The organism is Alicyclobacillus fodiniaquatilis, assembly GCF_042678105.1.
Classification (GTDB): domain Bacteria; phylum Bacillota; class Bacilli; order Alicyclobacillales; family Alicyclobacillaceae; genus Alicyclobacillus; species Alicyclobacillus fodiniaquatilis.
Genome location: NZ_JBHUCX010000035.1, coordinates 173015 through 214379, shown reverse-complemented (window position 1 = coordinate 214379; position 41365 = coordinate 173015). Strand labels below are relative to the sequence as shown.

Sequence of the window (41365 nt, the reverse complement as noted above, 5' to 3'; positions counted from 1 at the left end):
TGGTTGAATGCCTAAAAAAATGCAAAAAACCGCCTGGGTTTAAATGCCCAGGCGGTCGACCGATATCAGCTATGTTTCCCCGTGGTGCTCCACGTTTACCGCCAGTCACATAGCCGCTCTGTTTTAGTTGTCAAGGAGACTATAACAACTTCGTCCTCAGCTTGCAAGTCATATTCGCCGCTTTTCATCAGATGGATACATTTTGCAAAGGGCTGAGCCAAAAAAATTTTTGCATGCGCATTGCTGATGCGTGCCGGAACAGGCTTTAGTACAATAAAAGAAGTCACGAGGGGGAAGCGCAATGACAGACTTGAACAAGGCGGTTGCAAGTATTCAAATATCGGGTATCCGCAAATTTGCAGATCTCGTCACCCAATATAACGATGTTTTATCATTGACCATCGGTCAGCCCCATTTTCCAACCCCTAAGCACATCAAGGATGCGGCCATACAGGCGATAACGGAGGGCCATACGAGTTACACGTCCAATCGCGGCCTGCCGTCCCTGCGGCAAGCCGTTAGCGCCTACTACGGTGCCAAGAGCGGAGTCGTCTACGATGCACAGACCGAAATTTTGGTGACGGTCGGTGCGACACACGCTTTGGATATCAGTTTGCGCGCGCTCCTGGCGCCAGGAGATGAAGTTGTCATTCCAGCGCCTGCGTATCCGGGGTACGAACCGCTTGTCCGCCTGGCGCAAGGGACTGTGCGTTATGTTGACACCGCCACGACACGGTTTAAACTGACGCCGGCTCAATTGCAAACGGCCATCACACCCCGCACCAAAGTGGTTGTGTTGGCTTCGCCGGTAAATCCTACGGGTGTCGCCTATACAAAGGACGAGCTGTCAGCGCTGGCTGCAATTTTGGCAAAGACAGATGTCTATGTCATCAGCGATGAAATATACAGTGAGTTGCAATTTGATGAACAACATACCAGTTTTGCCACATTTGCAGCCTTGCGCGAGCGTACGGTGGTCATTCAAGGATTGTCCAAGTCGCACAGCATGACGGGGTGGCGGATTGGCTTCACCTTGGCGCCAAAGAAGTTGACGGACGAGATGGTCAAGGTGCTGCAATATAGCGTGTCCTGTGCCAGTTCCATCAGTCAACACGCTGCCCTTGAGGCGCTGGTCGGTGGCGGAGATGACAGTGCGATCATGCGTGCGCAATATGCGCAAAACCGCGATATGGTCGTCGAGGCGTTGGATCAAATGAATTTGCCTTTGGTCAAACCAGCGGGCGCATTTTACGCGTTTCCGGACATCCGGCCTTTGCAGATGACATCGCAGACGTTTGCTATGCGACTGCTCGACGAGGCGCGCGTGGCGGTGGTGCCCGGCGATGCGTTTAGCGAGTACGGAGAAGGATTTGTGCGGCTTTCTTATGCATGTGAACCTGTTCTCCTACAAGCAGGTTTACAGCGATTGGACGATTTTGTAAAGAAGTGTCATTCCAGCATGTGAATTTCTTGCGGACGGGCAGATGTGGTTGTCCGCCATTTTCATCTCGCCGTATGCAAACAAAAAGGCGCACGCATGTTTACACCCACTCTGAGTCAAGCTACAGAGGGAGGCGAGGACATGCGTGCGAAAAACAGAAGCACACGGGTGTGGGTTGGCGCGACAATCTTTATTTTGATTGCCGCCATTTTGTTGTTATTTCGATTCTTCCGCTATGTGGTCGAACAGTGGACGTGATGCCCGCAGAAGTGCGCGGGTATCACGCTGTGTGTTGCCAGTGTTCAATTAAGTTGAACGCATAGATACAAGCGCATCTCGATAAGCGGCTTTCCGGAAGTATGCGGTCAGCACGTTTAATGCAGTTTCAATGCACCCCTCGTCTGGGGTCAATTTGGCGTGGTGTAGGCCGTAAGGGGAGTCTGCGCCAAGCCAAAATAGGAAGCCCGGATATGCTTGCAAAAAGTAGCCAAAGTCTTCACCTGTCATCGCAGCATCCACCCGAATGACCTCTGCCAGGCGATTGTCCGCTACAAATGACATAAATCCTTCGGTCAAGCGCGCTTCATTCCAAACCTGATGATAATTTGCCCCATAGTCGATGGTCGCTTGGCATGCGAACATGGCTTCGATTCCTTGTACGACTGCTTCAATCCTCGATTTCATCTGCGTCATCGTCGCTGCCGAGAGGGCGCGTATGGTTCCTTCGATCCGCGCCTTTTCCGCGATGATGTTCTGTTTGCTGCCAGCTTCCAGACGACCAACGGTGATGACCGCGGCGTCGAGCGGATCGACATTGCGTGAGACAATGCTCTGCAGCGCTGTGATGAGATGCGCGCCTGCCACAATCATGTCGTTTGCCCGGTGTGGATAGGCCGCATGGCCGCCGCGCCCCGTCAAATCGATAAAAAGCTCGGACGTGTTGGCAAACAGAATACCGGGCTTGATGCCGATTTGGCCCACGGGCAATTCTGGCTGAACGTGCAGCGCAAACATGGCGTCCGGTTTGACTTGCAGAAACGCCTCGCTCTGCATCATGGGCAAAGCGCCGCCTGGTCCTTCTTCAGCTGGTTGGAACAGCACGACGAGGTCATCCAGTGGCGGCTTTGCGGCAAAATGGGCGACCAGTCCCAGCGCGATGGTCATATGCACATCGTGGCCGCAGGCATGCATCATACCAGGGTGCTGCGAGGAGAACGGGTAATCCGTCTCCTCGGTGATGGGCAGCCCGTCCATATCTGCCCGATAGGCGACGCGAAAGCGGGCGTCTGTGCCTTGAATGCGCACAATGACCCCTGTTTCCCATGTGCTGATGCGCAAATGATCCTGTGGCAATTTTGCCAAAAAGTCCAGAATGTACGCCTGTGTCTGATGTTCTTGGAAACCAGGTTCCGGTATTTGGTGCAGCGCGCGGCGAACCGTGCGCAAAGCTTGAACATCCATCATAGGCGACGCAGTTCCTGTTTGATCTCGATTTTGGACTTGGTCGTCTCGTCAATTTGCTTGATGACGCGTGCAGGCACGCCAGCTACCACCGTTGCCGGGGGGACATCCTCAATCACAATTGCGCCTGCCGCCACCACTGCGCCACGCCCGACGCGTACACCTTCGAGTACGACCGCGTTGGCGCCAACCAAGACATCGTCTTCCACCACCACGGGTTTCGCCGAAGGTGGTTCAATGACGCCTGCGAGGACCGCGCCAGCGCCAATGTGACAGTTTTGCCCGACAGTCGCGCGTCCGCCGAGAACCGCGTTCATGTCAATCATCGTCCCCGCGCCGATTTCAGCGCCAATGTTGATACTTGCGCCCATCATCACCACGACGCCTTCACCAATGGTCACTTTGTCGCGAATGATGGCGCCCGGTTCAATGCGGGCCTTCAAATTTTTCGTATCGAGCAAAGGAATCGCTGAATTGCGGCGATCCGCCTCAATCACGTAATCTGCCAATGACGTTTTATGCGCTTCTAAAAATGCGGAAATGGCATCCCATTCACCAAAGAGGACGCCCGTTTTAGCTTCAACGAACGCTTGAACGCCGTCGGGATAGACCAGCTTGTCCAGGTCGTCGCCTTTAACGTAAACTTTTACAGGTGTTTTTTTATGGCTTTCGGAAATAAATTTGATAAGTTCTTCAGCAGTGTTCATGGGTGATCTCCTTCACTAAATTGTCTTAATCCCATCATACCGAAGGATTTCTACGCCGCAAGTCGCTCGTGGTATGATACTTCATGGAAAAGGGGGAATTTGAACGTGAGCGTACATATTGGGGCAGACGAAGGCGCAATTGCCGAGAGAATTCTCTTGCCGGGCGATCCGTTGCGCGCGCAGTATATCGCAAAGACATACTTGGATAATCCGGTATGTTACAACGAAGTGCGCGGTATGTACGGATTTACAGGTACATATAAAGGCGTGCCAGTCTCTGTTCAGGGAACAGGCATGGGTGTGCCGTCCATCTCTATCTATGTTCAGGAATTGCTCCAGTCCTATGGCGTCAAGACGCTCGTACGGGTCGGGACTTGCGGCGCGATTCAAAAAGACACGAAAGTGCGGGATGTCATCCTTGCGATGAGCGCATCGACAGATTCAAACGTGAATCGCCTGCGGTTTGGCAATATCGATTATGCGCCGACCGCCGACTTTTCACTCTTGTATCGGGCGTATGAAATTGCGAAAGCGCGCAAGACACCGGTAAAAGTGGGCAACGTATTTACTGCCGACTTATTTTACAGCGATGGCATTGCGGACATGGAACAATGGGCAAAGTATGGTGTATTGGCAGTGGAGATGGAGAGTGCCGCGTTGTTCACGTTGGCAGCAGCGTTCCAAGCGCGGGCGTTGTCCATTCTCACCGTCAGTGATCATATATTGACCGGCGAGGCGACGACCGCAGAGGAGCGGCAAAGCACGTTCCGCGACATGATGGAAATCGCGCTGGAAACAGTGATACAAGCGTAAGGAAAGGATGTAGACGCATGAAAATCGGTCTGATCGGGTTAGGAAAAATGGGGTATAACCTCGCTTTGAATATGATGGAACACAAGCATCAAATTGTCGCTTACGATCTCGACAAAAATGCGGTGGCACGCCTGCAAAACGAAGGCGCAGAGGCGGCTGGCTCCATCTCGGAAATGGTGCAAAAGCTGGATACCCCGCGCATTGTCTGGCTGATGGTCCCACACGGCAAGCCGGTGGAGAATCTGATTGATCAATTGATGCCGATGTTATCCAAAGGTGACATCATCATCGAGGCGGGCAACTCCCACTACAAAGAGAGCATCGCCCATGCAGAACGCTTGGAAAGTCAGGGAATTCACTTTTTTGACGTCGGTACGTCCGGTGGCATGGAAGGCGCCCGCCATGGGGCTTGTTACATGATTGGCGGCGACCCAGAAGTGTTTAAGACCATTGAACCGGTTTTCCGCGACACGGCAGTAAATAAAGGTTACGTCTACACGGGACGCGCAGGGAGCGGTCATTTTGCCAAAATGGTGCACAATGGTGTCGAGTACGGCATGATGGCGTCTATTGGCGAAGGATTCGACATCCTGGAACGCAGTCCGTTTGATTTTGATTTTGCGGAAATCGCTCGCTGTTGGTCAAACGGTTCTGTCATCCGTGGGTGGTTGATGGAACTGACGGAGAGTGCATTCCGGGCGGATCCCCGTTTGAAGCAGATCAAAGGGGTTATGCATTCATCCGGTGAAGGCAAATGGACGGTTGATGAAGCGCTTGATTTGGGCGTTCCAGCGCCAGTTATTGCCCTGTCATTGATGATGCGCTACCGCTCGGAAGAGGACGATACGTTCAATGGCAAAGTGGTTGCAGCGCTGCGCAATCAGTTTGGTGGACATGCAGTGGATAAAGCGTAAAAAGTGTCATCATCACCAAAGGTCATCAAGGCTGCCTTCACAGCAGGTTTACTGCTTTGGGGCAGCCTTGTTTTGTCGATCCTACAAGCGTGATCGACGGGATATAGAAGGGGTCATGTCTCGTCGAGCAGGCGGTCGCACAACGCTCGGTACTGCCTATAACGCGTTTGCAGTGCGCGATGTTCTTCCATCCGTGGCTTGACCACTTGCAGTGACAGCCGGTTGATTGACATCTCCGGCAATCCAGCGGCTTGATTGGCCAACAACACCGCGCCGAGCGTCGCGCCGTCCATATCAGGTTGGATGTGCATCTCCACGCCGAACAGATCCGCAATGTGCTGCAATACCCACGCAGTTTGAAACAACCGTCCGGAGACAATCACCTTGTCTGGCTTGCCCAATTGGTCAATCAGGCGCTCGCCGATCCAGTACGCGTTGAACAACATGCCTTCGATGGCGGCTCGAAACAGGTGCTCCTGTCGATGAAACAGCTGCAGACCAAGGAAGGATGCGGTTGCACTCTCTTGCCACAAAGGCGCCCGTTCTCCGGCCACATAGGGCAAGCAGAACAGCGCGTCGGCTTCCACCGCGCCTGCTGCCTCGCACAGTTCGGGAAAACGACGGTCAAAATCCTCGCCAGCTTGTGTCAACACATTGCGGTACAGCCAGTCCAGCATGATGCCACCATTGTTGCTCGGGCCGCCGACAATGTAGTGATTGCGGTCCAGGACGTAGCAAAATGATCGCGTCGATACGTCGACGGTCGGCTGCGCGCTGCCCATTCGCAAAGCGAGGCTGGTGCCGACCGTCAACAGCATCGTGTCGGGGGTGGTGGCGTTGCCTGCGAGGTTGGAGAGCACACCGTCCGAACCGCCGATGCAAAATACCACGTCGGCGGGAACGCCAAGTTGGCTGAACCGCTCGTCTGTCGGCGCTTTTGCAAGGTGATTCGTCGGCACGGGCGAAGATAGTTGTGCTGTGGTGACCTCTGCATAATCAAGGGCCTTCTGGTACCATTTGAAATGGGCGATATCGAACATGCCTGTCGCACTGGCCATGGCGTAGTCGATTTCCCACACGCCGAACCAGCGAAACCATACATATTCCTTGATGGAAGCGAATCTCTTTGCTTTTTGGAAGATGTCCGGGTGCGCCTGACGCAGCCAAGCCAGTTTGGCAATCGGCGTCATGGCGTGAATCGGGGTTCCTGTGTGCGTATAAATGTCCTTGCCGATGTCTTTTTGCCAGAGCGCGCCCGCCACATGTCCGGGGCGCGCGTCCATCCAAGTCATGGCGAGCATCAGCGGGTCGCCAGTCGCGGATAGCGGCATCAGGCTGTGCATGGCCGTGCTGAATCCGACAGCACGCAACGTATAGCCCTTTGCGGTTGCAGTCTGATAAGTCGCGCGAAAGACATCCATGACGGATTCGTAAATGGCATCCGCATCCTGAACGGCAGCGCCCTGTTCGTCATGCAGGGTCTCGGTGTGGCGAGTGTGTTCAGCAATCTGCTCACCAGTGAGATGATATGCGACCGCCTTGATGGATGTGGTACCGATATCTAAGCCGATGGTACACCACATCGTTGTCATGTTCGAAAACCTCCAAACCCCAATGTCACAGTGGCGTGATGGAAAGGCGCGTTTGAGAAACAAGAACGCCTAGCCAGGAGCACCCCCTGCTAGACGTTCAACTCATTGACAGATGCAGATGGATCCGGGTGCGATCACGCTTTAATTCGCATGAAAGCCTCGATATCCGCCACGCGTTTGATGATGTCCGCAGAGAGATTCTCAACACCTTGTTCTGTGACGAGGACATCGTCCTCAATGCGAATGCCAATGCCTTCTTCTGCAATATACAGCCCCGGCTCGATGGTCAGCACAGTCCCTGCTTCAATGGGCCATTCCCGGCCGCCGACATCGTGCGTATCCAATCCGAGTGGGTGGCTGACACCGTGGTAGTAGTAGTTGCTCAATTCCTCATCGTTGGTGATGAGGTTGATTTTCTTCAGCTCACGCGCCAGTGTGGCCCGTGTCACATCGTTCAATTCCTTGTATGTCATGCCAAGCTTGATGGCCGCAATGGTCTCGTCCATCGCCATCAGCACAATTTCGTACAGTTGCTTTTGCCGGTCTGTAAATTGACCGCTGACAGGAAATGTGCGCGTGATGTCCGCGGAATAATAGCTGTACGAAGCGCCAAGGTCGCACAGGACGAGATCTGTTTCGCCTGTCTGCATGTTGTTTTCCACGTAATGCAGGATGGTTGCGCGTTCACCGCTGGCGATGATGGAAGGGAAGGCATGTTCGCGAACGCCGTGACGGGCGAGCGCATAGTCAAAATCCGCCTCAATTTCGTATTCCATATTGCCTGGTTGCGCGTTTTTCATCATGTTCTCAATGCCATCCTTGGTGATTTGAATGGCCTTGCGAATGGCTTCGACTTCAGCGGCGTCTTTGACGGAGCGCAAGCGGCAAATTTGTGGGTACACGTTGTTCAACTGCAATGTCGGGTAGCGCGTTCCGACCTCTTGGGCAAAGCGATGGGCCGCTGTCGCCGTCTGAGACCAGCCAGACTGTTCGATGTCCAAGTACAGTGTGTCAAATGCGCCATCGATCAGAAGGCGCGCGAAAACATCCTGTAGATGGGTGACGTTGTCGATGTCGTCAATCCCCGAACGAGATTTTGCCTCTTCTGCGCGCATGCGCTTGCCGGTCCACTTTTCTTCCAGTGGATCGACAATTTCGATGAAGGCGGTTGTGCTGACCGCGCCGTTTTTCTTGGCGATGAGCAAGGCCATGTTTTCTCGGTCAAGTCCCGTCAGATAATAGAAGTTCCGGTTGACGTGAAACGGGTAGGACGCATCACGCGACATATGCGGCGCAACGCCAGAAAAAAGCACGAGCAGCGCATTGTCGGCCAGTTGTTCCACAAGCTTCTGGCGGCGCGTTTGAAACAGGGATGAGTTAAACATACACGCACTTCCTTTTAGCATTCACAAAGCTGGTTTTGGTTGAAAATCAATCAGTCCGTGGTCCATTGCGCGGATTAAAGCCTCTGCTGTGGCCATGTTGGTCGCGACGGGTACATTATGTACGTCACACAGTCTCAAAAGCGCGTTGATGTCTGGATCATGAGGTTGAGCAGTCAGTGGATCCCGCAAGAATATGACGAAATTCATTTCGTTATTCGCAATGCGCGCGCCAATCTGTTGGTCGCCGCCATACGGGCCGGATTGAAAGCGGTGGACTTTTAAATCAGTCGCTTCCATGATGCGTAGACCAGTGGTGCCGGTCGCGTAAAGGTTCGCCCTCTGAAGGATGCTTTGATAAGCGACGGCGAGGTTGACAATGTCTTCTTTTTTATTGTCGTGTGCGATGAGCGCAACGTCCAGCATGTTTGCATATGCCCCCTTTAGCGGACAATGACTGTCTATGTGACATGTGATAAGTCCGCTCGTCATTCGAGTTGATGGATTTCACATGTCCCCTTGGAGCGGACTTGGACACGCTCCCAATTCAGTTTAACGCAAAGTGATGGAAATGGCAGTAGCGAAGGACAATGAATTTCCAATTTCCATCGGATGAAGCCTGAAAATTAAATCGATTTCGTGATGCCACGCCATCCGCAATGCGCATTGACTGCATTTTCATGATGTTGCTGGTCTAGATTGCGTTGCGTCTGGCAATTGGCAGTTCATTGGCGGCACCCCGACCAAGCTTGCTCGATAACCGCCATACTCAAAGCCGGCAACACGCGCGTGGCGTAATCCACATCCAGACGCTCTGTCCACTGATGTGCGTCTTTTCCGTAAGGGCCTAAATTGCACACCGGGATCGACAATTCCGCCATCGTTTGCAAAGGAAGTGAATAGGCGCTTCCCCAGCCAGGCATTTCTCGGGCAATTCCCGACCAATCTTGGCTCAGCTGATACCCTGTGTAACTCAAATCGCACAGTCCTGGAAAAGCCGTCCGGTCTTCAAGTTGGATATCAAAGCGTTCTCTGGCAACGTGTTTTGCTCGATGGATGCAAGCAGAGACCACTGGATCCGGGCTGGCGTCCACTGGCGGATAAACTGGGGGCGCAATAAACAACACCAGGCGGCCAGTGTGAGAGACTTGCGCTTGATTCACTATATCTTTTACGGCGCACAGCGTCCCGGTCAGTGGGTCTTTGTCGTCGGAGACCAAAACATTTTGTTCGGCTGACAGCAATTCGGATAGCCAGTGAACGGTAATATAATGACCTTCACCTGACGTCAGCAAGCCCGCTTTTCTGGCTGCTGTCTCTATCTGGTGTTGGAGCGTGCGCATTGCCCCATCACTGGTTTGACGCAGCAAGTTGAGCACTTGACTGGGTGACCGTCGGAAAAAGGGCACATGAAAAAAGGCGGCAGCCATGTGAGGGGATTGAACAGAGTACGTCTCTTGCAAGTCCCGCTGCCACAGACAAGTGACAGGCACCAATTTGTGTTGTTCTGTATATTCGCTTACATCTGGATGTGCTTCCAATGTCGTGGTCAGGTGGCTGATCATTTGAATCGCATTCAGGCCAGAGAAGGGCATGCCCACATGGCCAGGAACGCCGACGGCCAATGCGCCTAACAGGATTTTCCCGAATGTGCCTGAATAGATATGTGCGCCGGAAGTGGCGTCAGAGGGGACAAAGGAAGGCTCACCATTGAGGCAAAGCACATACTCGAGGTCATACATCTGCCGCCAGTGGCGCAATAGGTCAACCGCCGCGATCATGCCGCGCGATTGCGACTCCTCATCAGGCACAGCCAAGAAGACCAAATTGCTGTCTGCGCCAACTTTGCATGCTTTTTCAAATAGATGCAGGTGCACGGCCAGACCCGTTTTCATGTCCATGACCCCGCGTCCAAACCACCAGCGTCCACGCATGGTATCGGCCTTTGCGTGGGCAGGCAGCGGCACCTCGCCCTGCAAAAGGCGCGCTGTCCATACCGGGATATCGAAGGCGTCCTGCCCATTCGGGCCAAAATCGCTGACGCCGACCACATCTGTATGTGCAATCAAGACGACGGTGCGTCGTGTCGCATGTCCGCGATACAGAGCGCCGACGCCTGTCTGTTGCCCGTCCTTGGTCGTGAAATGTTCTACCTCAAATGTACGGTCTGCGGCAGCGCATTCCACTTGACGCAATCGATCCGCCAAGTACGACGCCACATCATGTTCTGCCTGGCTGCCTGTCACACTGGGGATGCGGACGAGTTGCAGGATGGTTTCTTGCAGGGCGGCCTCATCTTGTCTATCCCAAGTCCACTTTTCATCGTTTCGCACCCGCGCCACCTCCGCTTGTTAAGGTGCCCGAAAACAGGGGAAAACACCAGTTTTCGCCCATCAACGGAACATTCGCCGAATGATGCGCCAAATGATCCAGATGAGGAAAATGTCAAAAATGATGTGAAACAGACCGAATCCAACGCCATAGCCGTAACCAAACCCAAATGGGTTGAACAAGCGCGCAAATGTATAACCAGCAAAGAAGGACAGAAAATGAGAACCAAAGCCAAACCCTGAACGAGTGCGATAAGGCGATGTGTATCGGCTGGTATATCTGGCGCGAGACGAGAAAGATCTCGATGCGCGAAATGAACTGCCGAGTCGAATGTCGTGTAGCGGCGCGCTGGTTGACGTCTGTACGGCGTACTCTGTGACATCCATGTGGGCCGTCTGTGTTGTCGTTTCGGCAAATGCCGTCGTGGGCATCCATAAACAGATGGCTGCGAAAAGCGTCAATAACCACTTTTTCATCGTGTCAATCATCCCTTTTCAATTGGACATGTTTAGCCGGTATTTTCCTGTTGTTGCTGGGTGCGGGATATACCACCCGTGGTGAGCCGCAGGCGCGATGGGCGTGAGAAACGCGCAAACTCACCAAGCAGTGGATGCGAAATCATGCTACAATGGGCGATACCATTGGTATGCGTAGTTGGAGCGGTCAGCTATGCGAAGTGACTTTATTGTAACGTATATCCTTTGGGAACGCATACGTCCATTATGCACGCCTTCGGGAGGAGCCCGCTGAATGGAAAAGTTTTTGTGGTCCTTTGTCAGTCTTGGGATGCTGTTACTCGTAGGCTTTACACTGATTATGCTTCATCCCGGGAGAAGTGTTTATGAGGGGGCTGGTTGCCTGATGATGATCGGTGCCATGATTGGCGCTGCCGCCATCGACATTCGCCTGCGCAGCCCACAGTTACGCAAGTTTCACAGACATTCTTAGTCAGCGTTACGCGGGGTGTCACATATACTGCCATGTGCTGACTATGATTGAAAGCGCTTGCTTTTTGCGATGCGGTGCGCGATATCCTTTTACTTCAGGTAAGATGCGGGATAGACGCCTGTTTGTCGCAAGATGAGCCCATAACAGGCGCATCTAAAAGCCTCTTGTCATACAGTGTGGTGAGGCTCCGGTTGGAGCAAATGGACAGAGGAGGATGCGACGTGGCGAATCAGTCAAACAGAAGCAAGCGCAAAGCTTCCCCGAAATCCGGAGCTAAACGGCAGCGACCGACCACTCCGGCACAAACACCGGAAGTTGAAACGGTTGCATCGAAGTCGGATGCGATGGGAAATCTGAAAAATAACCTTACAGGTAAACGCAAGGCGATTTTTGAAATTTTGGATGACGTCAAGAAAGTAAAGCCTGATCAATGGCAAAATCCGAACCAAGTGGAAGAGTTGGCAAAATCGTTTGCCAATAAATTGGGACTGCCTGTCCCCGAACAACGGATTCGCCAATTTGTGAAGGCCTACTCGGATGCAACGAAGAACGGACCGACTGCAAACGTCGATGATCTGGTGAAAAAGTACGGTAAAAACGTCGACGACAAGACATTAAAAGAAATCAAGAAGTTTGTGCCGAAGAGCAAAGGCTAAAATGAAGGTCAATCACTGTTTCATCCGCTGCGCTCGTTTTGCGGGCAGTAGACGTTTATAAAAAGGCTTCGCTGATACAGCGGGGCCTTTTTTCATGCAATGAGACGAGGGGCGAGAGGGCAGAGCGCCTCTCACCCCATTGGGGGCAGGCCATTTTGTTGATTGGGCCGTTGAATTGCCTGTGGATTGGCGGGTTGCGGGTTGGTGGTCTGTGCCGGAGTAGCTGTTGGCTCTTCTTCCTCATCGCCACCGCCCTTAAATAGGTTGGCGCCCAACGGGGAACTCATCAAAGCGCCAAGGATGCTCGTAAAATCGTCGGTGGACAAATTTTTGCCTCGTTGTTTCACAAGTTTGTCTAATACACCAGATTCCTTTAAGGAAGTGGTCGTGACAAACACCGTATCCAAAACGCGATCCGCTTGTTGCAGATAGCCGAGCCAATTCTTCACCATGCCACGCAAGTTGCCAACAGTTTTCATCGTCTCCTGCATGTTTTTTGGCGTCAGCAACTGCGACAGACTCGGCGTTTTTTTCGTCTTTTTCGCTGGCGTAGTCACCGCGGCTGATGAGGTCGGTTTCCGCCGTTTGCGCGTCGGCGTTCGAGTTCTTCTTGTGGTGGGGCGACTGGATTGCGCTTTGGCAAGCTGCACATCATGCATGGCGGTTTTGCGCCAGGCCGTTGGATGGTCAGTGTTTTGCTTTGATTTTGCGGTTGGACGATGGCGAACCTTTGAACGCACTGCTTTGTTGGTCGTGATGGTTGCACCTCCCTCTGATAGACAGTTTCTCTCTGTTATCCTATTGCGAGGTTCGGCCATTGGTGCGGAATTTGCCGTGTTGCCATCTGTGCATAGGCAGCGCGCATCGGTGCAGACTACCTCCGTAAGAGGCGCCTCAATGCGGGGGAGCGCAGTCGTAAAGGAGTGATGATCCATGCCAATTGAACGTTCGCTGTTCGCCAAGTACGGCGGTGTACACTTTACGCAACAGGCATCCAGCAGGGATATCAATGAATTCGTCAAGACATTGGGCGCAGATAAGCGAGACAGCCTGTTCGAAGTGCTCGGTGAACTGGATAAAGCGGGGTTGATTCATATCGAAAATGACCACGATTGGGTCGATCCCTATGGCGATGTGCATCCTGCGCATCCACATGAACAGGGTGATAAAGGACCAAAGTAGTCGTTCATCGCCTACCGCCTGGAATATCCACAATATATCCACAATGCACTTGAGACGAAAACGAGACAACATCTGCACACAGTGACGTAAGCGGATGTTGTCTCGTTTTGTACGAACCAGCTGATGATGTTGTTCAGTCTGGCAGGGTATGCGCTTCTGCGCCGATTAAACGTGGCTCGGTTCTGCCGTCAATTGATCATGAAACTGTTTCATGCGCGAAATGGCCTCGGCAATTTGCTCATCGGAAACCGCGTAGGAGAAGCGCACATGTCCTGGCGCGCCAAATGCGTCGCCGGGCACGCTTGCGACAAGCGCATGTTCGAGCAGCAGCTCACAGTAGTCGTTAGCGGATGCGATGGTTCGTCCATGTAGAGATTGGCCGATGACGCCGGATATGTCAGGGAAAGCGTAGAACGCGCCTTCTGGACAGACACATGTGACGCCAGACAGTGCTTGCAATCCTGCAACCAATGTGTCGCGGCGGTGTTGGAATGTCTGCACCACGGTCGGATCGAAACTATCCAGCGCGGTTAATCCAGCCGCTTGGGAAATGGTCGATGGGCTGCCTGTCGTATGGCTTTGCAAACCGGAGAGCGCTTTGGCCACGTCTGGTGGTGCCGCCACATATCCGAGCCGCCAGCCAGTCATGGCAAACGCCTTGGAGAAGCCGTTGACGACCAGCACATTTTGGGCCAGATCTGGACAAACGCGCGCCAAGCTCACCTGCTCTACGTCATAGACAAGTCGCTCGTAGATTTCATCCAACACGATGAAGACATCATGTTTGCGCAGCACTTCGCCAAGTGCGGCCAGTTCGTCCTCGTGATATACCGATCCGGTCGGATTACAAGGTGTATTCAACAGCACAGCTTTTGTTTTCGGGGTGATGGCAGCTTCAAGTTGTGCTGCGGTCATTTTGTACTGAGTCGATGCATCACAGGATACGATGACCGATTTTGCACCGGCCAGCGCGACCTGTTCAGGGTAAGACACCCAATAAGGCGCTGGGAAGATCACCTCGTCTCCTTCTTCACAGATGGACACGAAGATGTTGTACAGCGTATGTTTTGCGCCTGATGAAATGATGATCTGCTCTGGTGTGTATTGCAGGCCGTTTTCTGTCATCAGCTTGCGGGCAATCGCCTGGCGCAGTGCGAGTGTGCCAGTGGCTGGCGTGTACCGGGTGTTCCCGTTTGTGATGGCGCGAATGCCCGCAAAAGCGGCGGCGGTCGGCGTATCAAAATCTGGTTCGCCAACACTCATGTTGATGACCGGCTGGCCTTGCGCCAACAGCGCTTTGGTTTTACCATCAACACTCATTGTTGCAGACGGTCGAATATTGCGAACACGTGTGGATAAGCGATGTTCCACGGGCCACGTTCCTCCCTGTCCTGAGAATTAATCAAACCCTGGTGCTACACCATCCGCGATGTCCCCATTGACGGGTATTTTCATGGTTTTACTGGTACAGGACGCATCGCGCATGGCGGTCTGTTGATTTGCCGCAATTGTAGCACACAAGAAGCAATCTGTGGCGGATGTGGCAGAACTTCGGCGCTTGCAGCGCGTTTTACAACAATGTCTTATGAAAACCACTTATGCAACCAGCCAAACAGCTTGTGTTGTGGCGGATTTGGTTGAGTTTGCGCTTTTGCTCCATGAAGCGAACAGGGTTCGACAGGCTCGGTGCCTGGTATAAAGTAGTCGACCTCGGTGTTGCGGCACTGCGGCGTGGCCAATTTCCCTGTCAGCGGATCTAGGGTCACTTTTGTCAGTCCATCTACCGGTTTGAACCAGTCATAGGGCATGTGGTTTTGCGCGGTGCCCATAAATTTCGCCCAGATGGGCGAGGCCAAGTGCGCTTCTGTCACGGTCAGCGGGCGGTTCGTGTCGTAACCGACCCAAACAGCGCAAACCAAGTTCGGCGTGTAGCCGACCATCCAGGCATCTGTATCTGTCGTTCCGGTTTTGGCGGCAGTGATGTTGTGCAGATAGCCGTGCACGGAATACCCAGTGCCGTTGCGCTGCATGACACTGGTCAGCAAATCGGTCATCTGATACGCCAGTTGCGGCGAAATGACACGAGATGCTGACTGTTGGGCGTCATCTTTGCCCACTGGGGTTTCAATTTCTTTCACCGTGTGCGGCGACACGCGATAGCCGCCGTTGGCCAACGTGGCATAGGCTGCCGCCATTTCCACAGGACTGACGGGGAAGACCCCCAAAGCCAAGGACGGATAGGGCTTAAGCGGAGAATCAATGCCCATTCGCCTTGCCATGTCGACCACGTATTGTGGGCCAATCGCCAAATTTGTGTGCACCGCATACACATTGTCGGATCTCGCCAAAGCCTCGCGCAAGGTCAGCGGTCGGTCGGCGTAAAAGTCGCCGTAATCGTGAACGGTGTACTGACTTTGCCCAGACGGGCCATAGACGAATGTCGTCAGCTTGCTGTCCACCTGATTGGCAGGGGTCCAGCCGTGTTCTAGGGCTGCAGCGTACAGCACCGCTTTAAAAGTGGAGCCGGGTTGCCGCGGAGCCAAGGCGCGATTGAATGGGCTGGTCTTAAAATCACGCCCGCCGACCATCGCCTTGATGGCCCCCGTTTTTGGATCCATTGCGACCAATGCCGCTTCGATTTGACTGTTTTTCGGCAATGTCGTCGCCAACGCGCGCTCTGCCGCCTGTTCCAGCAACGGGTCGAGCGTCGTGTGCACACGCACGTTTCCGGCGTCCAGTTCGTCGTCTGTCACGTGGTATGTATCCTTCACTTCATTCATTGCCACTTTTGTAAAATACGGCGCCTGCACCGTTGGCGTGTGGAACGTCGCGAGGTGAATAGGTGTGGCATACGTCTTATCTGCAGCCGCCTGGGTCATATATCCCGCTTGCACCATGCGGTGCAGCACCACATGTTGGCGCTCCTTGGCCAGTTTCATGTTGGTCAGCGGCGAGTAAATGGAAGGTCCTTTCGGCAACCCCGCAAGCATCGTGCACTCAGCTGTATTTAAATCGTCGACCGATTTGTTGAAATACAACTGCGCTGCAGCGTCCACGCCATAGGCGCCATGACCGTAATAGACGACATTCAGGTAGCGGTCCAAAATCCAGTTCTTCGATTTGTGTAACTCCAACTGCAAGGCAATCAAGGCTTCACACACTTTGCGGGAGTAGGTTCTATCCTGCGACAAATACAGGTTTTTCGCCAACTGTTGTGTAATGGTCGATCCACCTTGCACAACGCTGCCATGCTTGATATTCATCAACATCGCGCGCGCCGTCGATTTGAGATCGATGGCGTGATCGTGATAAAAATCTTTATCTTCCACGGCCAGCGTGGCGTCAATGAGCGCCGTGGGAATCCGGCTTAACGGCACGGCTTGCTCTGCTGTGCCGCCGCTACTGGTCCAATCGGCTAAACGATAGCCATTGTCGCTGTCGATTTCCGTTGGGTTGATGAGACTCTGATCCGGCAAAGGCAATACGCGCAACAGCACAAGCATCAGGGACATGCCGGTGAATCCAGTGGCCAGCGGCAGAAAGAGCGCTGTCAGCCACAGGTTTGGGCGCCGTTTACGTGGTCGATAAACTTTCGTTGATTCTCTGGATGAAAATGGGCGCCTACGCACCTGCGCCACCTCCATAGGGGAATTGTGGTAATTATGATGCCCTGGTTGCGCAGATTCATGCTCTCGTTTTGCACCTCCCTTCTTTTGTGGGCGCTGCGGTTTACCTGTGGGGCGAGTTTGGTATAATACGGACTGCATACTGTCAGGTTTCAGGCGGCTTTTCATTGGAATTGCACATACAGAAACAAGTGCGGGCAACCGCTTTGAAGGGAGAACTGCGTCGTGCCAAAAACAGATTTGTGGTTTACCGAGTTGCAAAATGAGGATTTGACCATCGGTTTGCGCGTTGCAAAGACGATACATAGCGAGGAAACACCTTATCAGCAACTCGACGTCTATGAAACCAATCAGTACGGACGTCTACTTGTGCTCGATGGCTGCGTCATGACTACGGACAAGGATGAGTTCGTCTATCACGAAATGTTGGCGCATGTGCCGTTGCACACACATCCGAATCCGGAAAATGTGCTCGTGGTCGGCGGCGGTGACGGGGGCATCATCCGCGAGGTCGTCAAACATCCGTCCGTTAAACGGGCTGTGCTGGCCGAGATCGACGGTGCAGTTGTGGAAGCGTCAAAGAAGTACTTCCCGCATATCGCGTCGGGGCTGAACGACCCGCGTGTCGACGTGCAGATTGTCGATGGCATCAAATATGTGGAAGAGCATGCAAATACGTTTGACGTCATTTTGGTGGATTCCACAGATCCAGTCGGTCCAGCTGTCGGCCTGTTTAGCAAGACGTTTTATGAGTCGGTATTTGACGCGCTCAAAGCGGACGGGTTGTTTGCCGCACAGACGGAGTCGCCGTTCGTGAACCAGAATTTGATCCGCCGCGTCTATGGCGATATTAACAAGACATTCCCGATCACCGAGCTTTACCTCGCGCACATCCCGACGTATCCAACGGGGATGTGGAGTTTCACGATGGGCAGTAAAACGCATCGGCCGGAAGCGGTCAAAGAAGTGCGCGTGAGCGATACGAAGTACTACAACCTCGGCGTTCACCATGCTGCGCTCGCGCTGCCAAACTTCGTGAAGGAGCTTGTCCAAAAATGAGTTTTTCATTTCAAGTGAACGAACCGTTTTTGCCAGAGTACAGCGGCAACGTTTTTATCGGCGCCACGTCCGATTTTGCCAAAGCGCAAGCGGTGATTTACGGTATGCCGATGGACTGGACCGTCTCTTTTCGCTCCGGCACGCGGTTAGGTCCTGCACGCATTCGGGAAGTGAGCCTAGGCCTTGAGGAGTACAGCCCATATTTGGAGCGCGATTTGTCCGAGATCGCCTACTTTGACGCGGGGGACATCCCACTGCCGTTTGGCAATCCAGAAGAGAGCGTGCACCGCATCTACACCTATGTGCGCGAATTGTACAGTGCAGGCAAGCTGCCGATTGGCCTTGGCGGTGAACATTTAGTCTCTTGGGGATCCATTCGCGCGGCAGCAGAGGCGTATCCGGATTTGCGCGTGATTCATCTGGACGCGCACACCGATTTGCGCACGGACTACGAGGGCCAGCCGTTCTCCCACGCGACCGTGATTCGCAAAGTGTGCGACACCATCGGCGCAGACAGGGTGTACCAGTTCGGCATTCGCTCCGGCACGCGCGAGGAGTTCGCCTGGGCGCGCGAGAACACGCACTTTGCCCCATTTGAAGTGGCTGAACCGCTGCGCAGCGTATTGCCGGAGCTACACGACAAACCTGTCTATGTCACGTGGGACATCGATGTGTTTGATCCCGCCACCGCGCCGGGAACGGGCACGGCTGAACATGGCGGCATTTTTGCGCCAGAGGCGTTCAAGGCGCTGAAGTACATGAGTTCACTCAACGTCGTCGGGTTCGATCTCGTCGAAGTGGCGCCGCAAATCGATCCGACCGAGCAAACGCAAATCTTGGCGGCCAAAATTATCCGCGAAGCATTGCTCGCCTTTACAGGGTGAAACATGTTTTGGCTTGCGGATGAGATCGCGCCGCCACGGACATGTGTGTTGAAGTGGACGCGGCAAGTGGGAACAGCAGCGGTTGCAGCGATGGAACGTGTCCCAGAGGTCGTCTGGCGGCAGCGTGACCGGGCACACTATCTGACGTACGATGAATCGGTGAACGAGGCAGGCGGGCATGTGCGGACGACACTGCGGCTGGAGTCAGACGCTTTGACCTGGATTCGGCACGGATTGGTCACTTGGCGTCACACATTTCGCGTTGGGGAGAAGCATCATTCAGAGATGCAGATCGGCGGGCAACGCGTGGGGATGGATACAGAGACACACTTTTTGGCCATCGAGATCGAACCAAGCGGTGGGCGTGTTGAAGTGGTCTATGATATGCAGATGGATGGCGAATCACAGCGAGTGCGTCTCAAGTTCAATTTTCACGAAGGTGAGATAGATGGAGCCGAACAAGGATGAGATTCGCATGTTGATGGAGCGCATGCGCGACGAGATGGCACGGGAGTGGAGCGGGGAAACCAGCGCTCCAGATTTCGCCGACTGGTCTAGTCGCGCTTGCGGCGCGTTTGGGGCGACGTTGTACCAGCGCGCCAGAGCCATCAGCAAAACTGCACGTTTGAGGAAAAGCAAAGCGGAACGCCGTCGATGACGGCGTTTTTTGGCGTGCAGACGGTATAGGTACAGCATCTTTGGAATAGCGACGAAAGAAATTGATGTATAATTCTGTATCATCCATGAAACCAGAGGTGTGTTGATGCAGAAGTACAGGAATGTCCTATTCGATTTAGACGGAACGATTTCGGATCCCAAAGTGGGGATTACAAAATCAATCCAATACGCGCTTGGCAAGATGGGCATCACGCCGCCGGGAACTGACGAACTCACGGTGTTCATTGGGCCGCCATTGTATGAATCCTTCCAGCGTTCATATGGGATGGATGCGGCGCAAGCGAAACAGGCCATTGCTCATTACCGCGAATACTTTGCTCAAAACGGGATGTACGAAAACAGGGTGTATTCCGGCGTGCAAACGCTGCTGGAACAACTGCGGAAAGACGGCAGATTCATCGCCTTGGCGACTTCCAAACCTACTGAATTTAGCGAAACCATTCTACAGCATTTCAACATCAGGCATTTGTTCCATCTCGTCGTGGGAAGCAACATGGATGGCACGCGGTCGGCAAAGGCTGAAATCATCCGTTGTGTGATGGATCACTGTCCTGATTCCCCGCCTGAAAGTTTCGTGATGATTGGCGACCGCGCCTATGACATCATCGGGGCGAACGAAAACGGCATCGATTCCATAGGTGTGACATACGGATACGGGACAATGGATGAACTCTTGGGCGCGGGGCCGACGTTTGTTGCACATTCTTTCACAGCGTTGCAGGCGATGCTCATGTGAAAATGGTCGGTGATTGCATTGTAGAAATGGAAGTCGTGCCGACATATCTCGGTACATTCGGCGCGGATTGAGACAAACGGGCGTGAGCAAATGAAGAAATACATAGAAATCGGGCTTGGGAACACTTGGGTTATCTTGAAAGGATGTAGATGCATTGAAACAACGAAAAAAGAAGCAAGGTTGGTTTACAGGCTGGATCCTGCCGATTTTCATTGGGGCTGTCATCGCTTTTGGTGTGCGGACTTGTGTGGTTAGTGCCGCGAGGGTTCCCTCAGCATCCATGTATCCGACCATTCCTGCAACAAGCCCGACAAATTTTTCTTACATCGCAGTCAATAAATTGGCTACAGAACTTGGTCAAATTCATCGTGGAGAGGTGGTCGTGTTCCATTACCCGGATGATCCATCGTTGCTGTATGTAAAACGAGTCGTTGGAATGCCGGGGGATACCATCAAAGTGACGGAGAATGCGGTCTATATCGACGGCAAGAAATTGAACGAGCAAAATCCGGATATCGCGAAATCGAATGGAGCGGAGGTAGGGACATTTCATGTGCCAGCGGGGCATTACTTTATGCTCGGCGACAACCGCACCAATTCGGAAGACAGTCGCGTGTGGGTGCACAAATATGTAGCTCGTTCCGCGATTGTGGGACAGGCAAGTTTTGTGCTTTATCCTTTGAACAAAATCGGTGGGATTGCACAAAGCGTAAATTAAAAGGCCAGTGCATGATAGATGCACTGGCACAGAGGGCTTATTTTAAAGGGTCGCATGCAGTTGTCGATTTTTGTTGCGCAGACGTTCTGAAATGGCCCGACGTTGATCAGCTGACATGGGAGAACGCCCAGCTTGAGAATCTCGGCCTTTTTCGAGCATTTCTTGTACCAGAGCAACCCGATTCGGTTCCGATGATACGCTCAATCGCCCATTTCCGGCAATTTTCTCTGTGTTGTACTTCTCAAGTGCTTTTTTCACGATGTCAGCTCCTTCTTCCATCAAATCCGGCAATTCAAAATCTCCGCATATTTACGTGATTCTTTAAACATTGTCCACTTTGTATCATCTGGACACAACATGATCCACTTTTCGAAATGTGGGGACGGTCCAAATGTCATTAGGGCGACACCATCTGTGTTTAACTTGCCTTTAACGCGCCGGAAAAGAAGGTTGAAAACCTTCGTTTCATCCAAATTGACCCCGCGATGTATCGCGTGTTTGTATCCATTTCGAACTTCAAACTTGGTGCGGGTAATTTCCGGATAGTCAAGAATTGTTTGGCTTTAAATCTTGTAACCAAGCTAGAATAAAACGATATAAATGCGATGATGTTTTTACTAGAAAACGGAGGATGACGATGGAACTATTTCACTTTAGCGAAGAGCGTGACATCGACATTTTTATCCCCAGAGTGAAGGAAAACCGCACGAACATGCCTCCCGTCGTTTGGGCGATTGATGATGCGCATGCGTTTACCTTCTATTTTCCGCGGGATTGTCCGAGAATCGTCTATACGAGAAACGAGGAGGTCACTGAAAAAGACAATGAAAAATTCTTCGGTTTAACCTGCTCGGATATCGTGATCACAGTCGAGACACATTGGTATGAGCGGATCAAAAACACGACGCTATACAAATACAGCATGCCGTCGGAACAATTTCAGCTGTTTGATGAATCGGCTGGCTACTACATATCCACAGAGACAACGAAACCTATCCACAAAGAAGCAATCAGCAATCTGTTAGAGAGATTAATCGCATTGAAGATAGATGTCCGTTTTACCCCGAACCTAAACCCGCTGCGGGATGCGATATTGCGCTCATCTTTGACGGATTTCGGCATACATCGATTCGCCAACGCAAGCGCTTTATGATGGATTTTGATTTGCGTGGGTAGTGCAATATTAAAACAGGGAGCGGAACAGGACATGGCCAATGTCATTGTGGTGAGAGGAAAAGCAGGCGTGGGCAAAACCACGTTGGCAAAAGCGTTGGGCAAGCGGCTCAATACCATGGTCGTGCACAAGGATGACATCTATGACTCAGTTGCGGTGTTTCTGACGGATCGCAACGCCCGGAATCAAATTTGTTTCGATGTCCTCCATCAGTTGCTGCAGTCGGCGTTGTCTTGTGAAGCGGATATCATCATCGACTTTGGTCATAACCATTTGGATGATGTAGAGCAACTCAAGTCGTGGGTTGAAGCGCAGAATGGTGTGCTGAAACCCATTTTGTGTGTCTGCGAAGATGAAACGGTCTGGGCAGCGCGTTTGGACGCGCGCAAAGCCAATCCTTCGCCCAATCAGGTTTTGACGGACGTCCAAGCGCTCAAAGAACATTATGCAAAAATGCGTACGGGTGTGCTGCCTGGTGAACTTGTGCTCGACACAACCACAGACGATAACACTTTGGTGGAACGAGTGATCGCATATGTACAGAGTAGGCGAACATAAATTACTTGATGGCAGCGGGCCTTTGCGCTTAGCTGTGCATTTTGCCGCCTCGTTAAACTGGTAGTCACTGCGAATGGACTTATGTACCATGTAAATATACGAAACATGTGAGGATGATGCCCGTGGTCAGTACCCTCTCTTTTCAACCCATGGGGGACGCCGCTGTGCTGATGCGCTTTCCGCAGTCGGTGCAGGGCATTTCAGATCCAGCGATAAGAATGTCAAGGCAGCTTGATGGCGTCGACTGCCCAGGGGTAATCGAATGGAGCATCGGTTACCACTGTCTGGCCGTCTATTTCGATCCGCTCGTGGTCGATCTCGCCGCTGTCACCGCGTGGCTGGAGATTGCGTATGGCGAGATTTGCGCCGCATCGTCAAAGAAAGGTGAACCTGATGCCGCGGTGGTGGAGATTCCGGTTTGTTATGGCGGCGTGCATGGACCAGATCTGACGGAGGTCGCGGTACATACTGGCTTGGCGGCGCAAGAGGTTATTCACCGCCACCAACAGCCGCTTTATCGGGTTGTGATGATTGGTTTTGCGCCGGGCTTCCCGTATTTATCGGGGATGGATCAGACGCTGGCGACGCCGCGCAAAGCCACGCCAAGGTTGAAGATTGCCGCTGGCGCTGTTGGGATCGCGGGGAAGCAGACGGGGGTTTATCCGTTTAGCACGCCTGGGGGTTGGCAGATCATTGGCCGGACGCCGCTTCCCCTCTTCGACGTCAACGCTTCGCCGCCAACGAGTTTGCGTCCCGGTGATTATGTGCGGTTCTCCGCCATTTCCGAGGAGGAGTATGATGTCCTACGACAGCAGCACAATCGGTGATCACCTGCGGGTGCTCGATGGCGGACTGCACACAACGCTGCAGGATGTGGGGCGGTTTGGCTATCGCTGGTATGGCGTGACGCCAGGTGGCGCGATGGATGGCCAAACTTTGGCCGTCGCCAACTTGCTGGTTGGCAATCCGCCAGGCGTGGGGGCGCTGGAATGCAGTTTCGCAGGGCCATCTTTGTTTTTTCCGCAGTCCACTTGGATAGGGCTTTGCGGCGGTCGCTTTGACATTCGCGTCGACGGGCAGGCGGTGCCTGTGAACAAACCGCTTTGGCTGGAATCTGGCGCCACGCTACAAATTGGCACAGCGCTGGCGGGGGCGCGGCTGTACCTCGCTGTGCAAGGCGGGTTTCGGATTCAGGAGACACTGGGCAGTCAGAGTACCCTGACGCGGTTTCAGCTTGGCGGTGTAGATGGCCGGACGTTGACAGCGGGGGACATTTTGCCGATTCGGCGGCAAAATGCGCCTCCATTGCAAGGGCTCGCGCAACTGGGTGAACGCGTTTGGGCGCCGCGCTGGCGGGTGGCTGATGAAACGGGATCGAAAACGGGTGTCATCACTATACGAGCGCTGATTGGTGAACAGTATCATCTGTTTGCACCCGATGTCCAAAGGGCTTTTTTTGAACAGGCGTTTCGCATTGATGTGAAATCGGATAGGATGGGTCTGCGCCTTGCAGGAGAAACTGTGACACCACCAACGATGGATATGCGTTCGGAACCGGTGGTGTTCGGCAGTGTTCAGGTGCCTGCCAGCGGGCAACCGATTATTCTGATGGCGGATTGTCAAACGACAGGCGGGTATCCCAAAATTGCAACGGTCATCGGAGCGGATTTACCGAAGTTGGCGCAGGCCAGACCGCATGATGTTGTCCGGTTTGTCCAAGTGGATCTCGCCCATGCGGTAGGGGCTCGCCGGCAGCAGGCGGCGCAACAGGCGTTATTGGCGAGGCAAATCGCAGATCAGCGGAACAGTTTGCCGCCAGCGGGCGTATAGCCGCCAGCGCTGTTGGCGCAAGGAGAGGGATGGGACAATGATGAAGTACATAGATATCAATAGTGACCTGGGTGAAGCTTATGGGGTCTACCAATTTGGCAATGATGAAGGGCTTTTAAACCTGGTTTCTTCCGCCAATGTCGCTTGTGGCGTCCATGCTGGAGACCCTACGGTCATGCGTCAGACAGTTGAGCGCGCGTTGGCGTGCGGTGTGTCTGTGGGCGCACATCCGAGTTATCCTGACCGTCAAGGATTCGGCCGTCGCGTCATGGAGCTTTCCGCAAAAGCATTGTACGATCACGTCGTATACCAGCTTGGCGCGCTGTCTGTCTTTGTCGATGTGGCCGGTGGGCGTTTGCGTCACGTGAAGCCGCATGGGGCTTTATACAACGTTGCGGCGAAGGATAGAAGCGTCGCTGATGCCATTGTTGCCGCGACTTGGGACGTCAGCCCGCAGTTGGCGATGTACGCGCCATATGGCAGTGAACTGGCCATTGCCGCGGCGGACAAAGGATTGGCGGTGGTGCATGAAGTGTTTGCCGACAGACGGTATGAAGCCGATGGCGCGCTTACGCCGCGGACACACGCCGATGCGGTTATCCACGACGTGCAAGCGGCGATTGCCCAGGTGGTGCAAATGGTGCAAACTGGCACAGTGATTGCCCGTACAGGGGAAACAGTCAACATCGTCGCCGACACAGTTTGTCTGCATGGGGATAATCCTGATGCGCCTGCGTTTGCTGCGGCGTTGATTTCGACATTGACGGAAGCAGGGATACAAGTGCAGGCACCTACTCAGGAGTAAGCGCATTCATCATTGTGGCGAGCCGCTTTTTGCGTCCCTTGGTATGGTATGATGTATATGGAACCGACCGGTTGGTCGGTTTTCGAAATCGCCCCTTATTTCTACGAGGAGGCATTTGTGATGGTGCGCTTGATTCAACTGATTCTATTCATTCTCGTGTTTGGCACAGGTGTTTATCTGTTTGCGGCGGCCGTTTTTGCCCGTTTCAAGTTTCTGACGTTGGCAAAGCCGGACAAGGCGCGCTTTGGAAGATCCCGAGAGCGGATATGGAGCTTTATCACCAATGTGCTTTTGCAGAAAAAGGTCATAGCGGAACCGTCTGGCTTAGGCCATCTGTTTATTTTTTGGGGCTTCCTCGTCCTGGTTTTTGGCGACTTGGACTTCATCGTCTTTCATCTCAGCGGCTGGCATTTTCCCTGGGCGACGATGGCTTGGTATGCGTTCATGCAGGAGATGTTCTCGCTGCTGGTCATCGCTGCTATAGTCGTCGCAGGCGTGCGGCGTTATGCGCTTCGCCCCATGCGCACGGAGGTCAGCTTTGAGGCTGGCTTTATCTTGTGTCTCATCGCGTTGATTGTCATCACCTATTTTGTCGTGACTGGCGCGGATATCGCCCAAACCGGGGCATATCCAGGCAACGCGTCGCCGGTGCTCAATCAAATTGCGCACGCGCTTTCTGGGGACGCCCATGTGACGCTGGTGATTTTAGCCGATGCGGGCTTTTGGGTGCATATCCTGTGTCTTGTCGCCTTTATGATTGTCATTCCACGCTCCAAACACTTGCACATGCTGGGCGCGATGGCCAACTGGTATTTTCGTCGCTATGAATCACCGGGGAAATTGACAAAATTGGACCTCGAAGACGAAAGTATCGAGACATTTGGCGCTGGTCAAATTCAGGAATTCACTTGGAAACAACTGCTGGATGGGTATGCATGCACCGAGTGTGGCCGCTGTCACGTCAACTGTCCGGCAACGCTGAGCGGCAAACCCTTGTCGCCGCGCAATGTGATTTTAAAAATGAAGGATCAAATCGTGCTTGAAGGGCCAGGGATGCTTGCGCAAATGGCCGCTGGCGCCGAATCGCTGTCGTCGCAGCCTCTGTTTGATGGCGTCTTCACACAGGAAGAAGTGTGGGCTTGCACCACGTGCCGCGCTTGTGAAGAAGCTTGCCCGGTGGGCAATGAACATGTGCAGGACATCATCGATTTGCGGCGGTATTTGGTGCTGACTGAAGGCGATGCGCCGCCGGGGGTGAACAAGGTGTTTCAAAACCTTGAACGCCAGTCGAACGAGTGGGGCATTACACGCCGCGACAGAGCCAAGTGGGCAGAGGGGATACCTGTCAAGACGATGGCAGAAGTGGAAGGGAAAGCAGAGTACCTATTCTTTGTCGGCACAGCTGCTTCGTTTGACAAGCGGGCGCAAAAAATCGCTCAAGGGTTCGCCAAGATTCTGCTCGCTGCAGGTGTCGATTTTGCCATTTTGGCCGATGAGGAAGAGAGCGATGGAGACTCCGCTCGACGTTTGGGCAACGAGTTTTTGTATCAATCGTTTGTGGAAGCCAATATTGAGCTTTTTCGAACGTATGGCGTTCAAAAAATCATCACAACGGATCCACATGCATATAACACTTTCAAAAACGAGTATCCCGATTTTGGCTACGAGGCGGAAGTGTTTCATGCGACAACGTTTGCCGCGAAGCTGATTGAAGAAGGTCATCTTAAGCCGTCCATTCCGCTTGAAAAAACGGTCACGTATCACGATTCCTGTTATCTCGGACGGTACAATGGCATTTATGATGCGCCGCGCTTTATTTTACAGGCGATTCCGGGCGTCAAATTGGTCGAGATGGAGCGCCATAAGGAGAAGAGCATGTGCTGTGGCGCTGGCGGCGGTGGGATGTTCAAAGAAGAGTCTGGGACGCGTATCAACGTCATGCGCGCTGAGCAGGCCATTCAAACAGGGGCCACTGTGATTGGCACAGCCTGTCCGTATTGTATGAACATGCTGATAGATGGAACAAAGGCGCACGGGCAGGAAGACGTGATCGAAACGTATGACGTGATCGAACTGTTGGCGGCGTCCATTGGTGTCTGATCATGTGCGGATGCGGGGCAAGTAGGCTGCATCCGCATTTTGTGAAGGTTAATGAAATCGCTTTCTTTTTCGTTTTCATCATGATGGGGAAGTTTGCTTGATGAAGCGGCAATGAAATTCTGGAATTCGTATATTGGACAATTCCGCGTGGAGGCGCTGTTGATGACTCGAAGTGTGATTGTGAGTGCTGTGCGCACACCTTTTGGCAACTTTCAGGGCGCTCTGCGGGCGCAGTCTGCCATGGCGCTGGGGGGGACAGCCATTGAAGCGGCGATAACGCGTGCGGGTGTGGCTAAAAACGAGGTAGATGGCGTTTATATGGGCATGGCGCTCCAAGCTGGACAGGGACAGAATCCGTCGCGGCAAGCTGCGCGTTTGGCTGGGCTGACATGGGAGACGCCCTCGCTGACCGTCAACAAGAGTTGCGCGTCTGGCATGAGATCCATCACATTGACGGATGCCTTGATTCGGGCGGGGGACTTGCAGGTGGCTGTCGCTGGTGGGATGGAGAGCGCCTCCAACACGCCGCACGCGCTGCAAGGTGTTCGTCAAGGATTGCAGGAGGGGCATCTTCCATTGCTCGATCTCATGCTTGTAGACGGTTTGACGTGCGCCTTTCATGCTGTCCACATGGCGGAGCATGGCAGTGAAGCTGCTAAGGCGTACGGCGTCACGCGAGAGGAGCAGGACGCCTTTGCTTTGCGCAGCCACCAACGCGCACTGCTCGCGAGGAATAAGGGACGTCTGGCAGATGAGTTGATACCCGTTCCGGTCAAGAACGCAGCGAGTGCCCGAGAGATAGAGAGTGATGAGGCGCCGAAGACGGACATGACACTGCGGTCGCTGGCAAACTTATCGCCAGTGTGTGAGACGAAAGGCACGGTGACGGTTGGCAACGCTGCCAGCGTCAATGACGGCGCAGCGGCGTTGGTGGTCATGGAAGAGAATTACGCAGTGCAAGGTGGGCATAAACCACTTGCGCGGATTCTCGCTTCGACCGAGGTCGGCACTGAAGCGAGCCAGTTGGCCATTGCGCCGGCCCTTGCCATCCGTCGATTGCTGCAGAAAACAGGATTGACACTTGCGCATATCGATTTGTTTGAAATCCACGAGTTGTTCGCTGCGGTTCCTCTGGTTTGCGGTAAAATGCTTGAGTATGAAACACAGAAAGTTAATGTAAACGGCGGGGCGCTGGCGTATGGCCATCCGATAGGGGCAAGTGGCGCTCGCATTGTGACGACTTTGGTGCACGAGTTGCGGCGGCGGGGCGGCGGGCTTGGTATCGCTGCAATTTGCAGCGGCGCCGCGCAGGGGGACGCCGTTTTACTTGAGGTGTACGGGGAATAAAAGGCGCGTTTTGGCTCGGTGCTGGTCTAAGTGGCCAAATGGTCGCGTAACATCAGATGTTCAACATTTTGGAGGAGATATTGTGGCACAGGACAATTGGATCGACATGCAGGTGAATGACTCAACAGCCATTTTGACTTTAAATCGACCAAGTCAACGCAATGCGCTCAATCGCGCGTTTATCGCCGAATTGGGGGCGCATATCGCCATGCTGTCAGGGCGGCGTGACTTGCGGGCCGTCATTCTGCGAGGCGTCGGCAACGCTTTTGCAGCAGGGGCGGATATTGCGGAGATGCAGTCCATGTCTCCTGCCGAGGCGGAACAATTCGCTCGTCTGGGCCAACGCATTTTTACGGCCTTGGAACATTTGCCGCAGCCGACCATTGCACTTGTCCACGGCTATGCGCTGGGCGGCGGGTTGGAACTTGCGATGGCATGTGACATGCGTATTGCGGCAGAAGGCGCACAGTTCGGCCAACCGGAAGTGGCGTTGGGCGTGACGCCGGGGTTTGGCGGCAGCCAGCGGTTGCCACGCATTGTGGGCCAGGGGCGCGCACTGCAGATGATTTTGACCGGGGAGCGCATAGATGCCGCCACAGCGTTGCAGTACGGGTTGGTGCAGCAGGTGGTGCCAGCCGACGAACTGCTTGAAAGCGGGTTGCAGTTGGCTGCGGCGTTGGCTAAACGAGGCCCGCTGGCGCTCGCTTATGCGAAGCGCGCCGTCTATGACGGAGCGGAGTTGGATTTGAGCAAGGGACAAGCACTTGAAGCCAGTTTCTTTGGTCTCCTGTTTTCGACACAAGATCAAAAAGAGGGGATGGAAGCCTTTTTGGCGAAGCGACAAGCGACATTTCGTGGCGAGTAGCGCAATTGAATGAACGGTGGAAATTAGGGTTTTCTCAAGTTCGATGAGTACAAACGGCAAAGATTTTGGATACAATGAGCAACATGAGGCAACAATTGGTTTTATGCTTAGTCGTGAATTTGGCATGACACTGTCTTGCGGCGTGTGCTATAATCCATGTATTTGCTAAGAGGTGTAGAAGGGACGGGTGCAAATGGCTGTCACGTTAAGTCGGCCGGATCACGAGATTCATCAGATGCCGCTGGTGGAGCTGGCCTATGAGATCCTCAAGGTGAAAAAAGAGCCGCTGTATTTCCTCGACATCATGAAGGAAATTCAAGCGTTGCGCAATCTCTCTCAAGAAGAAGTAGACGAAGTCATCGCACGCGTCTTTACGGAAATCAATATTGATGGCCGTTTTATTTGGATTGGCAAAAACATGTGGGGGCTGAATCGCTGGTACCCCAGCGACAAAGTCGCCGAACGGTTGAGCGGCAAAAAATTCGTTCGCAAATCTGGCGACGCATTTGGCGACGATGACGACGATGATGATTATGAGAGTGAAGAGCCAATTGAGGCTGACGATAGCGATTACGACGAAGGAATCAGCGAAGATGACGCCGATTTTGAAGAGGTGTCAGATGATGACGACGACGATTCGGTGTCAGACGAGGATTACGAAGAAGAAGAAGAAGAATCCTATGATGAAGACGATGAAGAGGAAGAAGAAGAAGACTGACATTCGCGCAGTTTTCTTTGACTGCGTTCTGGTACCGTCCAGAACGCTGTTTTTGTGTGCCGGAGCACATGTCCTAAACTGTTGAGGAGGCACTTTTCATGACCACGAAATATATTTTCGTGACTGGCGGCGTGGTTTCCGGACTGGGTAAAGGAATTACCGCTGCATCCTTGGGACGGCTGTTAAAAAACCGTGGGCTTCAAGTCACTATTCAAAAATTTGATCCATATATCAACGTAGATCCAGGCACGATGAGTCCTTATCAGCACGGCGAGGTGTTTGTCACCGACGATGGCGCAGAGACCGACCTGGATCTTGGGCATTATGAACGTTTTATCGACATCAATTTGAGCCAAGCGAACAACGTGACCAGCGGGCGCATCTACTGGTCCGTCATTTCGAAAGAGCGCCGCGGCGACTATCTTGGTGGCACTGTGCAAGTCATTCCGCACGTGACCAACGAGATCAAGGAGCGGATCATGCAGGCTGCGAAACCTGATACCGATGTCGTCATCACCGAAATTGGTGGTACGGTCGGCGACATTGAGAGTCAACCGTTCCTTGAAGCCATTCGCGAGATGAAGGGTGAAGTCGGGCGGAATAACGTACTCTATATCCACGTCACGCTCATCCCCTATCTGAAAGTCGCAAGCGAGGTAAAGACCAAGCCGACGCAACACAGTGTCGCCTCGTTGCGCAGCATCGGCATTACTCCGAATATCATTGTCTGTCGCACGGAAGTGCCGCTGACACCGGACGTCAAGCGCAAAATTGCTTTGTTCTGCGACACGGACGAGGATTCGGTCATTGAAAACGGCGACGCAGAAGTCCTGTACGAAGTGCCGTTGATGTTGCATGCCGAAGGACTGGATGACATCGTTTTGCGCCAGTTCGGGATAGAGGCGCCAGCGCCTGACTTGGCGGAGTGGGAAGAGATGGTGGCCCGCATCAAGGCGCGGCATCGCACGGTTCGCATCGCGGTGGTCGGCAAGTATGTCGCGTTGCCGGATGCGTACGCATCTGTGGTCTCTTCGCTCAATCACGGCGGCTTTGCCACTGATGCGCAGGTGGACATCACCTGGGTACAGTCGGAAGATGTCACTGAATTGAACGTGGACAAGCTGTTGTCAGGTGTCGATGGCATTCTGGTGCCAGGCGGATTTGGCGACAGGGGTATCGAAGGAAAAATCATCGCTTGCCAGTATGCGCGTGAACGCAATATCCCGTTTTTCGGCATCTGCTTGGGCATGCAGATTGCGGTCATTGAGTATGCGCGCCACGTCGCCGCGATGAGCGGCGCACATTCCAGCGAGTTTGATCCCGATACACAGTACCCAGTCATCGATTTGCTGCCGGAGCAGAAGGGGATCGAGGACAAAGGTGGCACAATGCGCTTGGGCGCGTATCCGTGTCGACTGCGCAATGATTCATATGCCGCTTTGGCCTACAAGACGGATTGGGTGTCGGAACGCCATCGTCACCGTTACGAGTTCAACAATGAATTCCGATCCGCCTTGGAAGAATCAGGTCTTTCGGTCACGGGGACGAGCCCGGATGGCCGCCTCGTTGAAATTGTTGAGATCCCAAGCCATCGTTGGTTTGTCGGTGTGCAATTCCATCCGGAGTTCACCTCGCGGCCGAACCGGGCGCAGCCGTTGTTCCGTGAATTTATTGCTGCCAGCCTCGCTTATCAGGCGGATCGATAAACGTTGATTGCACCTTTGTCAAAGAGGAATCTAGGCGTATGATGCCGAATACGAAACAGGGATGCTTAGAGGGTTCGTAGGCCTAGAAGAGAGTGATTTTGTGGGGTATAAAGTACTGATTGTTGATGATCAATTCGGCATTCGTGTGCTCTTGCAAGAGGTTCTGCAGCGGGAAGGTTACGAGATTTTTCAAGCGCCCAACGGTCCGGTCGCTCTGGAAATCGCTCAGAGGGAACATCCAGATGTCATTCTCCTGGATATGAAAATCCCGGGAATGGATGGCTTGGAAATTTTGCGTAATATCCGCAAGCTGGAGCTGGATTCAAAAGTCATCATGATGACAGCTTATGGCGAATTGGATTTGATTCAAGAAGCGATGGAAATGGGCGCCCTGGCGCATTTCACGAAGCCATTTGACATCGATGAACTTCGTCAGGCAGTAAAAGAACAATTGACCTCGTAAGAAGTCTGCCTGATACTTTTCACATGCATGTCTGATGACAGACATGTTCTTGTGGCTAGGTGGTATGATATAGACAGACTTACCATTCTGCAGGGAGGACGAGCAGTCGTGAAATTATTTATTGATACTGCAAATGTAGAGGAAATTAAGCAAGTTGCCGCAATGGGTGTATTGAGCGGGGTGACCACAAACCCGAGCTTGGTGGCCAAGGAAGGTCGCGATTTTATCCAGGTGCTCAAGGAGATCATCGAAATCGTCGATGGCCCAATCAGCGCTGAAGTCGTGAGCTTGGATGCCGACGGTATGGTGGAGGAAGCGCAACCTTTGGCTGCCATCCACAAGAATATCGTGATTAAAGTGCCTTTGACCACAGAAGGTCTAAAGGCGGTGCACCGCCTGTCCCAACAAGGTATTCGCACCAATGTGACATTGTGCTTCAGCACCACGCAGGCGCTTATGGCGGCGCGCGCAGGCGCAACTTTTGTCAGCCCGTTCATCGGACGCTTGGACGACATCGGTTTTGACGGCGTCGATTTGATTCAAGATATTGCGCACGTTTACGATTTGCATGCGATTGACACCGAGATCATTGCTGCGAGCATTCGCAACCCGATTCATGTCTCGCAGGCTGCAAAAGCAGGCGCGCATATTGCGACGATTCCATTCGGCGTGTTTGATACCATGATTAAGCACCCGTTGACAGATAGAGGGATTGAACGTTTCTTGGCAGACTGGAGCACACTGCAAAAAAAATAAACGAACGCGAGGCGTCAGCCCGAAAAGCGGCTGACGCCTCTCTTTGTCTATATTTTATGTCTTCCCGCTTGTGAAGTGACCTTTTCGGGTCTATACTATGGTTATCATCTGTTGTGTCAGCAAGTGTGCGACGTCACTGTTCGCAATCGTGCTGGTGGCCGTTGTTGCATCGCCATTTGCAATACTCCTCTACTTCGGAGCATGACACCACCCTCTCCACCTTCGTTTCCTAATCAGGTCTTCTTGGCTCGTGCATTTGAAATGAAGCGTCTTGAGGCACGTTGTTTGCTTTTCTCTTGCTGTATAGCAAACGTCGGTCTCGCATTTTTGCGTTGACCATTCATATAAAATCATGAACATTACCCTGCCGTCGCTGTGCAGCGGCATAGAATGAGGGGGACACATTTGGATATTCGGGAATTGGAAGATAAGAAGCTAACGGAACTTTACAAGTACGCAAAAGAATTTCAAATTCCATATTACGGAACAATGAAAAAGCGCGAGTTGATTTTCGCGATTCTCAAGGCGCAAGCAGAGAAAGACGGCTTGATGTTTGCAGAAGGCGTTTTGGAAATTATGCAAGACGGCTACGGTTTTCTCCGCCCCGTGGGATATCTCCCCAGTACGGAAGACATTTACGTCGCAGCATCACAAATCCGCCGCTTTGATTTGCGCACAGGCGACTTGGTTTCCGGCAAGGTCCGACCACCAAAAGAGAATGAACGTTATTTTGGCTTGTTGCACGTCGAAGCAGTCAACGGATACAGTCCGGAGATTGCTGCGGAACGTCTCCACTTTCCAGCTCTCACACCACTGTTTCCGACAAGGCGGATGTGCATGGAAACCGCCTCTGAACATATCGCGACACGGGTCATCGATTTGTTCACGCCAGTGGGGTTTGGCCAACGCGGACTCATTGTCGCACCACCAAAAGCAGGCAAAACAGTTCTGTTAAAAGAAATTGCCCACAGTATCGCAACGAATTATCCCGAGGCACACCTCTTTGTACTTCTGATTGACGAGCGTCCCGAGGAAGTCACAGACATGCAACGTTCTGTAAATGGGGAAGTCGTCGCTTCCACGTTTGATGAACTGCCGGAAAATCATATTAAGGTGTCGGAATTGGTGCTTGAACGCGCATTGCGTTTAGTCGAGCATGGACAGGACGTCATCATTTTGATGGATAGCATCACGCGTTTGGCACGCGCCTACAACTTGGTGGTGCCGCCAAGCGGTCGGACGCTTTCCGGTGGTATTGATCCCGCCGCGTTCCACCGTCCGAAACGGTTTTTCGGAGCTGCGCGCAACGTTGAAGAAGGTGGCAGTTTGACCATTCTCGCCACTGCCTTGATTGACACAGGGTCGCGTATGGACGATGTGATCTACGAGGAGTTTAAAGGCACAGGGAATATGGAGCTTCATCTGGACCGGAAATTGGCGGAAAAGCGGGTGTTTCCTTCACTCGACATTCGTCGATCCGGCACGCGGCGTGAAGAGGCGTTACTTGCCCGTGACGAACTGGAGAAAGTGTGGGCCATTCGCAAATCCATGGGCGACAGCCAGGACTTTACCGAAATGTTTTTGCGCAAGTTCAGACATTACAAAAACAACAAAGAATTTCTCGACAGCCTTTCCTTGCAACGCGAGAAAAAACCTGCGGCAGCCACCACACCTTCCGCACCTGTGGGCACGCCAAGTTAAATTGATGCAATACCCCTTTGTTTTTCAAATTGATGGTATACTTTGGCTGAAGACAAAACAACGCCGCGGGCAGGCGGCGCTGTTTTGCGGGCAAAGTGCCATGTGAGTTGTTTCTTCGTTCGGATTAGAAGCAGTTCCTCATCGCGCCTTGCTCAGTCATCCTCGTCAATCCAGCCTGGCAGGAAGCCAAAAAGAGACGAAGCGGTCGCGTCGTGCTTCATTTGGAATGATTGTGCTTGCACATTGTCTTGTTTTACCTGCTGGCCGCTGGATTGGACAGCGGCGTACACGGGAACAGTACATACAAGCAGTGTGGAAATGGCGGCGCCGATGGATAAAAGACTGCGTTTGTTCATAAAAAATCCTCCCTTTGTCGGCCTTGGCAAAGGCCTGATGATGTGACACAGGCATCATACCCAGCGCTGGAGAAGCGGGCAATAATTCATTGGATTGATTTGCATCTTTTCGTATGAAATGACAAATGATGTGCGATTTAATTTTTATAGTTCGTGACAACCTTGAAAATGTCTGTTATAATGATGAGCAGTGTGTAAGACAGTGTTTATGAATGGATCGAGGTGAACGCAATGAAACCGGATATTCATCCGTCCTACAATAAAGTGCTTGTGACGTGTGCGTGTGGTGAAACGTTCGAATCGGGCTCCGTCAAAGACAGCCTGCGCGTCGAAATTTGCTCCAAGTGCCATCCGTTCTACACGGGGAAACAGAAGCTCATTGATGTGGGTGGTCGTGTAGACAAGTTCAACAAAAAGTATGGCATCAAAGCACAATAAGATTGCGTCAAGCGAAATCAAAGCGCATGCAAACCGCTTGGATTGGTTTATTTTGAAGCCTCTTGTGTTGTGACTGACGCCAGTTTGAGAAAAGCCATGGTTGGACCCGATGGCCTCCCGTATGGGCGGCTCGACCTCTCTGGTCGGTGGTGTCAACTTTGGCTTTTTTCGTCCTGAGTGTGTTTCTTCGGGAATGCACGCCTGCACCTCGAAAGGATGGTGTATCTTATGTTTGACAAACTAGAAGCGATGGAAAGACGCTACGAGCAATTGAGTGAATGGCTGTGCGATCCAGCCGTCGCTGGAGATCCGTCGCGTCTCCGGGAGTACGCCAAAGAACAGTCAGATCTCCAGGCCACGGTCGATGCGTACCGCGAACTCAAAGGTGCAAAGGAGCAACTGGCTGAAGCAAAAGCCATGCTTCAAGAGAAACTGGATGATGAAATGCGCGATTTTTTGCGCGCGGAGACAGATGAACTGAACGGCAAAATTGCGGAACTCCAAGAGACGCTGCAGGTTTTGTTGTTGCCGAAGGATCCCAACGACGATAAAAACGTCTTTCTCGAAGTGCGGGCGGCGGCTGGCGGTGAAGAAGCCGCGCTGTTTGCTGGCAATCTGCTGCGTATGTACACCCGTTACGCCGAGGAGCACGGCTGGAAAGCAGAGACCATCGACGCGCATTACACAGATATGGGCGGTTTTCGCGAAGTGACCATGTCCATTCAAGGCAAGGGCGCTTTTAGTCATCTGAAGTTCGAAAGTGGCACCCATCGGGTGCAGCGCGTGCCTGTGACAGAGTCGGGCGGGCGCATTCACACCTCGACAGCGACAGTCGCCGTGTTGCCTGAGGTGGAGGAAGTCGCGGTCGAAGTAAATGAGAAGGACATTCGCATTGATACGTTTTGCGCCACAGGTCCCGGTGGGCAAAGTGTCAACACGACTCAATCCGCCGTGCGGATCACTCATATGCCGACGGGCATCGTCGTCTCCTGTCAGGATGAGAAGTCGCAGTTGAAAAACCGTGACAAGGCGATGAAGGTGTTGCGTGCGCGCCTGTTTGAAAAGTATCAAAGCGAGCAGCATGCCGAGCAAGCGGCTGCGCGCAAAAGCCAAGTCGGCACGGGTGATCGAAGCGAGCGCATCCGCACCTACAACTTTCCGCAAAGCCGTGTGACTGACCACCGGATCGGTCTCACATTGCATCGGCTTGATGCGGTTCTCAATGGAGATTTGGATGAATTGGTGCAAGGGTTGATGGTTGCTGATCGGACGTCGCGTTTGACGCAGGCGGAGGCGTAAGTCGGGTGGGAGAAAGCATGACGTACGCAGCGCTTTTGCGGCAGACGGCCAATCGGTTGGCGGCGCGCGACATCTACGCCGATTGGCCAAATGAGGATGTGTCGCATCAGACACAGGCCGAAGCCGAACAGTTGGTGTGCCATATCACGGGATGGCGGCGTTTGCAAATGCTGCAGCACTTGACACAATGCGTGCCACAAGAGATCATAGCAAGGCTCGAAGCGCTGAGCGCCCGTCGAGTGGCGGGTGACCCGCTGGCCTATCTGATCGGTGAAATCGATTTTTATGGTCGCGCGTTCCTAGCGCGCCCGGGCTGTCTGATTCCACGGCCGGATACGGAAGTGTTGGTGCATCTTGCGGCCACATGGATTGAAACACACCTGCCTGTGGCGCGAGTGGTGGATATTGGCGCAGGCTCTGGCTGTATTGCTGTGACGCTTGCCTGTGAATGTCCACGCGCGCAGGTTCATGCAGTCGATATTTCGGCAGATGCTGTCGCGCTGACCAAAGATAATGCGGCCAGACTGGACGCGCCGCTGACGGTCGTAAAAGCGGATGGCTTTGCGTGGTTGCGTGAACGAGCGGCAGAAGGGGCTTGCGTCAATGTCATCGTCAGCAATCCACCATACATACCGAGCGCCGACATCGCTGGTCTGGATGCGGATGTAAAGCGGCATGAGCCACATCTCGCACTCGATGGCGGCAGCGATGGACTCCACTTTTATCGCCAATTCGCAGCTCTGGCGCCTACAGATGTATTTGCTCCGGGGCCAGCCGCGTTGTTTTTAGAAGTGGGGCAGGGACAAGCTGAGATGGTCGCTGCATTGTTTGACAAACAGCCAGCCTGGGCTGGTTTTTCTCCAGCCATCCATGCCGATTTGCGCGGCGTTCATCGTGTCGTCGCCTTGACACGCGCGCATTAAACGCGTATATCTTGGGGCAAGTCACCGTCTGAGATGTTTGATGGTGACCGGCAATCGTTATACACGGGTTCCCGTATGAGGGCCTTTGCGCGCTTTTGCGGACAACCTCTAAAAATAAATCTATCAAATTCGGTTTAACCCTACTAGATGCTGGCCAGACTAGTGCTAGATATGGTAGGAGGGATTCCGAATGGGTCTGAAACGCTTTGTCGCATTTGCCGGAATTGCAGCGATGGTGATTGGGGGCGGGCGCATGTTGCTCCATCATCCAGCCGAAGCCGCAGCGAAGGATGTGGTGTACAGCAATGTAGCCACACCGCATGACGCGCCGATTCCGAAAGAAGCGCTGCGTTTGCGCATCATTGCCAACAGCGACAGCGCGAGTGACCAGGCGTTGAAGCGCACCATTCGGGATCAAATCGTAGTAAAAGTGGGCAGTTGGGTGCATAATGCCAAAAATGCGAGTGAGGCGCGCAAAATTGTCATTGCGCATATTCCGCAGATCGAACAGACGGCGCTGACGGTGGAGCACCAGCATGGCGTTTATGAGTCGATTAAAACAGACGTCGGAAAGGTGCCATTCCCGACCAAGATTTATGGGAATCAGGTGTACCCAGCGGGCAACTACGAAGCCTTGCGCATTACCATCGGGAAAGGCCAGGGGGCAAACTGGTGGTGTGTGCTCTATCCACCGCTTTGCTTCATCGATATCTCTGAAGGGGATGCCGTGCCCAACACGGGCAGTTTTCCGGATCTGCCGCCGCTGGAGACCATACAGGTGCAGGGCGCAGACGGCAAGAAGCAATCCGTCCAAGTTCGTATGGCGAGTATCGACTATGGTGAGGAAGCCATCAAGGCGGTTAAACAACTATTCCACAAATGAGGGATGCGGTATGAAACAATGGGTGGTTGATGAACGGTCGGCTGGATTCGATGAATCGATCAGAGCGGCGTCTCAGTACATACAGCAGGGCAAGCTCGTGGCCTTTCCGACAGAAACGGTCTATGGGCTCGGCGCAAATGCGCTGGACGAGACTTCTGTGAGGCGCGTCTTTGCAGCTAAACATCGGCCTGCTGACAACCCATTGATAGTACATATTGCAGAGGTGTCCCAACTGACGCCGCTGCTTCCTTCAGGTTATGCGCCATCAGTCCGCGAACGCGCGTTGATGGAAGCATTTTGGCCCGGTCCACTCACAATGTTGTTTCCAGCGAGCGCAGCGGTTGCGCCGTCGGTGCACCCTGGCAGTGAATTGGTGGGCGTCCGCATGCCAGCGCATCCCATCGCCAGCGCGCTTATCCGCGCCAGCGGCTGTCCCATCGCGGCTCCCAGCGCCAACAGATCCGGCCGTCCCAGCCCAACGTCAGCCGCAGATGTCATTGAAGATCTGGCAGGCGAAATCGATGGTTTGCTCGACGGCGGCGCGTGTGGCATCGGTGTCGAATCGACGGTGTTGACTGTGTTGGAGGACAAGGTCATCATTCTGCGCCCGGGTGGGATCACGCAGGAGATGATTTCTGACGTGATGGACATCCCGGTCGTCTATGACGCGCATTTAATGGGCGCCGATAAACCGCCACTGGCGCCTGGCATGAGGTATCGCCATTATGCGCCTGACGCGCGTGTGCACGTGTGGTGGGGTGAAGCGCCGGATATATATGCCGCTATGTGTACGCTCTTGCTGGACGAGGACTCCATGTATAGCCATCCGCCAATGCGTCCGGCCGTCATTGCGCCAGATGATTTTCTCAGCCGATACACCTTTCCCGCTGGTGTGCGGCTCATTCCCTTTCATCATGAGATGTACGCGGATGAGTTGGCCCAGCATCTCTACAGCCAGCTTCGCGCGTGTGATCACGACGGGATCACAGACATCTTGGTGCACGGTGTCAATCCTGCGCGCGGCATTGGCACGGCCGTGATGAACCGACTGCAAAAAGCTGCGGAAGGTCGCAGCTTCCGGGTGTAGAAGAAGTCCGCGAGAGCAAACCGTTGGTGTAGCCCATCTGGGCATCAGGCGCCATAGTAGTGCCGCGAGCGCTGTTTGTCATGGCGGCGGTAAAAATACAAAACGTCTTGTAAATTGGTTACCCCCACGCCATCCTGGACACATTTAGCAATCATTTCGTAATCCTCAGCGCCCGCCAAGCGGCGTGTCGGACCACCGTATTTGTCGAACAGTTCACGGCGGAACAAGATGGTTCCATGCGACACGCAATGGCCGCCATTTTGGTAAATGGCTTGGACCTCACCCGGTGTAAATGCGAGCCATGCAGGCGTTTCCAGAGGCGTTGTGTGCTGTTCTGTGAACAACCTATAATTGGTGCCGACAATCCCGATATCCGGATGTTGCCGCAAGTAGTCCACCTGTTTTTCGATCCGCTCGGGATGAGAGATATCATCTCCGTCCTGCACAGCGATGAATTCCCCCTTGGCGAGATACATCGCCACATTGAGCACGCCTGGAAATCCGATATTGCGGGGCATTGAAACAAATAGCATGCGATGCTTGAGGCGATGTTTGTAGCGTTTCTTCCAGTGCCGGATGAGATGGCGGCTCTCATCAGTTGAACAGTCATCGACCACAATCAGTTCAAATTCCCGATAAGATTGCTTCCGGATGCTATCCAAACACGCTTTGATATAGTTTGCGTTCTGATAGTTTGTGACAATTACGCTGACGAGTCCATGTTTGCGCTTGGGCACAGCATTTTCCCCCTTCTGGCGTGGACGCTTAAACGAAGTGTCCCTGTCTATTTGTATGTCCCGCTCAAGCTCGATGTCCACGGCCAATGTCTTTGGGCCGCGTCACCTTGTTTTTGGTTTGGTGGATTGCGCGTGCGCCTCCTGCGCCGAGTCAATACAGACGCCGCACCGTTGTGAGCTGTTTGCCCCAATAGCTCTCTGGGCCAAGAGATACGACACCGACTGCTCCAAGGCCGCCGCCAGCTTGAATCATCTCGTTGTTCCCAAGGTAAATGCCGACATGCCGCCCGTCTTCAAAAATCAGCAAATCTCCTTTTTGCATATCCCAAATCGGCACAGTGACACCGACATTATTCCACTGTGCATGGCTGGAACCACTCATGCGGTAGCCGAGGGCATGGTGATAGACATAGGCCACAAAATTGCCGGAATCAAAGCCGCGCATTCCTCTGTCGACGTTGTGCCCCCAAATGTAGGGTTGGTCAATCAAC

General features: G+C 53.2%; 44 protein-coding genes and 1 riboswitch (1 of these 45 only partly in view). Of the genes, 30 read left to right on the top strand and 14 right to left on the bottom strand.

Annotated elements, in window-relative coordinates; genetic code table 11:
* Positions 1 to 38 precede the first annotated feature (38 nt).
* Positions 39 to 119: riboswitch (ZMP/ZTP riboswitch) on the bottom strand.
* A gap of 182 nt (positions 120 to 301) precedes the next feature.
* Complete coding sequence (locus ACFSB2_RS14300) at positions 302 to 1465, top strand: aminotransferase class I/II-fold pyridoxal phosphate-dependent enzyme (RefSeq protein ID WP_377943750.1); 1164 nt, start codon at positions 302 to 304, stop codon at positions 1463 to 1465.
* Between the two features lie 282 nt (positions 1466 to 1747).
* Here ACFSB2_RS14300 and ACFSB2_RS14295 read toward each other — a convergent pair whose 3' ends face one another.
* Together ACFSB2_RS14295 and dapD are read right to left on the bottom strand one after the other, a co-directional pair.
* Positions 1748 to 2905 (bottom strand): N-acetyldiaminopimelate deacetylase, encoded by a 1158-nt coding sequence (locus ACFSB2_RS14295; protein ID WP_377943749.1) that lies wholly within the window; start codon positions 2903 to 2905, stop codon positions 1748 to 1750.
* A complete protein-coding gene (dapD, locus tag ACFSB2_RS14290) occupies positions 2902 to 3609 on the bottom strand; it encodes a 2,3,4,5-tetrahydropyridine-2,6-dicarboxylate N-acetyltransferase (RefSeq protein WP_377943748.1) in 708 nt (235 codons plus the stop codon). Before dapD ends, ACFSB2_RS14295 begins: the two co-directional genes overlap by 4 nt.
* 105 nt (positions 3610 to 3714) lie before the next feature.
* On the opposite strand from dapD, the gene deoD reads away from it, so the two are divergent.
* The gene (deoD, locus tag ACFSB2_RS14285; protein WP_377943747.1) at positions 3715 to 4422 is read left to right on the top strand and encodes a purine-nucleoside phosphorylase; all 708 of its coding nucleotides are present in this window, start codon (positions 3715 to 3717) and stop codon (positions 4420 to 4422) included.
* Between the two features lie 17 nt (positions 4423 to 4439).
* A complete protein-coding gene (gnd, locus tag ACFSB2_RS14280) occupies positions 4440 to 5336 on the top strand; it encodes a phosphogluconate dehydrogenase (NAD(+)-dependent, decarboxylating) (protein WP_377943746.1) in 897 nt (298 codons plus the stop codon).
* Between the two features lie 113 nt (positions 5337 to 5449).
* On the opposite strand, the gene ACFSB2_RS14275 is transcribed toward gnd, so the two are convergent.
* The 5 genes from ACFSB2_RS14275 to ACFSB2_RS14255 form a co-directional block, all read right to left on the bottom strand.
* A complete protein-coding gene (locus ACFSB2_RS14275) occupies positions 5450 to 6928 on the bottom strand; it encodes a gluconokinase (protein WP_377943745.1) in 1479 nt (492 codons plus the stop codon).
* A 134-nt stretch (positions 6929 to 7062) separates the two neighbouring features.
* Positions 7063 to 8313 carry an aminopeptidase P family protein gene (locus ACFSB2_RS14270; protein ID WP_377943744.1) on the bottom strand — a complete coding sequence of 417 codons (1251 nt, stop codon included), beginning with the start codon at positions 8311 to 8313 and terminating at the stop codon, positions 7063 to 7065.
* 21 nt (positions 8314 to 8334) lie between these two features.
* Entirely contained in the window at positions 8335 to 8736 is a 402-nt protein-coding gene (locus tag ACFSB2_RS14265) for a methylglyoxal synthase (protein WP_377943743.1), read from the bottom strand.
* A gap of 299 nt (positions 8737 to 9035) precedes the next feature.
* Positions 9036 to 10643 (bottom strand): M20/M25/M40 family metallo-hydrolase, encoded by a 1608-nt coding sequence (locus ACFSB2_RS14260; protein ID WP_377943742.1) that lies wholly within the window; start codon positions 10641 to 10643, stop codon positions 9036 to 9038.
* A 60-nt stretch (positions 10644 to 10703) separates the two neighbouring features.
* On the bottom strand, positions 10704 to 11117 hold the full coding sequence (locus ACFSB2_RS14255; protein ID WP_377943740.1) for a hypothetical protein: 414 nt from the start codon (positions 11115 to 11117) through the stop codon (positions 10704 to 10706).
* 274 nt (positions 11118 to 11391) lie between these two features.
* On the opposite strand from ACFSB2_RS14255, the gene ACFSB2_RS14250 reads away from it, so the two are divergent.
* Together ACFSB2_RS14250 and ACFSB2_RS14245 are read left to right on the top strand one after the other, a co-directional pair.
* Positions 11392 to 11589 carry a hypothetical protein gene (locus tag ACFSB2_RS14250; RefSeq protein ID WP_377943739.1) on the top strand — a complete coding sequence of 66 codons (198 nt, stop codon included), beginning with the start codon at positions 11392 to 11394 and terminating at the stop codon, positions 11587 to 11589.
* 221 nt (positions 11590 to 11810) lie between these two features.
* Positions 11811 to 12245 (top strand): hypothetical protein, encoded by a 435-nt coding sequence (locus ACFSB2_RS14245; protein ID WP_377943738.1) that lies wholly within the window; start codon positions 11811 to 11813, stop codon positions 12243 to 12245.
* Positions 12246 to 12376: 131 nt separating this feature from the next.
* Here the strand turns inward: ACFSB2_RS14245 and ACFSB2_RS14240 are convergent, their stop codons facing one another.
* The gene (locus tag ACFSB2_RS14240) at positions 12377 to 12904 is read right to left on the bottom strand and encodes a hypothetical protein (protein WP_377943737.1); all 528 of its coding nucleotides are present in this window, start codon (positions 12902 to 12904) and stop codon (positions 12377 to 12379) included.
* A 274-nt stretch (positions 12905 to 13178) separates the two neighbouring features.
* Here ACFSB2_RS14240 and ACFSB2_RS14235 point away from each other — a divergent pair, with 274 nt between their 5' ends.
* Positions 13179 to 13427: a hypothetical protein gene (locus ACFSB2_RS14235; protein WP_377943736.1), complete on the top strand. Its 249-nt coding sequence runs from the start codon at positions 13179 to 13181 to the stop codon at positions 13425 to 13427.
* A 165-nt stretch (positions 13428 to 13592) separates the two neighbouring features.
* On the opposite strand, the gene ACFSB2_RS14230 is transcribed toward ACFSB2_RS14235, so the two are convergent.
* Positions 13593 to 14798: a pyridoxal phosphate-dependent aminotransferase gene (locus ACFSB2_RS14230; RefSeq protein ID WP_377943735.1), complete on the bottom strand. Its 1206-nt coding sequence runs from the start codon at positions 14796 to 14798 to the stop codon at positions 13593 to 13595.
* A gap of 212 nt (positions 14799 to 15010) precedes the next feature.
* A complete protein-coding gene (locus tag ACFSB2_RS14225; protein ID WP_377943734.1) occupies positions 15011 to 17056 on the bottom strand; it encodes a transglycosylase domain-containing protein in 2046 nt (681 codons plus the stop codon).
* Between the two features lie 222 nt (positions 17057 to 17278).
* Here ACFSB2_RS14225 and speE point away from each other — a divergent pair, with 222 nt between their 5' ends.
* The 6 genes from speE to lepB all read left to right on the top strand — a co-directional run bounded on the left by speE (position 17279) and on the right by lepB (position 21128).
* Positions 17279 to 18112, top strand: coding sequence for a polyamine aminopropyltransferase (gene speE / locus ACFSB2_RS14220; protein ID WP_377943733.1), 834 nt, complete (start codon positions 17279 to 17281; stop codon positions 18110 to 18112).
* Complete coding sequence (speB, locus tag ACFSB2_RS14215; RefSeq protein ID WP_377943732.1) at positions 18109 to 18996, top strand: agmatinase; 888 nt, start codon at positions 18109 to 18111, stop codon at positions 18994 to 18996. Before speE ends, speB begins: the two co-directional genes overlap by 4 nt.
* Before the next feature lie 3 nt (positions 18997 to 18999).
* Complete coding sequence (locus ACFSB2_RS14210) at positions 19000 to 19464, top strand: YwiB family protein (protein ID WP_377943731.1); 465 nt, start codon at positions 19000 to 19002, stop codon at positions 19462 to 19464.
* Positions 19445 to 19654, top strand: coding sequence for a hypothetical protein (locus ACFSB2_RS14205; protein ID WP_377943730.1), 210 nt, complete (start codon positions 19445 to 19447; stop codon positions 19652 to 19654). The genes ACFSB2_RS14210 and ACFSB2_RS14205 overlap by 20 nt, the downstream gene beginning before the upstream one ends.
* 105 nt (positions 19655 to 19759) lie before the next feature.
* Entirely contained in the window at positions 19760 to 20410 is a 651-nt protein-coding gene (locus ACFSB2_RS14200) for an HAD family hydrolase (RefSeq protein ID WP_377943729.1), read from the top strand.
* A 154-nt stretch (positions 20411 to 20564) separates the two neighbouring features.
* On the top strand, positions 20565 to 21128 hold the full coding sequence (gene lepB / locus ACFSB2_RS14195; RefSeq protein WP_377943728.1) for a signal peptidase I: 564 nt from the start codon (positions 20565 to 20567) through the stop codon (positions 21126 to 21128).
* 42 nt (positions 21129 to 21170) lie between these two features.
* On the opposite strand, the gene ACFSB2_RS14190 is transcribed toward lepB, so the two are convergent.
* Positions 21171 to 21419, bottom strand: coding sequence for a dynein light chain family protein (locus ACFSB2_RS14190; protein WP_377943727.1), 249 nt, complete (start codon positions 21417 to 21419; stop codon positions 21171 to 21173).
* Between the two features lie 346 nt (positions 21420 to 21765).
* Here ACFSB2_RS14190 and ACFSB2_RS14185 point away from each other — a divergent pair, with 346 nt between their 5' ends.
* The 13 genes from ACFSB2_RS14185 (at position 21766) to rho (ending at position 35151) form a co-directional block, all read left to right on the top strand.
* A complete protein-coding gene (locus tag ACFSB2_RS14185) occupies positions 21766 to 22281 on the top strand; it encodes a DUF6886 family protein (RefSeq protein WP_377943726.1) in 516 nt (171 codons plus the stop codon).
* Positions 22282 to 22335: 54 nt separating this feature from the next.
* Positions 22336 to 22860, top strand: a complete 525-nt coding sequence (locus ACFSB2_RS14180; RefSeq protein WP_377943725.1) for a P-loop nucleotide/nucleoside kinase family protein — start codon at positions 22336 to 22338, stop codon at positions 22858 to 22860.
* Between the two features lie 113 nt (positions 22861 to 22973).
* Positions 22974 to 23687 (top strand): 5-oxoprolinase subunit PxpB, encoded by a 714-nt coding sequence (pxpB, locus tag ACFSB2_RS14175; protein ID WP_377943724.1) that lies wholly within the window; start codon positions 22974 to 22976, stop codon positions 23685 to 23687.
* On the top strand, positions 23659 to 24690 hold the full coding sequence (locus tag ACFSB2_RS14170; RefSeq protein ID WP_377943723.1) for a 5-oxoprolinase subunit C family protein: 1032 nt from the start codon (positions 23659 to 23661) through the stop codon (positions 24688 to 24690). Before pxpB ends, ACFSB2_RS14170 begins: the two co-directional genes overlap by 29 nt.
* Before the next feature lie 40 nt (positions 24691 to 24730).
* On the top strand, positions 24731 to 25495 hold the full coding sequence (locus ACFSB2_RS14165) for a LamB/YcsF family protein (protein WP_377943722.1): 765 nt from the start codon (positions 24731 to 24733) through the stop codon (positions 25493 to 25495).
* 120 nt (positions 25496 to 25615) lie between these two features.
* Positions 25616 to 27595: a heterodisulfide reductase-related iron-sulfur binding cluster gene (locus tag ACFSB2_RS14160; RefSeq protein WP_377943721.1), complete on the top strand. Its 1980-nt coding sequence runs from the start codon at positions 25616 to 25618 to the stop codon at positions 27593 to 27595.
* Between the two features lie 162 nt (positions 27596 to 27757).
* Positions 27758 to 28942 (top strand): acetyl-CoA C-acetyltransferase, encoded by a 1185-nt coding sequence (locus tag ACFSB2_RS14155; RefSeq protein WP_377943720.1) that lies wholly within the window; start codon positions 27758 to 27760, stop codon positions 28940 to 28942.
* 82 nt (positions 28943 to 29024) lie between these two features.
* Positions 29025 to 29807 (top strand): enoyl-CoA hydratase/isomerase family protein, encoded by a 783-nt coding sequence (locus ACFSB2_RS14150; RefSeq protein ID WP_377943719.1) that lies wholly within the window; start codon positions 29025 to 29027, stop codon positions 29805 to 29807.
* 193 nt (positions 29808 to 30000) lie between these two features.
* Complete coding sequence (gene rpoE, locus ACFSB2_RS14145) at positions 30001 to 30525, top strand: DNA-directed RNA polymerase subunit delta (protein ID WP_377943718.1); 525 nt, start codon at positions 30001 to 30003, stop codon at positions 30523 to 30525.
* A 98-nt stretch (positions 30526 to 30623) separates the two neighbouring features.
* Complete coding sequence (locus tag ACFSB2_RS14140) at positions 30624 to 32231, top strand: CTP synthase (RefSeq protein WP_377943717.1); 1608 nt, start codon at positions 30624 to 30626, stop codon at positions 32229 to 32231.
* Positions 32232 to 32331: 100 nt separating this feature from the next.
* The gene (locus ACFSB2_RS14135) at positions 32332 to 32694 is read left to right on the top strand and encodes a response regulator (protein ID WP_377943716.1); all 363 of its coding nucleotides are present in this window, start codon (positions 32332 to 32334) and stop codon (positions 32692 to 32694) included.
* Positions 32695 to 32802: 108 nt separating this feature from the next.
* Positions 32803 to 33450: a fructose-6-phosphate aldolase gene (gene fsa, locus ACFSB2_RS14130; protein ID WP_377943715.1), complete on the top strand. Its 648-nt coding sequence runs from the start codon at positions 32803 to 32805 to the stop codon at positions 33448 to 33450.
* Between the two features lie 390 nt (positions 33451 to 33840).
* Entirely contained in the window at positions 33841 to 35151 is a 1311-nt protein-coding gene (rho, locus tag ACFSB2_RS14125) for a transcription termination factor Rho (RefSeq protein ID WP_377943714.1), read from the top strand.
* A 152-nt stretch (positions 35152 to 35303) separates the two neighbouring features.
* Here rho and ACFSB2_RS14120 read toward each other — a convergent pair whose 3' ends face one another.
* Complete coding sequence (locus tag ACFSB2_RS14120; RefSeq protein ID WP_377943713.1) at positions 35304 to 35507, bottom strand: hypothetical protein; 204 nt, start codon at positions 35505 to 35507, stop codon at positions 35304 to 35306.
* 231 nt (positions 35508 to 35738) lie between these two features.
* On the opposite strand from ACFSB2_RS14120, the gene rpmE reads away from it, so the two are divergent.
* The 5 genes from rpmE to ACFSB2_RS14095 all read left to right on the top strand — a co-directional run bounded on the left by rpmE (position 35739) and on the right by ACFSB2_RS14095 (position 40137).
* The gene (gene rpmE / locus ACFSB2_RS14115; RefSeq protein ID WP_377943712.1) at positions 35739 to 35945 is read left to right on the top strand and encodes a 50S ribosomal protein L31; all 207 of its coding nucleotides are present in this window, start codon (positions 35739 to 35741) and stop codon (positions 35943 to 35945) included.
* A gap of 228 nt (positions 35946 to 36173) precedes the next feature.
* Positions 36174 to 37244 (top strand): peptide chain release factor 1, encoded by a 1071-nt coding sequence (prfA, locus tag ACFSB2_RS14110; protein ID WP_377943711.1) that lies wholly within the window; start codon positions 36174 to 36176, stop codon positions 37242 to 37244.
* Positions 37245 to 37261: 17 nt separating this feature from the next.
* Positions 37262 to 38167 carry a peptide chain release factor N(5)-glutamine methyltransferase gene (prmC, locus tag ACFSB2_RS14105; RefSeq protein WP_377943710.1) on the top strand — a complete coding sequence of 302 codons (906 nt, stop codon included), beginning with the start codon at positions 37262 to 37264 and terminating at the stop codon, positions 38165 to 38167.
* Positions 38168 to 38357: 190 nt separating this feature from the next.
* Positions 38358 to 39050, top strand: coding sequence for a stage II sporulation protein R (gene spoIIR / locus ACFSB2_RS14100; RefSeq protein WP_377943709.1), 693 nt, complete (start codon positions 38358 to 38360; stop codon positions 39048 to 39050).
* A gap of 10 nt (positions 39051 to 39060) precedes the next feature.
* On the top strand, positions 39061 to 40137 hold the full coding sequence (locus ACFSB2_RS14095) for an L-threonylcarbamoyladenylate synthase (protein WP_377943708.1): 1077 nt from the start codon (positions 39061 to 39063) through the stop codon (positions 40135 to 40137).
* Positions 40138 to 40181: 44 nt separating this feature from the next.
* Here ACFSB2_RS14095 and ACFSB2_RS14090 read toward each other — a convergent pair whose 3' ends face one another.
* Positions 40182 to 40874, bottom strand: coding sequence for a glycosyltransferase family 2 protein (locus ACFSB2_RS14090; RefSeq protein WP_377943707.1), 693 nt, complete (start codon positions 40872 to 40874; stop codon positions 40182 to 40184).
* Between the two features lie 151 nt (positions 40875 to 41025).
* On the bottom strand, positions 41026 to 41365 hold the end of the coding sequence (locus tag ACFSB2_RS14085) for a C40 family peptidase (protein ID WP_377943706.1). It continues 560 nt past the right edge of the window; the window shows 340 of its 900 coding nt (coding positions 561-900); its start codon lies beyond the right edge, outside the window; its stop codon occupies positions 41026 to 41028.

What these genes read in the sequence shown, in the direction of transcription:
- ACFSB2_RS14300 (WP_377943750.1), top strand. Translation starts at nt 302, where the DNA reads ATGACAGACTTGAACAAGGCGGTTGCAAGTATTCAAATATCGGGTATC.
- ACFSB2_RS14295 (WP_377943749.1), bottom strand. Translation starts at nt 2,905, where the DNA reads ATGATGGATGTTCAAGCTTTGCGCACGGTTCGCCGCGCGCTGCACCAA.
- dapD (WP_377943748.1), bottom strand. Translation starts at nt 3,609, where the DNA reads ATGAACACTGCTGAAGAACTTATCAAATTTATTTCCGAAAGCCATAAA.
- gnd (WP_377943746.1), top strand. Translation starts at nt 4,440, where the DNA reads ATGAAAATCGGTCTGATCGGGTTAGGAAAAATGGGGTATAACCTCGCT.
- ACFSB2_RS14275 (WP_377943745.1), bottom strand. Translation starts at nt 6,928, where the DNA reads ATGACAACGATGTGGTGTACCATCGGCTTAGATATCGGTACCACATCC.
- ACFSB2_RS14270 (WP_377943744.1), bottom strand. Translation starts at nt 8,313, where the DNA reads ATGTTTAACTCATCCCTGTTTCAAACGCGCCGCCAGAAGCTTGTGGAA.
- ACFSB2_RS14265 (WP_377943743.1), bottom strand. Translation starts at nt 8,736, where the DNA reads ATGCTGGACGTTGCGCTCATCGCACACGACAATAAAAAAGAAGACATT.
- ACFSB2_RS14255 (WP_377943740.1), bottom strand. Translation starts at nt 11,117, where the DNA reads ATGAAAAAGTGGTTATTGACGCTTTTCGCAGCCATCTGTTTATGGATG.
- ACFSB2_RS14250 (WP_377943739.1), top strand. Translation starts at nt 11,392, where the DNA reads ATGGAAAAGTTTTTGTGGTCCTTTGTCAGTCTTGGGATGCTGTTACTC.
- ACFSB2_RS14240 (WP_377943737.1), bottom strand. Translation starts at nt 12,904, where the DNA reads ATGCATGATGTGCAGCTTGCCAAAGCGCAATCCAGTCGCCCCACCACA.
- ACFSB2_RS14235 (WP_377943736.1), top strand. Translation starts at nt 13,179, where the DNA reads ATGCCAATTGAACGTTCGCTGTTCGCCAAGTACGGCGGTGTACACTTT.
- speB (WP_377943732.1), top strand. Translation starts at nt 18,109, where the DNA reads ATGAGTTTTTCATTTCAAGTGAACGAACCGTTTTTGCCAGAGTACAGC.
- ACFSB2_RS14210 (WP_377943731.1), top strand. Translation starts at nt 19,000, where the DNA reads ATGTTTTGGCTTGCGGATGAGATCGCGCCGCCACGGACATGTGTGTTG.
- ACFSB2_RS14205 (WP_377943730.1), top strand. Translation starts at nt 19,445, where the DNA reads ATGGAGCCGAACAAGGATGAGATTCGCATGTTGATGGAGCGCATGCGC.
- ACFSB2_RS14200 (WP_377943729.1), top strand. Translation starts at nt 19,760, where the DNA reads ATGCAGAAGTACAGGAATGTCCTATTCGATTTAGACGGAACGATTTCG.
- ACFSB2_RS14185 (WP_377943726.1), top strand. Translation starts at nt 21,766, where the DNA reads ATGGAACTATTTCACTTTAGCGAAGAGCGTGACATCGACATTTTTATC.
- ACFSB2_RS14180 (WP_377943725.1), top strand. Translation starts at nt 22,336, where the DNA reads ATGGCCAATGTCATTGTGGTGAGAGGAAAAGCAGGCGTGGGCAAAACC.
- pxpB (WP_377943724.1), top strand. Translation starts at nt 22,974, where the DNA reads ATGATGCCCGTGGTCAGTACCCTCTCTTTTCAACCCATGGGGGACGCC.
- ACFSB2_RS14170 (WP_377943723.1), top strand. Translation starts at nt 23,659, where the DNA reads ATGTCCTACGACAGCAGCACAATCGGTGATCACCTGCGGGTGCTCGAT.
- ACFSB2_RS14165 (WP_377943722.1), top strand. Translation starts at nt 24,731, where the DNA reads ATGAAGTACATAGATATCAATAGTGACCTGGGTGAAGCTTATGGGGTC.
- ACFSB2_RS14160 (WP_377943721.1), top strand. Translation starts at nt 25,616, where the DNA reads ATGGTGCGCTTGATTCAACTGATTCTATTCATTCTCGTGTTTGGCACA.
- ACFSB2_RS14155 (WP_377943720.1), top strand. Translation starts at nt 27,758, where the DNA reads ATGACTCGAAGTGTGATTGTGAGTGCTGTGCGCACACCTTTTGGCAAC.
- rpoE (WP_377943718.1), top strand. Translation starts at nt 30,001, where the DNA reads ATGGCTGTCACGTTAAGTCGGCCGGATCACGAGATTCATCAGATGCCG.
- ACFSB2_RS14140 (WP_377943717.1), top strand. Translation starts at nt 30,624, where the DNA reads ATGACCACGAAATATATTTTCGTGACTGGCGGCGTGGTTTCCGGACTG.
- rho (WP_377943714.1), top strand. Translation starts at nt 33,841, where the DNA reads ATGAGGGGGACACATTTGGATATTCGGGAATTGGAAGATAAGAAGCTA.
- ACFSB2_RS14120 (WP_377943713.1), bottom strand. Translation starts at nt 35,507, where the DNA reads ATGAACAAACGCAGTCTTTTATCCATCGGCGCCGCCATTTCCACACTG.
- rpmE (WP_377943712.1), top strand. Translation starts at nt 35,739, where the DNA reads ATGAAACCGGATATTCATCCGTCCTACAATAAAGTGCTTGTGACGTGT.
- prfA (WP_377943711.1), top strand. Translation starts at nt 36,174, where the DNA reads ATGTTTGACAAACTAGAAGCGATGGAAAGACGCTACGAGCAATTGAGT.
- prmC (WP_377943710.1), top strand. Translation starts at nt 37,262, where the DNA reads ATGACGTACGCAGCGCTTTTGCGGCAGACGGCCAATCGGTTGGCGGCG.
- spoIIR (WP_377943709.1), top strand. Translation starts at nt 38,358, where the DNA reads ATGGGTCTGAAACGCTTTGTCGCATTTGCCGGAATTGCAGCGATGGTG.
- ACFSB2_RS14095 (WP_377943708.1), top strand. Translation starts at nt 39,061, where the DNA reads ATGAAACAATGGGTGGTTGATGAACGGTCGGCTGGATTCGATGAATCG.